The organism is Jannaschia donghaensis (assembly GCF_001403795.1).
GTDB lineage: Bacteria > Pseudomonadota > Alphaproteobacteria > Rhodobacterales > Rhodobacteraceae > Jannaschia > Jannaschia donghaensis.
Map to the genome: position 1 here is coordinate 811,568 of NZ_CXSU01000012.1, position 56,137 is coordinate 867,704.

Below are 56,137 nucleotides of genomic sequence, written 5' to 3' on the forward strand. Positions count from 1 at the left end.
TTTGACAGACGCGGCGGCGGTTGTGGAATGGAACGCCATGACCACGGCATTCCTGGCCCACGGTGCGGCCACGCCCGTCCATCTGGGACGCCTGTTGGAGCTGGCCCCCGACTTCGCCGCCGCCCATGCAGTTAAAGGCCTGTTCTATGCCTTGCTGGGGCGGCGTGAACTTCTGGCCGAGGCGGGGGCCGCGCTGTCGCAGGCGGACGCGCTGTTGCAGGGGGCAAACCCGCGCGAACGGGGCCTTGTGGACGCGCTGCGACATGTTCTGGCGGGCAACCTGACCCATGCCGTCGGATCGCTGGAAGCCGTGCTGGCCGCCGCGCCATCCGACACCCTGGCCATGAAGCTGAGCCACGCGTTGCGCTTCGTTCTGGGGGACGGAACGGGAATGCGTCATTCGATCGAAGCCGTCCTGCCGCATTACGCCGACGACCATGCGGGACGCGGGTATCTTCTGGGATGTCACGCTTTCGCATTGGAGGAGACGGGCGAATATGCCCGCGCCGCATTGACGGGACGCGCCGCGCTGACGCTGGCCCCCGACGATGCCTGGGGTCTTCATGCGGTCGCGCATGTCCATGATATGACGGCCGATGCCAAAGGCGGCCTCGACTGGCTGGACGGGCGGGAACAGGCATGGGCGCATTGCAACAATTTCCGGTTCCACGTCTGGTGGCACAAGGCGTTGATGATGTTGGACCTGGGCCGGACGGATGCTGCGCTTGACCTGTACGACAGCCAGATTCGGGCCGAAAAGACGGACGATTACCGCGATATTTCCAACGCGACGTCGCTGCTGTGCCGGTTGGAGTTGGACGGCGTCGATGTCGGCGACCGGTGGGAGGAACTGGCCGATCTGTCTGAAACGCGGACCGAGGACGGCTGTCTGATCTTCGCCGATCTGCATTACCTACTGGCCCTTAGCCACGAGAACCGGGACGAGGCCGTCGCCCGGATGATGGCGCGATTGTCTGCCGATGCGGAGCGGTCGACCAACGACGTGGAAATGCGCATGGCTGTCCCCGGTCTGAACGCCGCGAAGGGGCTGGAAGCGTTTGGTGATGGCGATTACCACCTGGCTTTCGCCGCCCTGTCGCGGGCGCGCCCGCACATGCAGCACGCCGGCGGAAGCCACGCCCAACGCGATGTGTTCGAGCGTTTGACTATCGACGCCGGGCTTCGGGCCGGGCAGTTCGCGAATGTTGAGGTCCTGCTGGCCGATCGGACGGCGCGTCGCGGGGGGCACGAAGACGGTTACGCCGCGGCGCGGCGGCAAATGATCGCCCGTGCCGCCGCCAGCGCTTGCAGGCAAGGCGCGACCGCGTAAGGAGCGGTGCAAGCCATCAGAGATCCATCAAGCCCATGAACCGCAGCGCCCCCGTCACACCAGCCACCGCCATCTCCGTCACGACGGCGACGGCGGGCAAGGCGGTCCGCGATCCGCGGCTCGACTTTTTCCGGGGTATGGCGATGTTCGTCATTCTGGTCGCGCACACGCCCGGAAACGCTTGGACGTCTTGGATTTATCCGGCGCGGTGGGCGTTTTCGGATGCGACGGAGATCTTCGTCTTCTGCTCGGGCATGGCGTCGGCCATTGCATTCGGGCGGTCTTTCGACCGGGCGGGGTGGGCCTTCGGGACGGCGCGCGTCGGCTATCGCATCTGGCAGATCTACTGGGCGCATATCGCCATGTTCGTCGCCATCGCCACGATGCTGGCGGCGATCGACGCAAGCGGCTGGCATCCTGACAAGGAATACATCGGCAGCCTGAACCTCTGGAAGGTCTTTGCCGATCCGGCCCCGCAGTTGATCGGCCTGATGACCTTGACCTACGTGCCCAATTACTTCGACATCCTGCCCATGTATATGGTCGTTCTGGCCTTCATGCCGGTCTTCATCTTGGTCGGTCGGCGGTCGGTTCCGGCGCTCGTGGCGCTGTCGGTCGGGATCTGGCTGCTGGCGCAGCGCGTCATCCTGGAGCCGCTGGGCCTTGGCGCTCTGCATCTCAACTTCCCGGCGGAGCCTTGGTCGGACCGCGAATGGTTCTTCAATCCCTTCGGCTGGCAATTGATATTCTTCACCGGTTTCGCCTTGATGCGCGGCTGGATTCCGGCCCCGCCGGTCCGGACCTGGCTGATCGTGCTCTGCGCGGTCTTCGCCGTCGCCTGCATTTTGTTGTCCAACGTCGGGTTCCGGTTGTTCCAGACCGACCTCGTCCGCGATGCCTATGTCGCAGCGACGGGCTGCGTGGAGACGGGGTTCGGGCGCTGCAATCCGGTGTTCGACTTCCGCCAGACCTTTGAGGGTTGGTTCAACAAGTCCGATTTCGGCATTCTGCGCTATCTCAACCATCTGGCGATCGCGTATCTGTTCTGGGTCGCGGCCGGAACGCACGGTCACCGTCTGGTCGCCGCCGGAAAGGGGGCCGCCGCACGCATCTGGGACGAATTCGTCACCGTCGTGATGAAGGTCGGACAGCAGAGCCTTGCCGTCTTCGTCTTCTCGATGGGGCTGGCGCGGGTGAACGGCTATCTTCTCGACGTGATCGGGCGCAATGGGTTCACTTGGGCGCTGATCAATATCACCGGCTTCGGCCTCTGCATTGCTTGCGCCTACTGCGCGGGCTGGTTCAAATCCCAACCCTGGAGGGCGACGCGATGAGACGACGCAGCGTTCTGACAGGCGTGTCAGCACTGGCTTTGATGGGCCCGGTCGCGGCAAGGGCCGCGATGCCGCGCTTCATCGAAACGACGCCTTTCGGCCCGGATACGGTTCGGCAGATGGCAGAGGATCTGTCGAAATCGGATTATGTGCCCCGCGACGAAGTGCCGGCGGAATGGCGCGACCTGACCTACGATGAATACCGGAAAATCTGGTTCGACACCCGCAACGCCGTCTGGTCCGAGGTCGACCTGCCGTTCGAAATGGATCTGTTTCACCCCGGTTTGTATTTCCCGCGCGCGGTCGAGATCGATGTGGTCCGTGCGGGTACGTCGAACCGCCTCGCCTTCGATTTCGATCTGTTCGACAAGACCGACGATGCCCCCGACCTGCCGGTGAACGAGACCATGGGATACTCCGGTCTGCGTCTGCGTCACCAGTTCGAGGGGGACTCGAACCACCGCGAGTTTGCCGTGTTCCAAGGGGCCAGCTACTTCCGCGCGATCGGGGCAGAGCAATCCTATGGCCTGTCCGCGCGCGGCCTAGCCCTGCGCACGGGCGACCCCGACGGAGAGGAGTTTCCCGACTTCATCCAATTCTGGGTGCAGGAACCCGCCCCCGGCGATCCGGACATCGTCGTTCATGCCCTGATGGACAGCCCGTCGTCCACCGGCGCGTTCCGCTTCCGCATCACGCCGGGCACCGCCTGCGAAATGCACGTGGACTGCACGCTGTATCCACGCGTCGATCTGGATCATGCGGGCATCGCGCCCCTGACGTCGATGTTCCTCTACGATCAGACGAACCGGCCCCGTTTCCCGGATTTTCGCCCCGCGATTCACGACAGCGATGGTCTGCTGGTCTGGAACGGTGCCGGAGAGATGCTCTGGCGGCCGCTCGCCAATCCGGTCGCGCTGCAGGTAAGCAGCTTCGTGGACGAAAACCCGCGCGGCTTCGGCCTGATGCAGCGCGCGCGCAAGTTGTCCGATTTCGCCGATCTGGAGGCGCATTACCATGAGCGCCCCAGCCTGTGGATCGAGCCGGAGGGCGACTGGGGGCAGGGCGTCGTCCGCCTGGTCGAGATTCCGTCGGATCAAGAGATATATGACAACATCGTCGCCTATTGGCGCCCGAAGGATCCGCTGGCTGCGGGTCAGGAACATCGTTTTGCCTACCGGATGTTATGGTCCGACGAACGCACGCGCGTCGCACCGCCGCGCCGCACGAATGTCGCAAGGGTCCTGAACACGCATATGGGCCTCAGCTTCAATCGTGATGCCTGGTTGGTGGCGATCGACTTCGACGCGCATCCTGTGCTCGACGCCCTGACTGAATTGTACGGTGCCATCAACGGGGCGACGGTGTTCATAGGGGCGCGGGTGGATACGACACCGGGCGTCCTGCAGCGCAATCCGGAAACCGGCGGCACGCGTCTCGCGTTTCAATTCGATCCCGGCGATCAGGATGCGGTCGAGCTGCGTGCGCAGATCTTCGTCGATGGGGCCGCTGTGACGGAGGTCTGGCTGTATCGGTGGACGCGGTCATGACGCAGGACGTGCCGCATATGACGATGCCACCGGTGGCCCCGATGGCCCACCCGCGGCAGGACCTGTCGCGGCGGTTCCACGACCAGGCGGCCCCGGCGCTGACCCCCGATACCGATGCGATCATCTGGCGTCTGGGCACGTTCCTGCCCGCGGCGATCGGCACGGCGGCGTTGCTTTGGGCGTTTCTGTCGTGGTTCGCGAACGACGGGACCAGTTGGGCCGAAGGTCTGCTGGCCGTTCTGATCGGAGCGGGGTTCTTCTGGATCGCGCTGACGTTCGTGACGGTCCTGGCCGGGTCGGGGGCGCTGTTGCGTCGCACGGGGACCGAGACGGGGGCAATCACGCCCCTGGACGTGGCCCTTCTGGTACCGGTCCACGAGGAGGCACCTTGGGACGTCTTCGGCAACGCGGCCGCCATGATGGAACGGTTGCAGGCCGATCCGGGCGTGCACCGCTGGTCGCTTTACATCCTGTCGGACACCCGCAACCCGGACCGCGCCGCGCAGGAGGAGATAGCCTATGCCACGCTCAGCGCGCGGATGCCGGGGGTGTCGCTGTGGTACCGTAGGCGCGCGGACAACGTGGACAAGAAGGTCGGCAACCTGGCGCAATGGGTGGAGCAATGGGGCGGGGCCCATGATGCGATGCTGGTGATGGACGCGGACAGCCTGATGTCGGCGCAGGCCATCCACGCACTGGCCGATACGATGGGGCGCGACGCCTCGGCCGGTCTGATCCAGTCGTTCCCAATGCTGATAGGGGCGCGCAGCCTGTTCGCACGCAGTCAGCAATTCGCCAACGCCGTCTATGGCGTCGCCCTGGCGGAAGGCTTGGCGCGCTGGACCGGGCGGGAGGGCAATTACTGGGGCCACAACGCCATCATCCGGCTGAAGGCTTTTGCGGCCAGCGCCGGGCTGCCCCATGTTCGCGGTCTGCGTGGGTCCGACAATCTGATCCTGAGCCACGATTTCGTGGAGGCGGGCCTGCTGCGTCGCGCCGGCTGGTCGGTGCGGTTTCTGCCCCGACTGCGCGGCAGCTATGAGGAGACGCCGCCGACCCTCATCGACCACGTCATCCGCGACCGTCGCTGGTGTCGCGGGAACTTGCAGCATCTGGGATTGCTGGGCACGCGGGGCCTGCATTCGCTGTCGCGGTTTCATATGTTCCACGGCGCGATGGGATATCTGCTGTCCCCGCTCTGGTTCCTGCTGCTGACGCTTTGGGCGGTGATCGGCGTGTCCGAGGAACGGTCGATCATCAACTATTTCTCGCCCGAGAATCCCACGATCCCGAACTGGCCCGAAATGTCGCCCGTCAATCACGTCTGGCTGATGGTCACGATGTACGCCCTGCTGCTGGCCCCCAAGCTGGTCGGGGCATCGGCGCTGATCGCGTCGGGCACACCGGTGTCGCGCATGGGCGGGCCGCTTCGGTTTTTGGGGTCCCTGACGCTCGAAATCCTTGTGTCGATTGCCTATGCGCCGATCCTGATGGTGCAGCAGACGTTGGCCGTTTTTTCCGCGCTGACGGGACGCAAACTGGACTGGTCGGCGCAATCGCGCGACGGCCCGGCCCAGTCCTGGGGCACCGTGCTGCGCTTCCACGCGTTCGAGACGTTTCTGGGCGCGCTCCTGCTGGCCGGCATGGCGACGGGTTACGTCTCCTATTGGCTGATCCCGATCATGGGCAGTCTGGTCCTGGCCGCTCCGCTGTCGCGGCTGTCTGGCGTGAACGTTCCAGGATCGATGGCAACCCCGCAGGAGACTCGCGCGCCGCTGGTGGCGAAACGTGCGGGTCGTTGGCGGGCCGAATTGCGCGCGACGCTAGGCGTCACTCCGGCCGAGTAGGGTCGCGCATCAACTTTCGGGAAGGCCCTCGAACCAGTCGAGCATCATGTCCGCCCATCCCGCCGGTACGCCATGCCCGCCCGGAAACAACGCAAACTCCAATGCCGTGCCATCGTCGCAGGTCCAATAACGGCGCAGGAAATCGCCCGTGGTCCGCTTGCCGCTCGCATCGGGGCGTGCACATCCGTTCGCATCGCGGAACAGCGACAGACCTTCCAGGATATCGCCCTGAAGATAGCGGCCGTTGCCAAGGGGCCGACCCTCCAGCGGAACGGTTCCGTCCGTCCAGCCATGCGTCTGGAACAGCCGGACCGGTCCGTCGCAACTGTCGGGATGCGGACGCCAGAACCCACCCGAAACCGGCGCGTAGGCCGCAAAGCTTTCGGGCGCGTCGCAGGCAAGGGAGGTGACCATGAACGCCCCGGCCGAAAATCCGGCCAGGATGACGTTATCCGGGTCGACGTCGTGCCGCTGCGCCGCATCGGCGACCACCTCGTCGAAGAAGGCAGCTTCGTCGCGCGGCGTCTCGCGGACGACATCCATCCGAAACGACCATATGCCGCCGCTGCGATCGCTGCGCCAAGGCAGTCCATCGGGCGCGATGACAGCGTATCCCCGATCGGTGATGGCCTTGACCGTTCCCGTCATGCCCAGCGTTCCTCGCCCGGTGCCGCCCGCGCCGTGCAGGAAGATCACCGCCGGTATCGGCCCTTCGACGTCCGGCAGGGCGACGCGGTAGTCCCCCATCGGGACGCCGCACGCCGGTTCATCCCGTGTGCACGCCGCCGCCGGACCCGCCGCCGTCAGCGCCAGCACGATACTTGCCAGCACCTTCATCGCCGGACCACCGGCAGCCCGCGTTCAAGCCATCCCGGCCCTGCGGACGAGCCGAGCATTCCTTCGGGTATATCGATCACATTGGTGAATCCTGCTGCCTGCAGACGCGCGCTGACGCGGTCGGAGCGAACGCCGCGGGCGCAGATCAGGGCGATCGGACGGTCCAGGTCACCGTCTGAATAATCACCCAGCGCCGCTAAGAAGTCGTCACGCCGCATGTCGAGCGGTCGGGCGCCTTCGGCAATGCCGGTCGCCTGCCATTCATCGGGACGGCGGATGTCGATCAGAAGGATATCCCCCGCGCGCGCCGCCGCCAACGCCTCGGGCGGAGTGAATTCGGAGCCTTCGAACCTGTCGCGCCGGGCGACGGCATATCCGGCGGACGTCACAAGCACCGTCGCACCGCCCGCGATCAAGAGAAACCGTCTGCGGGACGGACGTCTGAGGCGCGCGGAGATATGGGTCATGGTGGCTCCTTCCGGATCTGGATAGCCCTGTCGTGGATCGCCGCGAAATCACGATCAGGTGACGTCTTAGCGCAAAATTAGGAAAGAATCCGATACTTCGGCTGAAGCGATCGGGATGAATGGAAGGCCGTCGATGCGGGAAAGTGCAATTCGCCAGATCCGGGACCCGACCGTGTCCGCGGGATCGGGCGCGTCAGCTGATCGATGGCTGGAGGTGGGGCAGGGCGCGTTCGTCGTCAGCCGCGACCCATATCTTGTGCTGACCGCGACCCTGGGATCGTGCGTTGCCGTGATCTTTTACGACGCCGGAGCGCGGATCGGGGGCATGACCCATATTTTCCGCTGCGTCGATCCGGGACCGGCGGGCGGCGGTGCCGTCGTGGCCGAAATCGAGATGCTGGTAAACGCACTGATGCGCGAAGGATCGCCTCGGTCCATCCTGCAGGCGCGGGTGGTGGGCGGTGCGCATATCCTGAATCGTGGTCGAAATGTCGGCGGGGCGATGGCCCATGTCGCGCTGGAATATCTTCAGGCCGAACGGATCGACTTGGTCGATCACGACGTCGGGGGCATCCGCGCGCGGCGTATTGCGTTCAACCCGGTCGCCGGCGGGCTGATGGTGTCCTATCCGGGCAGCATGATCACCGTGGCAGAGCCGTCGGACTTGCCCGCTCGCGACGATTCGACCGAGCTGTTCTGACGGGTCGAGCCATCGACCGACGGCTGGCCTTGCGCGCGCCGGCCCGCTACGCCTGATACATGGGGCGCACGCGGATTGCGCGTCGGGTATCAGGGCGAGGAGACGGCGATGAAGAAACTTGTGCTCACGGGGGCTGCCGGTCGGCTCGGCTCCTATCTGCGGGAGCCGCTGTCCAAGATGTGCGACACGCTCGTCTCCACCGATATCGCCGACGATATCGGCACGCTCTACCCCGGCGAGACCTATGTGAAGGGTGATCTGGCCAGTCTCGATGACATGATGAAGGTCTGCGAAGGCGCGGATATGATCGTGCATTTCGGTGCTTTCGTCGATGAGGGTCCGTTCGAGCAACTGCTCGGTCCGAATTTCATCGGGGCCTACAATGTCTGGGAAGCGGCGCACCGTCACGGCGCGCGGCGTGTCGTCTATGCCAGCTCCATCCATGCGGTCGGCATGTACCCCAAGAACGAGTTCATCGGCACCGACGTGCCGCACCGCCCCGATACGTTCTACGGCCTTGCCAAGTGCTTCGCCGAAGATCTGGGCCGCATGTACTGGGAAAAGCGCGGGTTGGAGAGCGTTCACATGCGCATCCTGTCGTGCGCGCAGGTCAACAACGCCCGCGCCCTTGGGTCGTGGCTGTCCTACGACGATCTGATCCAATTGGTCACGCGCTGCATCGAAACGCCGGTCACGGGCTTTTCCGTCATTTACGGCGTGTCGAATAACGACCGCGCGCCGGTCGACAACGCAAGTGCCAGCTTTCTTGGATATCGCCCGCAGGACAACGCGGAGGATTTCGCGGCCGAGGTGCTGGCGCAGACCGATCCGCTCGATCCGCAGGATTCGGGGCATATGTGCCACGGCGGACCCTTCGCAGCCGTCGATCTGGGGCAGTCGGGGCTTGCGAACATGACGATCGTCGACGACCGCAAGACCACCTGACCGTGCCGAATTTCCAAGGCTCTCGGATCGAAATCAGGGAAGCTCGATCTGGTGTGGCGTCTGGCGACGACCGGGGGATTTACATTTGAAGTGCGGGGTCGGCGGTGACAGGGTCGCGGCACGGGACGAACGGCGAAGGGGCCGGGAATGACATCTGCATCAGTGCGCCTTGGCGTCGATATCGGCGGCACCTTCACGGATGTCGTTCTGGAGGCCGACGGCACGCAGGTTTCGACCAAGGTCCTGACGACCCACGCGGCACCTGAACAGGCGATTATCGCGGGGATGCACGAAGTCTGCGACCGTGCGGGCATTGCGCCTGGCGATATCGGGCAGATCATCCACGGCACGACGCTGGCCACGAATGCCCTGATCGAGCGGCGCGGCGCGAAGACGGCGTTGATCACGACCCAAGGGTTTCGCGACGTGATCGAGATGCGAACCGAAAGCCGGTTCGAGCAATACGATCTGAACCTGACGCTGCCCGAGCCGCTGCTGCCGCGCCAGATGCGGTTCACCGTGCCCGAACGCGTTAACGCAAAAGGCGAGGTGATGATCCCGCTGAACATGGACGCGGTCGAAGACGTGATCGATCGCATCGCCGAGGCCGGGTTCGAAAGTGTCGCCATCGGTCTGATCCATTCCTATCTGAATCCCCGTCACGAACGCGACATACGCGCCGCGCTTGCCGCGCGCCTGCCGGATGTGGCTGTGTCCATCTCCTCCGAAGTGTCGCCGCAGATGCGCGAATACGAGCGGTTCAATACCGTGGTTGCCAACGCCTATATTAAGCCGCTGATGTCGTCCTATCTGGGTCGGTTGGAGGATCGGCTGGCGGGCGAGGGGGTGGGGTGCCGCATCTTTCTGATGCATTCTGGCGGGGGCATCATCTCGATCCGCAATGCCGCTGATTTTCCGGTGAGATTGGTCGAGTCCGGGCCTGCGGGCGGCGCGGTCTTCGCCGCACATATCGCCGCGCGCCATGGTCTGAACAACGTGGTCAGCTTCGACATGGGCGGCACAACCGCAAAGATCTGCCTGATCAAGTCGCAGACGCCGCGCACGTCGCGCGTGTTCGAGGTGGCGCGGACCTACCGCTTCAAGAAGGGATCGGGGATGCCGATCTCCATCCCCGTGATCGACATGGTGGAAATCGGGGCAGGGGGCGGATCGCTGGCCCGTCTGGACACCATGAACCAGATCCGTGTCGGTCCCGAAAGCGCCGGATCGGAGCCGGGCCCCGCCTGTTACGGGCGCGGGGGCGCAGGCCCGGCGGTTACGGATGCAGATCTGATCCTGGGGCGGCTGGACCCGGCCGCCTTTGCCGGCGGGACCATTCCGCTGGACCCGGAGGCGGCGCGCGGGGCGCTGCGCCTGCATCTTGGCGACGCGCTGGACATGGATGCGACGCAGGCGGCCTTCGGTCTGTCCGAAGTCGTCGACGAAAACATGGCCAACGCCGCACGGATGCATTCTGTCGAAAACGGAGAGGACCTTTCGGAATTCACCATGATCGCCTTTGGCGGTGCCGCCCCCCTGCATGCGGGGCGTCTGTGCGAAAAGCTGGGCATCGACCGTCTGCTGGTGCCGCCCGGTGCCGGTGTGGGATCGGCCATCGGGTTCCTGCGCGCGCCCTTCAGTTTTGAAGCAAACAGATCGGTCTTCATGAAACTGTCCGAGTTCGACGAAGGGACCGTTCGCAAGCTCCTGGCCGAATTGCGTGCCGAAGCGACGGCTTTCGTGCGGACCTGCGATGCGGACGCCGAGATCCTTGCCGAGTACAAGGTCTACATGCGCTACGCCGGACAGGGCTGGGAAATTCCGGTCGTATTGGACGAAGCGCAGGCGATGGCGGCCGATGCCGCAACTTTCAAGGCCCGGTTCACCGAAGATTACGTGCGCCTGTTCGGTCGCGAAGTGGCCGGAATGGAGATCGAGATCACCGTCTGGGCCGTCAACGCGACCACCCCGCGCGCGTCCGTCGCGGCCCTCGCCCCCTTGACCCAAAGGTCGTTCGCGACCGGCGATGCGACCTGCGCGTTCTTCGACCCCGCCGTCGGTGCGCAGGTCACTGGCCCGCGTCACACCCGCGCCGCGCTGTCCCCCGGCGACACGATCGATGGGCCCGCGATCATCACCGAAGACGAGACGACGATCATCTTGCCCGACAGTCGCGTGGCGGTCTGTCTGGCCGACGGGTGCATCGAAATCACCACGAAGGAAGGGGCGCGCGCATGAAGGCTTCCGCCAAGGGCGTCGCCAATCAGGTCATGTGGAACCGCCTGATCTCGATCGTCGAGGAACAGGCGCAGGCCTTGGTCCGCACCGCCTTTTCCACCAGCGTGCGGGAGGCGGGCGACCTGTCGGCCGGGGTGTACGACACGCAAGGCAGGATGCTGGCGCAGGCCGTCACGGGAACGCCCGGCCATGTGAACGCTATGGCCGATGCGGTCGCCCACTTCATCCGGCGGATCGGGCGCGAAAACATCCGTGATGGCGACGTGTATATCACCAACGACCCGTGGGAAGGCACGGGCCATCTGCACGATATCACCATGGTCACACCCGCGTTCCACGACGGGGCTCTGGTCGGCTTCTTCGCCTGCACGGCCCATGTCGTCGATATCGGCGGGCGCGGTTTCGGTGCGGATGCGGCCAGCGTCTATGAGGAGGGGATCCACATCCCCATCATGAAATTCGCCGACCGGGGCATGGTCGATGACACTCTTGTCCGCCTGTTGCGCAGCAATGTGCGCGAACCCGATCAGCTGATCGGGGACATCTATGCGCTTGCCGCTTGCAACGACATCGGTCACCGGCGCCTGACCGGGATGCTGCAGGAGTTCGGTCTGGCCGACCTGAACGGGATCGCGGAGTTCATCTTCGACAATTCCCGTCGCGCCACACTCGACCGTATCGCCGCGCTGCCACGGACCACCGCCACCGGAGAAATGACGGTCGACGGGTTCGACACACCCATCACGCTGCGGGCGACCGTGACCGTGCACGCGGACCGTATCGTCACCGATTTCACCGGCACATCGGGCGTCGACGCCAAGGGGATCAATTGCCCTCTGGTCTATGCCAAAGCCTATGCCTGCTATGCGCTCAAGGTCGCGATCGCGCCGGAGATTCCCAATAACCACGCCTCGCTCGCCCCGTTCGAGGTGACGGCACCCGAAGGAACCATCGTGAATGCGCTGCATCCCGCGCCCGTGGCGTTGCGCCATATCGTGGGTCACTTCGTGCCGGACGTCGTGTTCGACGCCTTCGACCGCATCGTGCCCGGCGTCGTCCCGGCCGAAGGGGCGGGATGTCTGTGCAATTTTCAGATGTCGCTGCGGCCGCGAACGGATGCCCCGCTGCCCATCGCCGCCCGCCGGTCCGAAGTGCTGACGTTCAATTCGGGCGGATCGGGGGCGCGCCCCGATCTGGACGGATTGAATGCGACGGCCTTTCCATCGGGCGTGATGACCATGCCGGTGGAGGCGACCGAGCACGCCGGCCCCGTCATCATTTGGCGCAAGGAATTGCGACCGGACTCGGGTGGGGCGGGGCGGACACGGGGCGGTCTGGGCCAATTCATGGAGGTCGGCGCGATGGAGGGATACGAATTCGATCTTTCGGCGATGCTGGACCGCGGCGATCATCCGGCACGGGGCAGGCGCGGCGGGGGGGCGGGCGGGGCCACGACCATCGCGCAGGATGACGGCACGCCGATGACGGTGAAGGGCCGGCAATTCGTGCCGCACGGACGACGGGTGATGATGGCTTTCCCGGGCGGTGGCGGATACGGCGACCCGAATGCACGCGACCCGGCCCTGGTGCGTCGCGATCTGGCGCGCGGCTATATCACCGCCGACACAGCGATGCGCGACTATGGTTTGAGCGCGGAGGATGTGGCGCGTGTGGAAGCTGCGGTGCGCGCCGGCGACGATATCTGACGGCCCGGCACGTCGCGTCGTCGTTGACAGCGGGCCGGAATTTCGCCACTCCGCAGCCCCCGACGCCCGGAGACAGGATGCGATGACCCTCGATGAACACGCCCGCCTTTCCGTCGCCCCGATGATGGACTGGACCGACCGGCATTGCCGGGCGTTCCACCGCGTGCTGTCGCGCAATGTGCTTCTTTATACCGAAATGGTGACGGCGGCCGCGCTGGTGCGGGGCGGGGCGATGCATCTTTTGCGCTTCGATATGGCGGAACATCCCGTGGCCCTGCAATTGGGCGGAAGCGACCCCGCCGAACTGGCGGAGGCGTGTCGGATGGCCGTCGCCCACGGTTACGCGGAGGTTAATCTGAATGTCGGTTGCCCGTCGGACCGGGTTCAGTCGGGGTCGTTCGGCGCGATCCTGATGGAAACGCCCGAATTGGTCGCGGATTGCCTGCGCGCGATGTCGGACGCCGCAGGCGACGTGCCCGTGACGATGAAATGTCGCATCGGTGTCGACGATCAGAAGGCGGGGGACGTGCTGCCGGACCTTCTGGCGCGTATGTCGGATGCCGGCGTGTCCCGTGTGACCGTCCACGCGCGCATGGCCTGGCTGAAGGGTCTGTCCCCCAAGGAAAACCGCGAGGTTCCGCCGCTCGACTACGATTTGGTTCATGCGATGAAGACCCGCTTTCCGGACCTGCATCTGTCGATCAACGGCGGGATCGCGACGATGGATGACGCGGTGACACAGCTGCAAATCATGGACGGCGTGATGATCGGGCGCGCGGCCTATCACGATCCGGGCACCGTTTTGATGAATGCCGACAGCCGCATCTTTGGTGCGGCCGATCCCCAACCCGACCGCGTATCAGCTGCCCTGGCGATGGTTCCGCATATCGAAGCGCATCTGGCCGACGGCGGCAAGCTGGGTCAGGTCACGCGGCATATGCTGGGGCTGTTCGCCGGCCTGCCGGGGGCGCGGAGCTGGCGTCGCACCCTGTCCGAAGGGGCGGCAAGGCCCGGGGCCGGGGTCGAAGTGTTGCGCACGGCCCTGGATCACGTGATCGACGCCGCCGCCTGACCGGGCATCGCGCGCGACAGCACCACGGTCATCACCGCGCACAGCGCGATCACCCCGACTTTCGGCGTGACCGAGCTGTCGAAGAACGGACCCGCGACAGCCACCATCAGCCCGTCCGTCACCATCCGGAGCGTCCCGTCGAGCGAGGAGGCGTGGCCCGCGATGTCCCCTGATCGACCAGCGCGATACCCAGCCGGAGACCGGCCGCGGCGGCCAGTTGACTGCCACCAAGGATCTCTGGGCAGTCACGACAAAAGCCAGCCAGAACTGCGTCGGGGTAAGGCCGAAGGTCCGGGTCTGGACGAACGCGGCCGAGGCGATGAAGAAGCTTGCCATGCCGAAGGGGCTTACGAAGGTCAGGGTCATGACTCCGCGCTGCCGGACGAGCGTTGCCACATGGGCCAGAAGACGGTGTATAACGACCGGCCGACGCCACGTCGGTTGCAGCGTCTGGGGCGGGGCAAAGACGGTGGTGGCCATGCTGGCCAGAACGGCGACGGCCATGACGCCGAAGATCGCGCGCCAGTCATCCAGCAGGATCACGAACGATCCGGCCAGAGAGGCCAGCATGGGCGAGACCGAGATCATCAGCATGACGATCGCCATCAGCTTCGTCGACTCCGTCCCCGTGGACCAGTCGCGGGTGATCGCGCGGCGGCCCAAACGGAGGTCAGAACACAAACACTCAGCCCGAAATAGAGAGGCAGATTGCGCCCGGCGGCAGCGGATCATGAACCATGGAAAAGCTGCGCCAACCCGAGGCTAAGAAAGAAGGCCGTCAGAGTCAGCCGCATGCCGTCGATGTTGGTGCGCAGGTCCACCGTGATGGCCGACATTGCGGGCAGATACATGTCGATGGCGAAAGGCCCGACGGCCGAGAGAAGACCCAGGATCACCGCAATTCTAAACAATTCGGACGTGGAACATTCCGGCACGGGAACGCGCCTTCGGTACGCCTTGGGGCGGGACGGGGCGAGGGGCGGATCGGCTCTGGTCCCAGGCGGGGCGGGCTTGTATGGCCGTCGGACATCGCCACCGGAGGTTTCCATGCCCGACATCGCCACGCTGCTGCCCCTGATCGCATTCCTTTTGGCGGTCGGGGCGTTTGCCGGCGTCCTGGCCGGGTTGCTGGGTGTGGGCGGCGGCATCGTTTTGGTACCGGCGTTTTACTACGTGTTTCAGGTGCTGGGCTATGACAGCGGCAGCATCATGCAGGTCTGCGTGGCGACATCGCTTGCGACGATCGTCGTGACCAGTTGGCGGTCGGTCCGGGCCCATCACGCGAAGGGGGCGGTCGATGTCTCGATCCTGAAGGGGTGGGGGCCGGGCATCGTCATCGGCGCGCTCGTCGGATCGCTCGTGGCGACGCAGCTGCGGTCCGAGACGCTGACGGCCATCTTTGCGGTGCTGGCGTTGATCGTGGCGTTCTACATGACCTTCTCCAAGCCCAATTGGCGGATCGCCGACGAGATGCCGAAGGGTGCAAAGCGCTATGTCTATTCGCCGGGCGTCGGCTTCGCCTCCGTCCTGATGGGTATTGGCGGGGGCAGCTTTGGTGTGCCGCTGATGACGTTGCACGGCGTGCCGATCCACCGCGCCGTCGCCACCGCAGCGGGCTTCGGGATGCTGATCGCAGTACCGGCTGTGATCCTGTTCGCGGTCCTGCCGACCGATGGTGCGTTGCCGCCCCTGACAGTTGGGTTGATCAATGTGCCGGCCTTTCTGGTCATCATCGCCATGACGGTTCTGACGGCACCGATCGGCGCGAAACTTGCCCATTCGATGGACCCGGCCCCGTTGAAGCGGGCCTTCGCAGTGTTCCTGTTCCTAGTCGCGCTCAACATGCTGCGCAAGGTGCTGCTCTAGGGTCTGAACCCGCTACGGTTCGCGCTTGATGCGACCGGCGCGCCCTCCGCGACGAACGGCGGATTCGGCCGCGCGGGCGGGCAGCTGATCCATGACGCTGCGACGATCCTCGGGGGACAGGCGCGACCAGACGGCGATCTCGTCGATGGTGCGGTGGCACCCGGCGCAGCGCCGGGTCTGCGGATGGACGACGCAGAGTTTCACGCAAGGCGACTCGATCTCGGCGCGGGTCCAGATGCGATCCGATGTGGGGTCATTCGTCATGTCGTCGCTCCAAGATGGCGCAGGCGGTCCAGCGCCCCCTGAAGAATGTAGCCGGCAGCGACGTGATCGATGACCTGCGCGCGACGTTTGCGGGACGTATCCGCCTCCAACAGGGCGCGTCCGGCGGCCACGGTGGACAGACGTTCGTCCCAGTAGGTGATCGGCGTATCGATGCGCCGGGCCATGTTGCGGGCGAAGGCGCGGGTCGCCTGCGCGCGCGGTCCTTCGGATCCGTCCATGTTGAACGGCAGGCCCAGCACGATGCCGGTGATCGCGCGATGCGCCAAAATCTTTTCCAGCGCGACAGCATCGGCGGTGAATTTCGTGCGCCGGATCGTCTCCAACGGGGTCGATACGCTGCGAAAGGTATCGCTGGCCGCAACGCCGATGGTCTTGGTGCCAAGGTCCAGTCCGACGACGGCCCCGATGGGGGGGATCACGGCGGCGAAATCTTCGACCGTTTCACAGATCACGGGGTCAGACCGGCAAGGTCGGCGGCCCGGGCCAGCGTGTCGAGCGCGTCGGGATCGGCTGCGAAAACGGTCTTGGCCTCCTGATATACGGCGTCCGCATCGGCGGTCCGGCCCAGCACCCCGTACGATGTGATCAGGCGCGCCCAGTCCGGGGCCGCCCCGCCTTCGGTGGCCAAACGTTCGGACAGGCCCTGCACCATGTTGCCGATCATCTCGATCCGGTCTTCGGGCGTCAGATCCTCCGACGCGGCGACATCGTCTGCTGTCGGCCCGCGCGGTTGCGGCAACTGGTCGACGGGCGTGGGGTCACCGGCCAGAACGGACACGCGTTCGATCTGGCCATAGATCGGGTCGAGCCAGGGCGCATCGGGCGTGCTGTCGGCGATCAGCGCGCGCCAGATCGCAAAGGCGCGGTCGGGTCGTCCGCCTTGGGCGTACATGACCCCGGCATAGTATCGCGCGGTGCCGTTGCGCGGGTCGCGGCGGACCGCTTCGGCAAGCGCGGTCTCGGCCTGCGGAGAGACGTAGCCATCGGCGGCCAGGATCATGATCTCGGCCAGCAGGGCAAAATCCTCGGCCGTGGCGTCGTCGCCGCGCAGGGCCAGCACGCGGTTCTGCGACCGCCAGGCGGCTTCCAGATCGTTCATGCCGGTCTGCGTCTGAACCGCCAGTTGCCACCCCCGCAGGTCGTCGGGCCGGTCGACCAGAACGCGCTTCAGCTCTGCCGCCATTTGGGTGATGTCCGCCCGACTGGTATCGATCCGGTCGGGGATGGCCGCTTCGGCGGTGGCTTGGTCGGGGCGGTCCGCGCGCCCCGCCTCGATCTGCGCGATCCGCGATTGCAGGGGCAGGTCGGGATAACCGGGCGCGCCGATTGCCAGATACGTCCAGATCGACAGGCCGATCACCGGCACCGCGATAAGCGCGAGACCCAGCGGCAGGTTCCCCGGACCTCGCATCGTCTTGCCCCCGGCCTTGTCGGCGGCCAGCAGGCGACGGGCGACTTCGGTCCGGGCAGCCTCCGACTCTTCGGATGACAGGGTGCCACGATCCCGGTCGCGGTCCAGTTCCTTCAACTGGTCGCGGTACACTGCGACATCGGGCCGCGCATCGTCGGAACGGGCGCGCAGCGCGGTGGCGACAAAGGTCACGCACAGGGCCAGGATCAGGCCTGCGACGATCCAGAACAGCATGTGAGTCCCCCGATGAACATGGCCTTCATGTAGCTTGCCGACCTGCCGGTATGAACCCCCGCTGGCGCGGAATTGAGCATGTGCCCGGCCCCGTGCGGCAGGGCGATGTCGCAAGTGTTCAAGAAGGCGCCGCAGTCCCGCCATTGACGGCGGCACGGACAATGCACACCAAGGAGACAGAACGACCGGGGAGTCCGAGCCAGATGCGACGCTTTTCCGCCTTCGCCATCGCGCGCGAGGCCCTGAGGAACCACGAAGGCTGGGGTCGCACCTGGGCCAAGCGTCCGCCCAAGGCGCGTTACGACGTGATCATCGTCGGGGCCGGCGGGCACGGGCTGGCCACGGCGTATTATCTGGGCAAGAATTTCGGGATTACGAATGTCGCCATCCTGGAAAAAGGATGGCTGGGCGGTGGGAACACCGGGCGCAACACGACGATCATCCGATCGAACTATCTGCAGGATCCGTCCGCCGCGATCTATGAAAAGGCACGGTCGCTCTATGAGGGGTTGAGCCAGGATCTGAACTATAACGTCATGTTCAGTCCCCGCGGCGTCATCATGCTGGCGCAGACGCACCACGAGGTGCGGGGCTATAAACGGACGGCCCATGCCAACTCGCTCCAAGGCGTCACGACCGAGTGGATCGAGCCGAAGCGGGTCAAGGAACTTTGCCCGATCATGAACATCGACGGGCCGCGGTATCCGGTCCTCGGCGGGCTCTGGCAGGCGCGGGGCGGCACGGCGCGGCACGACGCGGTCGCCTGGGGCTACGCGCGGGCCTGCACCGACATGGGGATGGACATTCTTCAGAAATGTGAAGTGACCGGGATTGCGCGCGACGGCGGCAAGGTGACGGGCGTTCAAACGACACAAGGCGACATCGCCTGTGATAAGCTGGGCGTTGTCGTGGCCGGTCATTCGGGCGTCTTGGCGCAGATGGCAGGGTTCCGGCTGCCGCTGGAATCGGTTGCGCTGCAGGCGTTGGTGTCAGAGCCGGTCAAACCCTGCATGGACGTGGTGGTCATGGCGAATACCGTTCACGGCTACATGAGCCAGTCCGATAAGGGCGAAATGGTGATCGGCGGGGGCACGGACGGATACAACAACTACACGCAGCGGGGCAGCTTCCATCACATCGAGGAGACGCTGCGTGCCTTGGTCGAGACGTTCCCGATGATTTCGCGCCTGAAGATGCTGCGCCAGTGGGGCGGCATCGTGGATGTGACCGGCGACCGATCCCCGATCCTGTCCAAAACGCCGGTCGACGGCATGTACGTGAACTGTGGCTGGGGCACCGGGGGCTTCAAGGCGATCCCCGGGTCGGGCTGGGGCATGGCGGAACTGATCGCCAAAGGTCATTCGCCCCTGACCGAAGCCTTCGGGATGGAACGGTTTCGCGAAGGTCGCTTTATCGACGAAAGCGTGGCAGCGGGGGTGGCGCACTGATGGGTCGCCAATCGGATCCGCACGGTCGATTTTCGGCAGGTATGGATTTCCGCACTAGGCGGAACCCAGCCGAAGGCGTAAGTGTTAACGTGTCCAAGGGTGATATCGGAGGCCAACTGCCATGGCTGACAACCAATCCCGCCGTCTGCCACGCGGCATCAATTTTCTTCTGGGCGGCACCGTGGTCGCTATCGGGTTCATGCTTTTCGCCGTTCTGGGCGGATCGTTCGACTTGTCGATCGGCGGCGCGCCAAGCGTTCGCATCGACGATGCGATGGCTGCCGCCACCAAATAGCACGACCGCGCAGATCCCCGCATCGTTCGGGGGCGCGTCATGCTGATCCTGACCTGTCCGAATTGCGGCCTTGCGGTCGAGGAAACCGAGCTTTCGCCCGGCGGCGAAGCGCATCTTGAACGCTTCGGCCCGACGTCGTCGGATGATGCATTCGAGGAATATCTGTTTCTGCGCGACAACGTAAAGGGCGTCCACTTCGAGCGGTGGCGTCATGCTTACGGCTGCGGGAAGTGGTTTCTTGCCGCGCGCGATACCGCGACTTTGCAGGTTTTCGGGACGTATTCGGCGCAGACCAAGGCACCGCCGCCCGACATTCTGGCGGCGATCAAAAAGGGCAAAAACACATGAGCCGTCGATTGAAGACCGGCGGGCGCCTCATCGACCGCAGCAAGCCGGTGGAGTTCACCTTCGATGGCAAGACGATGCGCGGCTATGAGGGGGATACGCTCGCCTCGGCCCTGTTGGCGAACGGTCAGTTGGTCATGGGGCGGAGCTTTAAATACCACCGGCCCAGATCGGTCGTTGGGTCCGGCCCGGAAGAACCGAACGCCCTGATGCAGATCGGCGCAGGCGGGCGGTTCGAGCCGAACCAGCGCGCGACGGTGCAGAGCCTTTGGAATGGTCTGGTCGCGCGGTCGCAGAATGCCTGGCCGTCGCTTGGCTTCGATATCGGGCGCGTCAACGACCTGGGCGCGCGGTTTCTGCCCGCCGGATTCTACTACAAAACATTCATGGCGCCGCAGCCGTTTTGGAAACACGTATTCGAGCCGGTGATCCGCAAGGCCGCCGGTCTGGGCGCCGCCACGACCGAGCCGGATGCCGACCGATACGAGTTTGAGTACGGCTTCTACGATACGCTGGTCGTTGGCGGTGGCATCGCGGGCCTGACGGCCGCCTTGGGCGCAATGCGCGCGGGCGAGCGGGTCATCTTGGTCGAAAGCCGGGCAGAGTTCGGGGGGCGCGCCTTGGTCGACGGCGCGACGATCGACGGTAATGACGTCGTCGACTGGGTCAAGGACGCCGTGCAAACGCTTGAAGACGCAGAAAACGTTCGTCTGATTTCGCGGTGCGAAGGGTCGGGCGTCTACGACCATGGCTATGTGCTGTGCACGCAGGACCTAACTGGGTTCAAGGCTGACAAGTCTGGCCCGCGGGAACGGATCCTGAGGCTTCGTGTGGGCCGCGTCATCACGGCCACCGGCGCGATCGAGCGGCCGCTTTCGTTTGCCGGCAACGACGTGCCCGGTGTCGTTCTGGCCTCGGCCATGCGTGATTTCGTGGCAAACCACGGCGTCGGCATCGGTGACCGGACGGTGATCGTGACGAACAACGACGATGCGTACCGCACGGCAAAGGTTCTGTTGGATGCCGGCCTGCGCGTTGCCGCGATCGTCGATGCACGACCCGATGCTGACAGTGCCATCGTGAACGAAATCAGAGCATTAGGCGTCAACGTTCATCTTGGCCGCGCCATCGCGAAGGTGCATGGCAACGACCGGGTGACAGGCGTTTCCATCTGTCTGCAATCGGGCGACGGGGCGGTCATGCAGGAGATCCGTTGCGACGCGGTGGCAATGTCGGGCGGCTGGTCGCCGGTCGTTCATCTGTGGTCGCACTGCGGCGGAAAGCTTTGGTGGGATACCGACCGCGCGATGTTCCGGCCAGACCCCGATCACCCGCCGCGCGGGACCGACGGCAATGGGTTCGTCGTGACGGCGGGCATGGCGTCGGGGGCCCTGACCCCGGCGGAGGTTCTGTCGGACGCGGCGAAGGCCGTCGGGTCCGACGTACCGCATTGTGATACGGTCGAGGAAGGGGGGATCCTTCCGGTCTGGATCATGCCAGACGGGGCCGGTCCCGATTTGCGGGCGAAGATGTGGCTCGACTATCAGAACGATGTGAAGGTGTCTGACGTGCGCTTGGCCGCACAGGAAGGGTTCGAAAGCGTTGAGCATGCCAAACGCTATACCACGCTGGGCATGGCGACCGACCAGGGAAAGCTGAGCAACATCAACGGGCTGGCTGTTCTGGCCGACCGGCTGGACACGACGATACCGCAGGTCGGCACGACCACTTTCCGCCCGCCCTATACACCCATAACGATTGGCGCATTGGCCGGCGAGGCGCGGGGGTCCGTATTTCAGCCGCTGCGCAAGACGCCGATCCACGATTGGTCCGAGGAGAACGGTGCCTATTGGGAACCTGTCGGCCACTGGCGGCGGGCGTACTGCTACCCCAAGTCGGGCGAAAGCCATGAGGCGGCCGTCGCGCGCGAAGTCAAGAACACCCGAGAAGCCCTTGGAATGCTTGATGCATCCACGTTGGGCAAACTGTTGGTGCGGGGACCCGACGCCGGTAAGTTTCTCGACATGATGTACACCAACATGATGTCGACGCTGAAGCCGGGTCGGTGCCGTTATGGGCTGATGTGCGACGAAAACGGTTTTCTGATCGACGACGGTGTCGTGGCGCGGATCGACGAGGATAGCTGGCTTTGCCATACGACCACCGGCGGTGCCGACCGCATCCACGCGTGGATGGAGGATTGGCTGCAATGTGAATGGTGGGACTGGCAGGTGCATGTCGTGAACCTGACCGAGCAGTTCGCGCAAATTGCCGTGGTCGGGCCCAAGGCGCGTGCTGTTCTGGAAAAGCTGGGCGGGATGGATGTGTCCGCAGAAACGCTTCCGTTCATGGCTTGGGCTGACGGACGGTTGGGCGCGTTCGATGTGCGCGTCTTCCGCATCAGTTTTTCGGGCGAGCTGTCCTATGAAATCGCGATTCCTGCGACAAAGGGTGCCGCGCTTTGGCAGGCGCTGATCGATGCGGGGGCGGAATTCGGGGTCATGCCCTATGGGACCGAGGCGCTGCACATCATGCGGGCCGAAAAGGGCTTCATCATGATCGGGGACGAAACCGACGGCACCGTCATTCCGCAGGATCTGGGTCTGACCTGGGCGATCTCCAAAAAGAAGGACGATTATCTGGGCAAGCGCGGACAAATGCGTTCGGAGTTTCAGAAGGCTGACAGGTGGAAGCTGGTCGGATTGGAGACGACCGACGGATCTGCACTGGAGGATGGCGCCTACGCCATCGCCGACGGCACCAATGCAAACGGGCAGCGCAATGTGCAGGGACGGGTGACGTCGACATATCTTTCGCCGACGCTGAACCGCGGAATCGCGATGGGGCTGGTGGAACGCGGGCCCGATCGGATTGGTGAAGTCATCCGTTTTACCCGGATCGGCAAGAACCCGGTCGAAGCCAAGATCGTGGATCCGGTGTTCTTCGATCCGGCGGGGGAGAAGGCCAATGTCTGATCTGTCCATTCATGCCCTTCCTCCGGTCGGGATGATCACGTTGCGCGGGGCGATGCCCGTTTTGACCAAAGCCGTGACGGCGGTGACCGGCTGCGACGCGCCGGCGATGCGCATGTCGACTCGGGCCGGTGACGTAACCGCGATGTGGATGGAGCCCGACGAAATGATGGTGGTCTGCACCTATGACGGCGCGAACGAAATGGCCGGCCGGCTGCGGGTCGAAATGGCCGACGATTTCGCCACCGTTGCCGTCGTCAGCGACGCGCGGCAGATTTTCGAAATCAACGGCACCGGCGGTGAGACGCTGCTGGCCAAGCTCATGCCGGTCGATTTCGCCAAGCTGGGCGCGACCGAAGTGCGACGGACGCGCATGGCGCAGATCCCGGCGGCAGTCTGGCGAAATTCGGACGGGTTCCAGGTGATGTGCTTCCGCTCGGTCGCCGACTACGCGACGGATTTGCTGCACACGGTGGCGCCCGTCGGGGGTTGACCCGGCCCCGATTGGCCCGACATGTCCGTGCAGGACGCAATCAACAGGAGATACCCCATGGCTTTCGACCTTCCCGATCTGCCCTATGCCCATGACGCACTTGCCGACAAAGGCATGTCCAAGGAGACGTTGGAGTATCACCACGACCTGCATCACAAGGCCTATGTCGACAACGGCAACAAGCTGATTTCCGGAACGGAATGGGCCGACAAGACCTTGGAAGAGATCATCGTCGGGACGTATGATGCCACCAGCGTCGCGCAGTCTGGCATTTTCAACAACATCAGCCAGCTTTGGAACCACAACCAGTTCTGGGAAATGATGGGTCCCGGCGACAACAAAATGCCCAGTGAGGTGGAGAACGCGCTGAACGAGACGTTCGGATCGGTCGAAAACTTCCACTCCGAATTCGCGGCCGCCGGTGCCGGACAATTCGGGTCGGGCTGGGCCTGGCTGGTCAAGGATGCGGATGGCGCGCTCAAGGTCACAAAGACCGAAAACGGCGTTAACCCGGTCTGCTTCGGTCAGACCGCGCTGCTGGGGTGCGACGTATGGGAGCATTCCTACTACATCGACTATCGCAACAAGCGGCCCGCATATCTGGACAACTTCCTCAAAAACCTCGTCAATTGGGAGAATGTCGCGTCGCGCATGTGACGTCGATATCGATCCGCGATGGGAGAGGGGGCCGCATGGCCCCTTTTTCTTTGGTCGGAACCGCCCGGCCATGCAGGCGTTTGTCAGCATACCATAATCACGGAGAACACCATGGCCGAGCGGAAACGTTCCAACGACGGAACCAGAGAGACGGACCAGTTCATCGAAGACATGCCCGAGACGCCTGATCAGCAGGGTCGGTCCGGCGGTCAGATCGCCCGCGATGTCGGCACCGCCGACAGCCTGGCCCGCGCCACCGAGCAGGGCGTGAAGGGTGTCACCCGCGTCACCAAATCCAAGCAGCGCGAAGACAACGTGTCCGACAGTGTCACGAAAGGAAGAGATGCATGACCAAGTTGCGCAACGGAACGATGGTCGTGATCGCGGACAGCGAAAAGGCCCTATTCGCTGTCAATCTGACGGATGGCGAAAACCCGAACTTGGATATCGTGCGCGTGGACGAAGAGGATAATCCCCCCGACCGCGAGCAGAAGGCAAATCGCGCGGGCCAGACCCACGAAAGTTCGGGTCCCGGACAGCGAAGCTACGACGACACCGATTTCCACGAACTGCAGAAAGAGCGGTTCGCAGCGGATCTGGCAGACAAGCTGTACAAGATGGCGCACAAGGGCAAGTTCGAGACGCTGGTGATCGTGGCATCGCCGCAGGTCCTGGGTGTGCTGCGCGACGAGATGCATCAGGAAGTTTCCAGCAAGGTCATTGCGGAAATCCCGAAGACGCTGACGAACCATCCGCTTCACGAGATCGAGCAACTGGTGAAGAAGGAATTGGCCGAGATGGTCTGACGGTCAGTCCAAGACGCTCAGGGCGGTCCCCGCATCGGGGGCCGTCTGCACGAAAGACAGCACCGATGCGTCGGCAAAGCCACGATCCACCACCTGATCCATCAGAGTCAGAAGCGGGTCCCAGTATCCGGCGATGTTCAGCAGAACGATAGGCTTGTCGTGTAGGCCCAACTGCCGCCAGGTAAGAACTTCGAAGAATTCGTCCAACGTGCCCGCGCCCCCCGGAAGGACGACGACGGCGTCGGCATTCATGAACATGACTTTCTTTCGTTCGTGCATCGTTTCCGTCACGACGAAGGACGTCAGATCGCGCTTTCCCACCTCCATCGACATCAGATGGGTCGGGATGACGCCGAACGTCTCGCCCCCGGCGCTCTGCACACTGCGCGCCACGCGACCCATAAGACCGACATCACCCGCCCCATAGACCAGCCGCCAGCCCCGCGCGGCGATACCTTGGCCCAGGGCCTGCGCGGCGTCGGCGAATGTCGGGTTGTCGCCATCGCGACTGCCGCAATAGACACAGATGGATTTCGTCATTGCGCAGCCATTCCCTTGATTTTGACCGCACCCTAAGGCGTTGCTAGGCTCGCAGGAACCCCGGGCAGGGGCGTGTGGGGGAATCGATATGGGAAATGACAGAGGAGTGGGGCGCGCGATCGGTGTGGCGGGTGCGATCGTCGTCATCGGCCTGACCGGATATTATCTGCTGCTTCCGATCCCCATCAAGGATCGCGGCGTCACCGACCAGGCCGTTGCGCCGGCTTCCGTGACGGCGGGCCACGAAGATCCGTCGCCGTCGTCCGACATGGACCCGGCCTTGTCTCCCACAGTTACCGACGCCGCAGATCCGACCGATCCCGCACCAAGCGAAAACATCGACACCGTCGCCTCAGCGAATGCATCGCTCCCCGCACCTATGCTCGACGCGCCCCGAACGGATGCGTCGAGCGCCCCCCGCCTCGACGTCGTGCGGATCGATCAGGAGGGATCGGCGGTCATCGCGGGCAGCGCGCCGTCGGGGGCGGACATCATCCTGCGGCTGGACGGTCAGGAAATTGGAACGGCAACGACCGACGCCAGCGGTAACTTCGTTTCCCTTTTGGAAGTCGGGGCCGCAAACGCGCCGCGGATTCTGTCGGTGGAAACCCGCGATGCCGGGGGCGTCATCAGAAAGTCCCGCGAAACGATCATCGTCGCGCCCACGTTTCCCGAAGCACCGGACGTGGCCGTCTTGCCCGATGTCGATGGCCCCGCGGTCGTCTCCGAACCAGCGGATGCAAACGGCGGCGAAACCGCTGTCGCCTCCGTTTCGCAGGACGCGATCACGCCGGGGTTGCCCGCTGCAAATGCCCCCGATGTGGCGCTGCCGTCAGTCCCGTCGCGTCCCTCGGGCAGCGCAGATATGCCCGCGTCCGGCGATGGCACCCTCGGGGCAGCCCGCGCGCCCCGCCTGTTCCGCGCCGGGCCCGACGGCGTAACGGTCATGACCGGATCTACGTCTGAACCGGGCGTGACCGAAACCCTTGGGATCGATGCAATCAGTTATGACGCCGCCGGGACCGTGTCGTTGGCGGGGACTGGTCGGCGCAACAGCGAATTGCGCATCTATCTGAACGACGAACCGATTCAGCTGGCTCGCGTGGGGCAGGGCGGAACATGGTCTTCGCCCCTGCCGAACGTGGACAGCGGCGTCTATAGGCTTCGGGTGGACAGTCTCGACGCCGATGGATCGGTGGAGGCACGGGTCGAAACGCCATTTCAACGGACCGCGCCCGAAGTGGCGGCCGCATCGCGCCGCGATGGTGTCAGTGCGATCACAGTGCAGCCCGGATTCACCCTTTGGGCAATTTCGGAAGGATACTTCGGCGACGGAGTCCAATACGTCCAGATCTTCGAGAAGAACCGAGATCAGATCCGCGATCCGGATTTGATTTTCCCCGGTCAGGTTTTCGATCTGCCGAGCGCGCGTTAGGCCCGGTTTCCATTCCAAGACGCGCGCCATAGAGTTTGCCGGACCCTGAACGGAACACCTATGCGCCGCACCACCCTGACCACGACCGAAGCCCCCGCCGGCGCTTTGGGCATCATCAAGCGTGTCATTCCCTACCTTTGGCCCGAAAACGACCGCCCCGTTCGGATCCGCGTCGTCGCCGCGCTGGTCATGTTGGTGGTGGCCAAGCTGATCGCGGTTACGACGCCCTTTTTCTACAAAGGTGCGGTCGACGCCCTGGCCCCCGAGGTCATCACGCCGGCCTGGGCGCTCGGCCTTGGTGCGATGGGGCTGACGGTCGTCTATGGCGGTGCCCGCGCGCTCAACATCGGGTTCCAGCAGCTGCGCGACGTCATTTTCGCCAGCGTTGGGCAACGTGCCCTGCGTCGCCTGGCCGCCGAGACCTTCACCCATATGCACCGTCTTTCGATGCGCTATCACATCACACGCAAGACCGGCGGCCTGTCCCGGATCATCGAGAGGGGGGTGAAAGGCGTCGACTTCCTGCTTCGTTTCCTCTTGTTTTCGATCGGGCCGCTCGTGCTGGAGCTGCTGCTGATCTCCGCCATCCTCTTCTTCGTTTTCGATGTCTGGTATCTCGTGATCGTCATGGTCACCATCGCGGCCTACGTCGCCTTCACCTTCAAGGTCACGGAATGGCGCGTGCGCATTCGCAAGGTGATGAACGACGAAGATACTGACGCGAACCAGAAGGCGATCGACAGCCTGTTGAATTTCGAAACGGTCAAGTATTTCGGGGCCGAAGCACGAGAAGCGGACCGCTACGACGGTGCGATGAAAAACTACGAGGCCGCTGCGCTCAAGACGGCCTATTCGCTCGCCTTCCTGAACTTCGGTCAGGCGCTTCTGATTACCGCCGGATTGGTCGGCGTCATGGTTCTCGCCGCGCTTGGCGTCCAACGCGGCGATCTGACCGTCGGCGACTTCGTGATGGTGAACGCCTATATGGTGCAGATCACGATGCCGCTAAATTTCCTCGGGACCGTTTATCGGGAGATCCGCCAGGCGCTGGTCGATATGGGCGAAATGTTCGGCCTTCTGGAGCAGCCGACCGAGGTGAAGGACGCGGTCGACGCCAAGGATCTTATGGTGCCCCGGGGTCAGGTGGCCTTTCGCGATGTTCATTTTGGATACGACGATGCGCGCCCGATCCTGCAAGGCGTGACTTTTACAGTGGAGCCCGGACAAACGGTCGCGGTGGTCGGCCCCTCCGGGGCGGGAAAATCGACGATCGGACGATTGCTTTTCCGCTTTTATGACGTCGGGTCCGGCGCGATCGAGATCGACGGCCAGGATCTTCGCGCCGTCACCCAGGACTCGCTGCACGCGCGCATCGGGGTCGTGCCGCAGGACACCGTTCTGTTCAATGACACGATCCGCTACAACATCGCTTACGGTCGGCCCAATGCGACATTCTCCGAAATTCAGGCCGCCGCGCGGGCGGCGCGGATCGAGACATTCATCGATGCCCTGCCCGACGGATACGAGACGACCGTGGGGGAGCGGGGCCTGAAGCTGTCGGGCGGTGAAAAGCAGCGGGTCGGCATCGCGCGGACCCTGCTCAAGGATCCGCCCATCCTCCTTCTGGACGAGGCGACATCGGCGCTGGACACGGAAACCGAGCGCTCAATTCAAGCGGAATTGCGTGCGATGTCTGCGGGCCGATCCGTCATCACGATCGCCCATCGCCTGTCGACTGTGGTAGATGCGGATCAGATCCTCGTTCTGGAAAACGGCGAAATTACCGAACATGGGACGCATGAGACGCTTTTGGCGGAGCAGGGTAGATATGCCGCCATGTGGAGCAGGCAATTGTCCGAGGATGAAGCCGCCGCCTGATCGTCGAAGCATATCAGGAAATCTACCGTCTCAGAAAAGTTCCACCGACGGATCGGACGTGGTTCGGCCCCGCCCGCTCAACCGGTCACGCAGCGAAGTCTGTTGAATGCTCTCCAGAAGATCGTCGGAGATGAGGGGCTGGTCGGCGCTGGTCCGGATCGCCATCGACCCGAAAAGGGAGGCCAGATCCGCGAGTGTCTGTTGAACGGTGTCCAAAGCCTGCATGTCCTGGGCGAGCGCCACTTGGTCGGCCATCTCGATCCGGTGGCCCAATCGATCCTGCAGATCGGTCAGGGCATCGGACGCCATGCGGCATTCGTGCGCGATCCGCGTTGCAAATACTTCGGAAGACGTTCCCTTCATAAGCGCCCGACCACCGCTTCGATGGAATCCTTGAGTTGTGGGAGTGCGAAAGGCTTGTTCAGGAAGTTATTCATTCCCAAAGACTTTCCGGTTTTGATGATCGTATCGTCGCTGCGTCCAGTAATGAGAATGAAACCGATCTTCTGCGTTTTTTCGTCTGCGCGTAGCTGTTGAAGCAGTTCAAGACCATTCATTTCAGGCATGTAAAGATCCGACAGAACTAGATGCGGACGCGTCTGACGCGCTTGCAACATGCCCGTCTTTCCGTTCTCGGCGTAGGCGACACTCGTGATGCCAAGCGCATCTAGTCCTTGCAGCAAGATCCCCCGGCTCGTCGACATGTCGTCGACCACCAGCACTCGAAGCATGTCTCTCAAGGCCATGACGGAGCAGCCCCCGTCTTGCCACGAGGACATGTTGCATCATCGGTCCGAACAAAAGCGGTCCGCCCGGCAGGACTCATCGGCGGTAGCGCCCCCAATAGTCTTTCGGAATGCCCGACCGCCAACAGGCCACCGGGGACGAGCCTGGCACGAAGCATCGCGTGAACCGCCTCCTGTGCCGGACGGCTGAAATAGATGGTCACGTTGCGACAGAAGATTGCATCGAAGTTATCGTATCCAATCAGGGGATCGAGAAGATTGTGTTGGCGGTACTCGATCCCGATATGAAGCTCCGCAAACAGTTTCTCGGCTGTACCAGCGCGCCGGCGACCCGTAGTGGGAATACCGTCCGGCAGATCCGATAAGGCTTCGCCGAGCACCGCGACATCGATTGGAGTGCGTGCGCGTGCGATGACCGTTTCATCGACATCCGTCGCGAGGATTTTGACTTTTCGATGCCAGTCCGATCCCAGGACGGCACGGCAGGTCGCGGCGATCGAGAGAGGTTCTTCCCCGGTGGCGCATCCTGCCGACCAAATACGGTATTTCGAATTGGAGGCATCCGTTTCGTGCGCGCCGAGGTGTGCCGCAAGAATGGCAAAGTGATGCGGTTCGCGAAACACACTGGTGACGTTCGTCGTGAGGGCTGCGATGAATTGTAAACGTTCGGCGCGACCTTCCGGGGTCTGCTCGCGGACAAGGTGGAGGTATAGACCGAAATCCTGCAAGCCGGTCATGCGTAACCGCCGTTGTAAGCGCGATGCAACGAACGCCTGTTTGGCGGCGGGCATGTATAGCCCGGCTTCGGCCTCGGCGATCTGAGCAAATGCGCTGTAATGTCGAACATCCATCGGAATCACGCGATATGATCCTCGATGCGCGTGTCGACACGCGGCAGGATCTGGGCCGTGGCAAGGACCTGTATCATCGTATCATCGACGACGAACAGGCGTTCGGCCATGGCCTGCCCGTCGTCATTCGCCACGTGCGGCACGTCCTGTAGTTGATCGAGACGGGGATGAACGATGTCGGAGACGGCATCGACGAGCAGGCCGTGAACCCGGGTGCCGTCCTGTACGACCACGATGACGTTGCGAGGATGATCTTCGGTCCTCGACTGACCCATCCGCTGTGCAAGATCCATGACCGGCAGAACGGATCCCCTCAGATTGACCATGCCGCGCATATAGGGAGGGGCGTGGGGCAACGGGGTCGGCTCGCTCCAGCCGCGAATTTCGCGAACGCACATGATGTCGACGGCATAGGCCTGGCCACCGCACCGGAACGTCAGCAACTCCGTCGAGGGGGCTGGGGCCTCGTTTTCAGGAGGTGGAACGGAGTCGATCTGCTGGGCGTGAAGTTCGTTCATATCACTCTGGCCTCCGGTTGGACGGTCGGACGACATTCGTGGAACCCCGAGGAGGCCGCGATCCCGATCGGGTCGACGATGAGTGCGATCTGCCCATCACCAAGGATCGTGGCGGCCGATACACACGGGACGTTCCCGAAATTCTCACCAAGGCCCTTGATCACGACCTGCCGCTGCGCCTCGATCGCGTCGACGCGGATCGCGAAGGGACCGCCTTCATCGGGCTCTACGAAGAGGAGGGCGGCGTCTTCTCCGGCCGTAAGGTTCTCGAGAGTTGGAAATCCCATACCGACACTCAGATCGATCATGGGAACGTAGCGATCGTGGAGTCGTGCGACCGGATGCCGTCCAGCGATATGTTCCGTACGGGCCGTGCTGAGCGTCTGGGTTTCCACAATGACGGACAGCGGAATGACCATCCGCTGATCGTTACTTCGCACGATCATCCCGTCGAGAATGGCGAGCGTCAGCGGAAGACTGATCGAGATCTTGCATCCCTGTCCTTCGCTCGAAGCGATCGAGATTGTGCCGTTGAGGTCACGGATCGCGCGCTGCACCACATCCATGCCGACCCCCCGGCCAGACAGTGCAGACACTTCGGTCGATGTCGAAAATCCGGGCATGAACAGAAGCCTGTCGATTTCTGCAGCCTCCAATGTCTTGCCCTCGGGTATCAGGCCGCATTCCAAGGCGCGTTTGAGCACTCGGGTTCGATCGATCCCACGCCCATCGTCCGAGATCTCGATCACCACCCGGTCCGACTGTTGGCGCGCGCTCAGCCGGAGGATGCCAGCCGGTGCTTTTCCCGCGTCCATTCTTTCCTTTGGAGTCTCAAGGCCATGATCGATGGCATTGCGGATCATGTGCGTCAACGGATCTGCCAATCGTTCGACGACCGTCTTGTCGATCTCCGTCGCTTCCCCTTCCGTCTCGAGCGTCACCTGTTTTTCCGTAGCCTGCGCCGTTTCCCGAACGATCCGAGTCATCCGCTGGAACAAGGATTTCACCGGCTGCGCCCGGATCGCCATTACGCTGTCCTGCATGTCGCGGGTCAGTTGCTGCAAATCATCGAGGTTGGAAACGGCTTCGGAATGCTGATCCAGACCCGCGCGGGTCATGCCTTGTGCGAGCATGGACTGGCTTATGACCAACTCTCCGACGAGGTTCACGAGACGATCGACACGTGCAAGATCGACCCGGATTGTTGTCGAGAATTGTCGAGGGGCCGTGGAGGGGAGGCGACCCGATGGTGCCGACGGTTCATTTCCGAGCTGAGCCACCCGGGGCGTGTCGTCGGGCAAAGGCGCTGGAAGCGACGATCCTGCGACAGGGTCCGCCGGATCGGTGATGGCGGAGACGTCACCGCTTGGCGCGCTTTCTTCGACGCAGACGATATCGAGCACACACAAATTGACGGCGAACTCAAAGACGCTTTCGATTTCGGTTTCGGTCAAGTCCGGCGCGGAGGGTGCGATGACGATCTTCCATCGCAGTCGTGGCTCCTTCGGATCCATCTCCGAAAGGGGGGGCAAGTCGGCGTCGAAAGCCTCGACTTTGAGTGGTCCCATGACTTCGAGCGCCCGGAACAGGAACAGCGGTTCGTTCCCGCTTATCAAAAGGTCCGGGAGCGGCTCGAACTGCAGGATCCATTTGCGGCAGCAATCACATGATTCTGTCGCATAACGAGGGGTTTCCGACGCTGCGGCAGTTTCCGATCGCAAGTCGTCTGACTGATCCGACGCGGGGAACTCCAAGTCCAGCGCTAAGGGCGCGAAGGATATCTCTTCATCCACCGTCCCAGATCCATCTGCCAGATCTGACACGAGCGCCCTGAGATCCGAAGTGTCCGGCAGCACCGACTCCTCGGCGGAACGCGAAGCGGAAACGAGGTCGCCCAGCTGGTCGCTGGCGCGCAGTAGCACGGCGATGACCGCCGGGTCCGGCATCAGACGACCTGACCGCAGCGCATCAAGCGATGTCTCGAACTCATGGGCAAATGCCACCAGAACGGCGAGGTCGAAGGCACCGGCCCCCCCCTTGATCGAATGGACGGCGCGGAAGACGGCATCGATGGTATCGACGTCCTGGTCGCCGGACTGCAGGGCAAGGAGGCCCGACTCCAGGCTCTCCATCAGGTCTCCGCATTCCTCGAAGAACGTCGCCATGATCGCGTCGAACGGATTCATCAGGTTAGACCTGTCACCGTGCGCAGGGCACCGACAAGGCGAGCGGGGTCGAAAGGTTTGACGATCCAGCCGGTCGCTCCGGCCGCCCGCGCCTTCAGTTTCAGTTCACGCGCGCCTTCAGTCGTGAGCACGAGGATTGGAATGCCGGCAAATTTGTCCTGTTTGCGGACACGGTCGATAAAGCCGAACCCGTCGAGGCGCGGCATATTCACATCCGTCAGAATGGCGTCCGGATAAGGTTCCAGACCCTCCAGCACCTCCAGGCCATGAATACCGTCTTCGGCCAGGGTCGTCTCGATCCCCTCCCGCTCCAGCGTGAGGCGGACCATGTCACGGATGGTACGGCTGTCGTCGATCGCAAGCACCCTCACGATGTCTTCTCTGCCGTGTGGAGACGCTCGAAGGGCACGCCCAGTGTTTTCAAGGAGGCCATGAAACCACGTGAGGCATTCGCGATGGCGAGCGTTTTGTCGTTGGACCGCTGATGGTCGCACGCCGCCATCAGAACCTGCAACGCGGATGTCATGACGACATTGACGCCGCTTGCATCCAAAATCAGGTCGCGGGTCTTTGACAGAACCATGTCGCGCAGGGCCACGGCCACGCCGATGTCCATCCGCTCCGGCAAGACAATCGTACCATCGGTTTCCGACAGATCGGTCATTTATCACACCGCAGCATCGCGCACCGCCTCTCTCGATTTCAGTGAGGCAGGCCTAGGCTACAGGTCGCTAAGAAAGGGTTACCCTGTTGCCGCTCCGGACGAATAATTTCCACCCCGCGCCACGATTTCCGCAAGATGTGCGGCCCCCCCGGCAAGGGCGGCGAAGTCGTCATCCACAAGATACACGGGGAAATTTCCCATGAAGCCGGCGAACCGCCCCTTGTCCCGGAAGGCCCCTTGAAAATCCATGGCCTGAAGGTGCGGTCCCATCGCGCGGGCGACGCCTCCGACCAGATAGACGCCGCCGAGTGGCAGGTGGATCAGCGCAAGATTGCCCGCGACCGTTCCAAGGATCCGAATGAATTGCTGCACGGCGGCCTGCGCGCGCGGGTTCGATGCGATCTGACCCATGATTTCAGCCGCGCGCAGGTCTGCGGGGTCGCCCGCCTCGCTGCTGAGCCACCTGTAGACCTGTTCAAGACCCCGACCGGACAGGACATCCTCGACCGCCGGGAAGCCGTGGGCGGTCGACACGAAATTGCACAGGCTCAGCTCGGCCTCCGTCCGGATCGGCAGGTTCGCATGGCCGGATTCCGACGGCGGGACATAGCGTCCATTCGGTGTCTGATGGACCGGGGCCGCATTGAAGCCGGTGCCCACCCCGATCACCAGACGCGCGGCATCGGCGTGCTGGGGCGCATCCACGACGGTCTGGCATTTGTCGTCGGCGATATGACCCAAAGCATGTCCTTGCGCCTGCAGGTCATTGAGGATCGCCGTATGACGTGCGCCCGTCGCCTGGATCAGCCGGCTTGCGTCGATCGACCAATCGAGGTTCGTCAATTCCGCCCGCCCGTCCGACACCGGGCCGGCGACCGCGACACAGGCCCCAAGCGGGTCGGGACCGGGTTCATCCAGGCGGTACTGCCGCAAGACGGGGGCGAGGTTGGCAAAATCCTTGTTCGCATAGCGACGGATCGTATCCGTTCGAACGGCCCCGCCATCGGCCATCGCGACGCGGGTATTGGTGCCACCGACATCGGCCACGAGGAAAAGCTGTTCGGTCATGAAGCGTCCGTATCAATGGCCCAACGCACGGGCAAGCGCGCGATAGCTGGCCTTGGGCGTTCGGGCCTGGGTTTCGAAATCGACATGGACCAGACCGAACCGCTTGCCATAGCCAAGAGCCCATTCGTAATTGTCCAGCAGCGACCAGACCGTATAGCCCCGCAGCGGAATACCGTCGGAAACCAGATCCCTTGCGACGGACAGATGTGCATCAAGATAGGCGATACGCGCGTCATCGGGCTGATCGGGGCGTCCCGCATGAGCGATGCCGTTTTCCGTCACGAACAGGGGCGTGTCGCCGGTATATTCGGCGACCGTGCGGCGCAGAAGCCAGTCGAAGCCTTCGGGACAAATTTCCCATCCCATATCGGTCTTGGGCGGCGGGCCGGATACCATCCCGATCGCAGGCCATTCGTTCCCATGCCTGCGCAGGCGCTGACAGGTGTAGTAGTTAATACCAAACCAATCAATTGGTTGCGAGATGACCTTCATGTCATTTTGCCAGTTGTCGGGCATAAGCTCCGACAGACCGTCCAGCACGTCTTCGGGGTATTCGCCGTGCGTGAAGGCGCCGGCGAACCAGCGGTTGTAGATCCCGTCATACAGCGTCGCTGCGGCCTCGTCCTCGGCCCGGTCGCTGGCCGGAATGGCGTATTCCATGTTGCAGACCGCGCCCAGGTTGGTGGCCGATGTCGCGCGCAGCGCCTCGATCGCCATTCCATGGGCCAGGGCGACGTGGTGCATGGCCTTGGCCGCGGCCCCCAGATCCGTCAGGCCGGGCGCGTGGTGGCCCATGTAATGGCTGAGCCAGGCCACGCACCACGGTTCGTTCACGGGCGCGGTGGAAAACAAGCGGTCGCCCAGACGGTTGCCGATCAGATGGGCGAAATCCGCGAACCGCTCGGGAATCTCGCGGACGGTCCAGCCGCCGCGTGCGGCCAGCGTCTCGGGCAGTTCCCAGTGGTAAAGCGTCGCCATGGGTTTCAGCCCGCGCTCCAACATGCCGTCGACAAGGCGGTCATAGAAATCAATGCCTTCGCGATTGACCTTCACACCATCGGGCATCACCCGCGCCCAGGACGTAGAGAAGCGATAGGCGTCAAAGCCCGCATCGCGCAAAAGGTCGAGATCTTCGGGCCAGCGATGATAATGATCGCAGGCGATGCGTCCGTCTTCGCCGTTGACCACCTTGCCCGGCGTCCGGGCGAAGATGTCCCAATGCGTCGGGCCTGCACCGCCGAAACCGTGCCCCTCTATCTGATAGGCCGACGTGGCGGCCGCGAATAGGAAGTCGTCGGGGAAGTCGCTGCGACGGATCGAGAATTCGGTCATGATCGTCTTTCCGAAAGAGGGGCGGGGCCGGTAGAGCCGCCGAGCACCAGATCGCATTCCCAGACGTCTTGCACGGGCGGGGCCCGTTCTGCGCCGATCTGGGCCAGCAGAACCTCGGCGCAGCGGCGGCCGGCGGCGCGCACGGACGACCGTGTGCCCGTGAAGATCGGGACGTCTTCGCCGTTCATCAGGTAGCTGAGCATATCGTCGTGAATCACGACGGACACGTCGCGCCCCATGCGCAGACCCCGATCCTCGATCGCGCGCCGCACACCGATCGCCATGATCAGGGACGAGACGAGGAAGGCGGTCGGCGCGTCGGCGCGCGCAAGCATCCGTGCGGCGTTGGCGTGACCCTGATGCTCGGTCATCTCGGTGGAAGACATCAGGTCGGGCAGGGGGACAAGGGACCGACCGGTCAACGCCCTCTCGAACCCGGTGCGGCGGCGACGGGCGAAATCCATCCCTTCGAGGCCATTGAGAAACGCGATCCTTCGATGCCCCAGATCGAGCAGCAGGTCAGTCGCCCGCTGAAACGCGCGGGCGTTGTCGATGTCGATGAAACTATAGTCCGTTTGCTCGACGGCGGCGCGGCCGTGGACGACGAAGGGCAGGCCCGTTTCGCGCAACAGGGCGATCCGGGGGTCGTCGTCGCGGGGTCCATGCACGATCAGGCCGTCGACGGACCCCGCATCGGCCATCTGGCGATAGGCGCGTTCCTCGTCGCCATCCGGGACGACGGATAGCAGCATGTCGTATCCGGCGCGGGCATAGACTTCTCCGGCACCCGCGATGAAATCGGCGAAGATCGGGTTCACCATTTCATGATTCAGGGCGGTGGGAATCACGTGACCGATCGCCATCGCGCGGCCCGTGGCCAGCGACGCGGCCCGCCGATTGGGGCTGTATCCGTGCTGACGCGCGGCATCGCGCACCCGCCGTCGGGTCTCTTCCTTAACCTCCGGATAGCCGCCGAGCGCACGGCTGACCGTGGTCGGGGACAGTCCCAGCAGTTTTGAAAACTGTTTCAGGTTCAAGGCAAAGCCCTATTCAAACCGATTTCGATTGAAGTCGCATATTTTTTGACACCCGTCAATCCGCAGCCCAATCTGCCCAAGATGCGGTCTTCGGGGGATATGCGAAACAGGGGTTTGGCGACGATTTCGTTGACACTGCCTGAAAACTGAACGACGGTGAAATGATCAAAGCGGTTTGGAAAAATGCCGCGATGCAGCAAGATATGCGGGTATCCGCATCGGGAGGAAATATGAAGAATTTGTTGAACGGCACGGCGATTGTCCTGCTGACGGCGGGCGTCGCCTCGGCCGACGCGCATGCCCCCTTCGCCGTGGGCGAGGGCGACTTCACCTGGGATAGCCTGACTGCCTACGGCGAGGCGAACGACCTGTCGGGGCAGACGATCACGATGTTCGGTCCTTGGCGTGGCGATGACCAAGCCCTCGTCGAGAGCGTGCTGGGCTATTTCGAGGAAGCGACCGGCGCGACCGTCGATTACTCTTCCTCCGAAAACTACGAACAGCAAATCGTGATCGACGCCGAAGCCGGCTCCCCGCCCGATGTCGCTGTCCTGCCGCAGCCCGGCCTGATCGCGAATCTGGCCAGCCGCGGCTTCATTCAGCCCCTGGGCGACGAGACCGAAAGCTGGCTGCAGGAGAATTACGCCGCGGGCGACAGCTGGGTGTCCCTGGGCACCTATGCCGGCCCCGACGGCGAGGATCGCCTCTATGCGTTCCCTTATAAGATCGACGTAAAATCGCTGGTCTGGTACTCGCCTGAAAACTTCGAGGATGCGGGCTACGAAATCCCCGAATCCATGGAAGAGCTCAAGGCCCTGACCGAAGAAATGGCCGCCAACGGCGAGACGCCGTGGTGCATCGGTCTGGGGTCCGGCGGTGCGACCGGTTGGCCCGCGACCGACTGGGTCGAAGACATGATGCTGCGTACGCAGCCCCCCGAAACCTACGACGCCTGGGTCAACCACGAGATCCCGTTCGACGATCCGGCCGTCATCGAGGCGATCGAGGAATTCGGCTTCTTTGCGCGCACGGACGCTCATGTGGCCGGTGGTGCCGGTGCCGTCGCCTCGACCGACTTCCGCGACAGCCCCAAGGGCCTCTTCGCCTCGCCGCCGCAATGCTACATGCATCACCAGGCATCGTTCATCCCGACCTTCTTCCCCGAAGGCATCGAGTTGGGTGTCGACGCGGATTTCTTTTACATGCCGTCCTACGACAGCAAGGATCTGGGCAACCCGGTCCTGGGCGCGGGCACGCTTACCTTCGTCATGACGGAAAATCCGGCCGCCGCGGCCTTTGTGGAGTTCCTCAAGACCCCGATCGCGCATGAGCTGTGGATGGCGCAGTCCGGTTTCCTGACCCCGTTCAAGAGCGTGAACACCGACACCTATGCCAACGAGACGCTGAAAAAGCAGGGTGACATCCTTCTGGATGCGACGACCTTCCGCTTCGACGCCTCCGATCTGATGCCGGGTGCCGTCGGTGCGGGCAGTTTCTGGACCGGCATGGTCGACTACGCCGGGGGCAAATCCGCCGAGGAAGTGGCCGCCGAAATCGAAGCCTCCTGGCCCGACGAGTAAGATAACGCGCAAGACAGGGTCGTCCGTTCGCGGGCGACCCGATGCCGGACGACTGGGTCTGAACGATCCCATCCGGCGGTGACCCGACCAGAGGTGACGCGATGAATCCCGCCGTACTCGGACTTATAACGATCATCCTCGGGGTGGGGGGATGCATCGGATATTTCTGGTCCTCGAACTTCGTGCTCGACCGCTTCATTTTTCCCCCAAGGGGGCCGAACGCGGGTCGCAACATCAACCGCGCCAACGCCATCCGGCCCTGGTTGTTTCTGGGCCCCGCGGTCATCGCCCTTGGCCTCTACCTCGCCTATCCTGTGGTCGCGACGTTCTGGTATTCCATCCACGAGCGGGTGCCCGGTGGCCTCGAATTCGTCGGCCTCAAGAACTACAGCGAGATGTTTGCCGAGGCGAAATTCCGCGAGGCGATCCTCAACAACATGCTGTGGCTGATCGTCGTGCCCGGGGCCTCCACTGCCTTCGGGTTGCTGGCCGCGCAGCTGACCGACCGGATCTCCTGGGGCAATTTCGCCAAATCGCTGATCTTCATGCCGATGGCGATTTCTTTCGTCGGTGCCTCGGTGATCTGGAAGTTGATCTATGACGCGCGCCCCGAAGGCACGGGGCAGATCGGCGTTTTGAATGCGGTGGTCACCTGGTTCGGGGGCGAGCCGCAGCAATGGCTGACCATCCAGCCGTGGAACTCCTTCATGTTGATGGCGGTCCTGATCTGGATCCAGACCGGTTTCGCCATGGTCATTCTGGGGGCCGCGCTGCGCGGCATCCCGGAGGAGACGGTCGAGGCGGCCATCCTGGACGGGGCCTCGCCCTGGCAGGTTTTCTTCAAGATCAAGGTGCCGCAGATCATGCCGACGATCGTGGTCGTCTGGACGACGATCACACTGGTCGTGCTGAAGGTCTTCGACATCGTGCTGGCCATGACGAACGGCCAATGGGAAACGCAGGTTCTGGCCAATTACATGTACGACAAGCTCTTCCGGTCGTTCGACTGGGGCGTGGGGTCGGCTGCGGCGATGATCATCATGTTGCTGGTCAGCCCGATCCTGGTCTGGAACGTGTATTCGGCCCGCAAGGAGATGCGCTGACATGGACAACATCGCGGGCACCAAATCCTCCCTGACATGGGCGGTCCATATCTCGGTCGTGATCCTGGTTGCGCTCTGGCTTTTCCCGACGGTCGGCCTTTTCGTGTCGTCGTTCCGCACGGGCGACCAGATCTCAAGCTCCGGCTGGTGGCAGGCGCTGTCCACGCAACAGGCGCAGCTGCCGGCGATCCGGGTCGAAGGCGACGAAACCCCGACCGGCGGGGCATTCGTCATCGAAGGCGAGTTGATCGCCGGCGACAATACCGTCAGCGCCTGGGGCACATCCTCGCGCGCTCCGCAGGCCTATGAACCTGGCGACACCGCCGATCTGGGCGACGGCCAAACCCTTCTGATCAACGAAGATGCGACCTTCGTGCTGACGTCGTCGGAAACGACGGAAGGCACGCGATTGCCACGGGTCTTCCTGACCGCATCCAGCCCACCCGAATTTACCCTCGACAACTACCGGGAGGTGCTGACCTCCTCGACGGCGGGCGCGGGCATCCTGCAATCGTTCATCAACACGCTGACGGTCAGCATCCCCGCGACGGTCATCCCGATCCTGATTGCGGCCTTCGCGGCCTATGCGCTGGCGTGGATGGAGTTTCCGGGGCGCGCCCTGCTGATCGCGGCCGTCGTCGGCCTGCTGGTGGTGCCGCTGCAACTCGCGCTCATCCCGCTTTTGCAGTTCCACAACACGATCGGGATCGGAAAGGGGTATCTGGGCGTCTGGATGGCGCATACCGGCTTCGGTCTGCCCCTCGCGATTTACCTTTTGCGAAACTACATGGTCGGCCTGCCGCGCGACATCATCGAGAACGCCAAGGTCGACGGGGCCAGCGATTTTCAGATCTTCGTGAAAATCATCCTGCCGCTGTCTTTTCCGGCACTCGCCAGTTTTGCGATCTTCCAGTTCCTGTGGACGTGGAACGATCTGCTGGTGGCCCTTGTGTTTCTGGGCGCGGATGACGAAAGCCTCGTTTTGACCGGACGGCTCGTGAACCTTCTCGGCTCCCGCGGGGGGGAGTGGGAAATCCTCGCCACCTCGGCCTTCATCTCGATCGCGGTGCCCCTCGTGGTGTTCTTCGCGATGCAACGCTATCTGGTGCGCGGTCTGCTGGCCGGCTCCGTGAAATAGGAAAAGCCATGACCGCGACCAACGCCGCCCATGCGGCCCAACCCGCGACCGAAATCGATTGGTGGCGGGGCGGTGTCATCTACCAGATCTATCCGCGTTCGTTCCAGGACAGCACCGGGGACGGCATCGGCGATCTGGCCGGCATCACCGCGCGCCTGCCGCATGTCGCATCCCTTGGCGTCGATGCCATCTGGATCAGCCCGTTCTTCACCTCGCCGATGAAGGACTTCGGCTATGACGTCAGCGATTACCGCGACGTGGACGAGATGTTCGGCACGCTGGAGGATTTCGACCGTCTGGTGACCGAGGCCCATCGCCTGGGCCTGCGGGTGATGATCGACCTGGTCCTGTCGCATTCCAGCGACGAACATCCGTGGTTCAAACAAAGCCGGATCAGCCGCGACAACGCGCGCGCCGATTGGTACGTCTGGGCCGACCCGAAACCCGACGGCACGCCGCCCAACAACTGGCTGTCGATCTTCGGCGGATCGGCGTGGAGTTGGAACGGCAAGCGGCACCAGTATTACCTGCACAACTTCCTGTCGTCGCAGCCCGATCTGAACCTGCACACGCCGGCGGTGCAGGACGAACTGCTCGACGTCACCCGCTTCTGGTTGGAGCGGGGGGTCGACGGTTTTCGCCTCGACACGATCAACTTCTATTTCGCCGACAAGGAGTTGCGCGACAATCCCGCGCTGCCGCCCGAACGGCGCAACGCGACCATCGCGCCCAGCGTGAACCCCTATAATCACCAAGAGCACATCTATTCCAAGAACCAGCCCGAGAACCTCGACTTCCTCAAACGCTTCCGCGCGCTTCTGGATGAATTTCCCGGTGCCGCGGCCGTTGGCGAAGTGGGCGACGCGCAATTGGGGATGGAGCTTCTGGGTCAGTACACGCGCGACGGGCAGGGGGTGCAGATGTGCTATGCCTTCGACTTCCTCGCCCCCGAACGCCTGACGGCTGACCGGGTCGTGGACGTCTTCGGGCATCTGGAAACCGCAGCGCCGGATGGATGGGCCTGCTGGGCATTCTCCAACCACGACGTGTCACGCCACGTGACGCGCTGGCACCTGACCGAAGCGGGCAACCGCATGTACGCCACGCTGATCTCGTGTCTGCGCGGGTCGGTCTGTTTCTATCAGGGCGAAGAACTGGGCCTGACCGAAGCCGACGTGGCCTTCGAGGATCTGCAGGATCCCTACGGCATCCAGTTCTGGCCCGAATTCAAGGGCCGCGACGGCTGCCGCACGCCGATGGTCTGGGAAGCGTCCAACAGCAATGCGGGGTTTTCCGACGTCGAACCCTGGCTGCCGGTCGCACCCGAGCACCTGAACCGCGCCGTCGCCGGACAGGAAGACCGCGCGGATTCGATGCTGAACCATTACCGCCGGATCATCGCGCTGCGCACCGACAACACGGTGCTGCGCAAGGGCGATCAAACCGATCTGACCGCAACCGGCGATCTGCTGACGTTCATTCGCACCGACGGCACTGACCGGATTTTCTGCGCGTTCAACATGGGGGAGGAGCCTGTGCAGGTCGCGCTGCCGCTTGGCAACTGGACGGGCGTGGACGGCATCGGCGCGACCGAACCGGGGCAGGCCGGTCTGGATCTCAACGGCTGGGGCTATGCCGTCCTGCGGGCAAGCTGAAACACCGACGAAACTGACGGGGAGGGACGACATGACGGACGTGAAGCTGACCGATGTTGCCAAGGTCTATGGCGGCAAGGTCGAGGTGCTCAAGAACATCGACCTCGACATCAAGACGGGGGAGCTTGTGGTCTTCGTCGGCCCCTCGGGCTGCGGCAAGTCAACGCTCCTGCGAATGATTGCGGGTCTGGAGAAGATTTCCGACGGAACCCTGGAAATCGACGGGCAGGTCGTCAACGACATCCCGCCCAGCCAGCGCGGCATCGCGATGGTGTTCCAATCCTACGCGCTCTACCCGCACATGACGGTGCGCGACAACATGGCTTTCGCACTTCAGATCGCCAAGATGCCCAAGGCGGAGATCGACGCGGCGGTGAACGCGGCGGCCGAGAAGCTGCAGCTGACCGAATACCTCGACCGCCTGCCCAAAGCTTTGTCCGGTGGACAGCGGCAGCGGGTCGCCATCGGTCGGGCCGTCGTGCGCTCCCCCAAGGTGTACCTGTTCGACGAGCCGCTCTCCAACCTCGACGCCGCCCTGCGCGTCGCCACCCGGATCGAGATCGCGCAGCTCAAAGAGCAGATGCCCGACACCACGATGATCTACGTCACCCACGACCAAGTGGAGGCGATGACGCTGGCCACCCGCATCGTCGTGCTGGCCAACAAGGGCATCGCGCAGGTCGGCTCCCCCCTCGACCTCTATGAGCGGCCCAATTCCGAATTCGTGGCGCAGTTCATCGGCAGTCCCGCCATGAACCTCGTCGCGGGTGAAATCGTCGGAACCGGCGCGGTCACGACGCTCAAGGTCCACGACGGCGGTGGCACCATCACCTCCGCCGTTCCGTCCCTGCCCGAAGACATGGGCGCGCAGGTCAACGTCGGCTTTCGCCCCGAAGACGCGATTCAGTCCGATGGCGAGAACTACGCCTACGAAGGCGAGATCGAGATCCAGGAAAGCCTGGGCGAGGTCACGCTGATCTATTTCAAGCGTGCCGCGCCCGAACATGAGCCGGTCATCGCCAAACTGCCCGGCATCCATCCCGAACAGCGCGGCAAATCCATGCGACTGACCGCCGATCCGGAAAAAGTGCACATATTTAGAAACGGAGTGTCTCTGCTTTACCGTTGAGACGCCCGATTTAGGCCAGAAAGTCGGGGCAGGTTAGAGAAGCTTTTCTTCCTTCCGGAGGCCCTGATGGCTGTCCTGCGTTTCGTCTATGCCCTCTATCTCCGCCTTGCGGGGCTTTTCCTGCTGATCCTTGGCGCCGGATATCTGGAGGCGGGCGTTCTGGTCGAACAGGCCGGCATCACCATACAGCAGGTCGAAATCTGGGTGCCGTTCGCGGCCATCGGCCTGGGCATCTTCATGCTGGTCCCCTGGTGGTTGCCAAAAGGTCTGCGTCGTCCGACACGGTCCCGCGATCTGATCTGGCTGGCTCTGCCGGCGCTCGGCGCGCTCCTGGGGCCACTGCTCCGCATCCCGCTCTACGACGTCCTGCCGCAGGTCTCCACTCTGGAGCCCGAGGCGGCGGCGTTCATGCAGCAGCCGGTCAGCCCTGTTGTCTCCGTCGGCCTCCCGTTCGTCCTGATGCTCCTGCTGGTGCTGCCGTCAATGCGCAGCGGCGTTCCCGCCGATCGTCCCGATCCCGTCGGTGCCAAGCCGGTCAAGGAAAAACGGCCCGCCAAGATCCCCGAAAAGAAGCTGCCCGCCCTCGGGGCCGCGATGAAACTCTACATCGTGGCCGACTGGGCCATGCTGCGCGCCATGGGTCTGGGGCTGATGGCGACGGCCTACATGCTTTGGACGCTGATCCAGGACGGCCGGCTGTCTCAGGCCGCCGCGCTGTCGCACGGCAAGGACCCGATGCTTGCGGTCTATATCTATGGTGGCGTCGGCGCGATGCTTGCCATTCCGTTCCTGCTGCCAGGCCGCATCGCGCGACCGCAGCACGTGGTCTTCGGTCTGATCAAAGCCATCCTGCTGGTCGTCGCCGCCTACGTCCTGATCGAGCCGTTGAAGGTTGCGATCGTGACGTTTACGCCCGACATCTATCACGCCACCCTGATCGAGACGGTGCCCCGTCTGTTCAAGGCGATCTGCGGTGTTGCCGTCACCTCGGCCTTGCTGATCTCCTTCTTCCGGCAACTCAACGGCCTGCCGGCGGTGGACTACAAGGGCGACGCCAAGGTGCATTTGTCCCAGGATCAGCTGCACGATCTGCGCAAGGCGCGGATGCCGGGCTAGGGGCCTTCGATGAACCGGACCGTGCCGATATAGGGCAGGTTCCGGTTCCGCTGCGCGTAATCGATGCCGTAGCCCACGACGAAAGCGTCGGGAATCTCGAATCCCGTCCAGGTCGCTTTCACATCCACCTCCCTCCGCGCCGGCTTGTCCAGCAGGGCGATGGTCTCCAACCGCGCGGGTTCCCGCGATTGCAGCAAACGGATGACGTGGTGCAAGGTGTGGCCGGTATCGACGATATCCTCGACCACCAGAACATCGCGCCCGTGAATTTCGCCGCGCAAGTCCTTGAGGATGCGCACTTCGCGGCTCGACTCCATGCTGTTGCCATAGGACGAGGCTTCCAGGAAATCGACCTCCACCGGCAAATCCAGTTCCCGCACCAGATCGGCGATGAACACGAACGATCCGCGCAAAAGCCCGACCACCACCAGCTTGTCCGTGCCCGCGAACCGCGTTTCGATCTCGCGGGCCAATGCTTCGATCCGCGCGGCGATGGCCTTGGCGCTGATCATCTGGTCGATGACATAGGTGTCGGTCATATTGTCCCCCCCGGACCTATCGGCCACAACGGGCGTTAACATAGCCAACACGTTGATACCAAGAGGCCCGATGCCCCGCCATTCCGAGACCCGAAACCTGCCCTACACCCCCGACCAGATGTATGATCTGGTCGCCGATGTCGCGCGCTATCCCGAATTCCTGCCGTGGACGGCCGCCGCGCGCATCCGCTCGCGCGAAGGGACCAACCCCGAAATCATGCTTGCCGACCTCATCATCAGCTTCAAGGTCTTCCGGGAGTCCTTCGGCTCCAAGGTCACGCTCTGGCCCGAAGAGCATCGGATCGAGACGGAATACCTTGATGGGCCGTTCAAGTTCCTGAAATCCGAATGGACGTTCGAGCCGACGCAGCAAGGCTGCACCGTGCATTTCTGGATCGATTACGAATTCCGCAACCCGATCATTGGACGGGTCGTCGGCACGGTCTTCAACACCGCCATGCAGCGCGTCGTCGCCGCCTTCGAGACCCGCGCGCGCAAGCTCTACGGCTGAGCGGCGACGGCCAGCAGGGCCAGCGCCCGGTCCCGCGCGGCCCGGCGCACCCTGTCGCGGCCCAAGGCACCGAATTCGACTGTCTCCGTGGTGATATCCGTCGCGGTCGCCAGTCCGAAACACACGCGCCCCTCGGGCTTGTGATCCGATCCGCCGGGGCCCGCGATCCCGGTGATGGAAACGGCCACGTCCGCACCCGACCGTGCCCGCGCGCCCGCCGCCATTTCGCGCGCGACATCTTCGGACACGGCCCCCTGCGCCACCAGTGTCACCTGCGACACGCCCAACATCGACCGCTTCGCCGCGTTGGAGTAGGTCACCGCACCCCACAGGAAAACGTCCGACGACCCCGCCAGATCGGTCAGCGCGGACGACAGCATCCCGCCGGTGCAGCTTTCGGCCGTGGCAATCGTCAAACCTCTGGCGCGGTAGGTCTCCGATAATTCACGCACATTTCTCGTCGCATCGCTCACATCATCGCCCCATGCGCCAATGCGGCCAGGCCGATCACGCCGATCGCCGCGAAGACCCCCGCCACCGCATCGTCCAGCATGACGCCCGCCGCATCGTGACGACGGTCCATCCAGCCGACGGGCCCGGGCTTCCAGATGTCGAACAGCCGGAACAACAGCAGTGCCGCGATCCATCCGGGCCACAGCGCCTCGACCGGCACACCGGCGCGCGCCGCCCCCCAGGCCAGAGGGAGGAGGGCGATCCATTGGCCCAGCACTTCGTCGATCACGATCTCGCCTGGGTCGTGATCCGCCGCACCCCGTGTCGCCACCATCGTCGCCCACCACCCCAGCGGCAGGATCAGGATGGTCAAGACGGTGAACGCAACCGGCCCCGCCTGCATTGCGGCCCAGGCCAGGGGCAGGGCGGCCACCGACCCCCAGGTGCCGGGGGCCGGGCGCATCAGCCCGACATACCCGACGGTCGCGACGGCCCGCGCGATCACGCCTTCACCAGCGTCACGGTCGCCAGACAGGCGATGCCTTCGCCGCGCCCCGCAAAGCCAAGACGTTCGGTCGTCGTCGCCTTCACGGAAATCCGGTCGATTGCCAGATCCATGATCTCGCCCACGCGGGTCCGCATGGCGGTCGCGTGCGGCCCGATCTTCGGCTCCTCGCAGATCAGCGTCGCATCGACATTGCCAATGGTGAACCCCCGACCCCGGGCCAGCGTGACGGCATGCGCCAGAAATACGGCGCTGTCGGTTCCCTTCCATTGCGGATCGCTGGGCGGGAAATGACGCCCGATATCGCCCTCGGCCAGCGCGCCATAGATCGCGTCGGTAATCGTGTGCAGGCCCACATCGGCGTCCGAATGACCTTGCAATCCACGCCCGTGCGGCACCGTCACGCCGCACAGGACAACGTGATCGCCTGGCCCGAACCGATGGACGTCGAAGCCGTTGCCCAATCGTATATCCATGTCTCGCGTCTCCAGGATGCGGGCGGCCCGGGCGAAATCCTCCGGGCCGGTGATCTTGATGTTGTCCTCGTGCCCCGGCACGATTTCAACGTCCAGCCCCGCGGCCAGCGCCACCTCCACGTCGTCGGCCGCGTCCCCCGCAAACGCGTCGTGGGCTGCGCGCAGGGCGGCCGTGCGAAATCCCTGCGGCGTCTGCGCGCGCCAGAGGCCGGCGCGGTCCTGTACCGACGCGACCCGGTCCGCGCCACGCCACAGCGCATCGGTGACCGGCAGGGCGGGGGCGGCGGCGGGACAGCGGGTCAAGGCGTCCAGCACTGCATCGATAACCGGCCCCTGCACGCAAGGCCGCGCGGCATCGTGGATCAGCACGGTCTCGGTCTCGACATGGGCCAGCCCGGCCCGGACCGATGCGCCCCGTGTGGCCCCGCCGTCGATCAGCGTCGCGCCCGGCGCCATCATGGCCGCCTGCGCCCGGTCGTCGGGATGCACCACGACAATCACCCGCGCAACGCGCCCCGCGAAGGCCCGTACCGCCCGCGCCAAGATGGGCGTCCCATTCAGATCGCGAAACTGCTTGGGCATGCCACCGCCGGCGCGTTGGCCGCGCCCTGCCGCCACGATCAGGACGGTCGCATCTGGTCGATCTGACGGCTCGCGCATGGTATCCTCCAACGGCATGCCCTGTCCTATCCGTCGCCGGGGGCGGGCGGCAAGTTCGTGGCGTATCTCCGTGCAAAGCGATGGAGACCCGCCTGTTTTTTGTGCATTAGGGGGGAGGGCATCGATAGCCTGTCGCCAGCCCCTGCCGTATCCCCTCTGATCGGCATAGCAAACCTGCAACCCGCCCAGAGATTAGTCACGTGCCTGAAAAAACCGCATCCCGCCTCGACCCGCGATTGGCCGCCCTAAGGCTGACCTCGCCCGTGGTGCTGGCCCCGATGGCCGGCATCACCGATCTGCCGACACGGCAGATCGTGCAGGGATTCGGGGCCGGGCTGGTCGTATCCGAAATGGTGGCCAGCCGTGAAATGGTAGAGGCCAAGCCGTCCGTCCGCGACCGCGCAGAGCTGGGCACGCGCGTCGAGGGGACGTCGGTCCAGATCGCCGGGCGCGACGGCCTGTGGATGGGGCAGGCGGCGCGTCTGCTGACCGATCAGGGCGCGCGCATGATCGATATCAACATGGGATGTCCCGCCAAGAAGGTGACGGGCGGCTATTCCGGGTCGGCCCTGTTGCGCGACCACGACCGCGCCTTGCGCCTGATCGAAGCCGTGGTCGCCGCGACCGACGTGCCCGTGACGCTCAAGACCCGACTGGGCTGGGACGACGACAGCCGCGACACTGCCGCACTGGCGCGACGCGCCGCCGATGCCGGTATTCGGATGCTGACGATCCACGGGCGCACCCGCTGCCAGTTCTACAAGGGCGACGCCGATTGGGATGCGATCCGTCCGATCGTCGAGGCTATGGACATCCCGGTCCTTGCGAACGGCGACATCACCGACACCGCGACCGCGCGGCAGGCGCTGGCCCGGTCGGGGGCGGCGGGCGTCATGGTCGGGCGCGGGATGCAGGGCCAGCCCTGGATCCTGGCGCAGATCGCGCGGGACCTTGGCTTTGGCGGGCCGGTGACGGTCCCGAATGCGACCGGCTTCGTCGATCTTGCGCGGACACATCATGCGGCCATCGTCGACTTCTATGGGCCCGCTTTGGGTGGACGCGTCGCGCGCAAGCATCTGGGCTGGTACATGGACCGCGCCGGCACGCCCGCCGATCTGCGGCGCGCGGTGCTGACGGCACCCGTCTCGGCGGTTGACGGGCTGCTTTGCGGTGCGCTGGACGGTCCCGGAAAGCAGGCCGCATGAATTTCGACAATCTCTGGCAGGCGCTGCCCATTCCGGCCCTTGCCCTTGATGCGGGCGACGGGATCGCGGCGCTGAACGGGCCGGCGGAAGGCTTCCTCAACCGCTCCATCAAATCCGTCACCGGCCGGGACCTTTGCACGCTGATCCAGTTGGAGGGGGACCTTGCCGCCGCCACGGGTCGGGTCCGCCGAACGCACGCCCCGCTGACGCTACACGACACCGGCCTGCGCGTCGGCCCGGCACCCGCCTTGCGGTGCGATGTTCATCTGGCACCGTTTGAAAGCGGTGTCCTCGTCCTCATCGCCCCGCAGGATATCGCCTCACGGCTGGACCGGGCCCGCAATTCACGCGCCGCGGCCCGTTCAGCCATCGGGATGGCCGAAATGCTGGCGCATGAGATCAAGAATCCCCTGGCCGGCATCACCGGGGCCGCCCAACTGCTCAGCATGAACCTGTCGGGCGAAGACGTCGAAATGACCGACCTCATCGTCGAGGAAAGCCGCCGGATCGTGAAACTCCTCGAACAGGTGGAGCAATTCGGCAACCTGCGCCCGCCCCAACGCCGCGCCGTCAACCTGCACGATGTGCTGGACCGCGCGCGGCGCTCGGCGCTGGTCGGCTTTGCGTCGCATGTTTCCATCCGTGAAGTCTACGATCCGTCCCTGCCGGCGACGTGGGCCGACCCGGATCAACTTCTCCAGGTGTTTCTGAACCTGCTCAAGAACGCGGCGCAGGTTGCGCAGACCGACGGCACCATCACGATCCGCACCTTTTACGAGCTGTCCCTGCGCGTCCGCCACAGCGACGGCACGGGCGGTTCCGTTCCTCTCCAGATCGAGATCATCGACGACGGCCCGGGCATTCCCGCCGAACTCGCCTCGAACCTGTTCGAGCCCTTCGTTTCGGGCCGCGAAAACGGAACCGGGCTGGGGCTGGCGCTCGTCTCCAAGATCGTGGGCGATCACGACGGCTGGATTTCCGTCGACAGCGCGCCCGGTCGGACCGTGTTCCGCCTGTCGCTGCCGATGGTCCCCAAAGACGCCAAGACAGACACCCAAATGAACGAGGATTAATATGGATGGCACGATACTCGTCGCCGACGACGACCGCACGATCCGCACCGTTCTGACGCAGGCCCTGACCCGCGCGGGGTGCAAGGTTCATGCGACGTCCTCGCTGACCACGCTGCTGCGGTGGGTCGAGGAAGGGAAGGGCGACCTCGTCATCACCGACGTCATCATGCCCGACGGCAACGGTCTGGAAATGCTGCCGAAAATCTCGCAGGAACGGCCAGGCCTGCCAGTGATCGTCATTTCGGCCCAGAACACCATCATGACCGCCATTCAGGCCGCCGAGGCGGAGGCCTATGATTACCTGCCCAAGCCCTTCGATCTGCCCGACCTGATGAAGCGGGCGTCACGCGCACTGGAACAGAAGCGCAGCACGCCCACCGCCGCCCAGGATACCGTCGAGCAGACCGACGACCTGCCGCTGGTCGGTCGCACGCCGCAGATGCAATCGCTGTACCGGCTGGTCGCGCGGGTGATGAACACCGATCTGCCCGTCCTGATTTCGGGTGAATCCGGCACCGGCAAATCCCTGATCGCGCGCGCGATCCACGATTTCAGCGACCGGCGGACCCTGCCGTTCGTGACCGCGACCGGGGCCGATCTGATGTCCTTCGACGGGCCGTCCGACCTGCTGGCCAAAGCGCGGGGTGGCACGATCCTGTTCGACGAAATCGGCGATCTGGACGCCGACACCCAGACCCGCGTCGTGCGAATGCTCGACGGGCTGGGCGGGTCGGGCCCTCGCATCCTTGCCACGGCGCAGCACGATCTGGCCCCTCATCTGGACGAAGGGTTCCGGTCCGATCTCTACTACCGGCTCGCAGGCGCACAGCTGGAGGTGCCGGCCCTGCGTGAACGGGTCGACGACATTCCCCTGCTGGCTGCGCATTTCCTGGCCCGCGCGGAGCGGGAGGGCGGCCCGGTTCGTCGCTTCTCGGATGACGCCATGTCCATGATCCGCGCGCATCCCTGGCCCGGAAATGTCAGACAGTTGGAGAATATCACGCGCAGATTGGTGCTGACGTCGCCGGCGGCCGAAATTTCCAAGCCCGAGGTCGAAGGCGTCCTGGGCACGATCGCGTCGGGCCCGCGCGTGATCGCGACCTCCGAAAAGCTGAGCGAAAGCGTGGAAAAGCACCTCAAACGCTATTTCGACCTGCAAGGCGGGCAGCTTCCGGCCCCCGGTCTGTATCAGCGCATCCTGCGCGAAGTCGAAGCGCCCCTGATCGAGATCGCGCTGGATGCCACCGGCGGAAATCAGGCGAAATGCGCAGACCTGCTGGGCATCAATCGAAATACGCTGCGCAAGAAGATCACCGACCTCGATATCCTCGTGACACGCCGCCGCAAATTGATGTAAACCGGACACAGGCGTTGCAGATTGGGAACAACCCGACGGAACAACGCGCGGTAAGACATTGAGATGAGGCGATCTTGCGGGCTTCTGCCAGTCAACAGGGTGCCCTGAGCCGTCCGTTTTTATGGAGCGGTCGGCGGCAGGTCCAGACAATCCTCACCCTCACCCTCGTGGTGCTGGGTCCCGTTCTCGTCATATTGACCTTCCTGCCCCTCGGTCTGCGGGGACCGCAGGGGGACCTGACGTGGCTGCGCGTCATTCTTCTGGCCGATCTGGTCTATATCCTCGCGGTCGCCGCACTTGTCGTCCGGCGCGTCACCCGGATGATTGCCGCCCGGCGTGCGGGGTCTGCGGGGTCGCAGTTGCACCTGCGGCTGACCGGTGTCTTCACCGGCATCGCGCTGATCCCGACGGTTTTGACGGCCGTTTTCGCCACGGTCACGATCAACATCGGCCTGGAGGGGTGGTTTTCCGACCGCGTGCGCAATGCACTCGGCAATTCGGTCGAGGCGGCGCAGGCCTACACCCAGGAACATCGCGACGGTCTGACCGAAGATGCACGCGCCCTGGCCGGATATCTGAATGTCGCCAAGCGGTCATTGTTCCTGATGTCCGACGGCGACCTGCGTCAGCTTCTGGCCCAAGGGCAGGAGTTGGTGCAGCGCGGGTTGGAGGAAGCCTTCGTGATCGACGGCGGCGGCGAAATCCGGGCGCGGGGCGACAGCTCTTATCTGTTCGACTTCGTGCCGGTCGAGTCGAGCCTCATGCAGCGGGCCGCCGAAGGGTCGGTGATCCTGATAGAAGACGAAGATATCAATGAGTTCCGCGCCCTTCTTAAACTGACTGCCTACAATGATCGCTATCTTTACGTCACGCGCGCGGTCGATGGTGAGATCCTGGAATTGCTGGATCAGACGCAGGAAACCTCTCAACTCTATCGTCAATTGGAGCAGGACCGGGGTCGGCTGCTGTTCGAGTTTGGCCTGCTCTACCTCGGCTTCGCGCTGATCCTGATCTTGGCGGCGACATGGGCTGGTCTGTGGTTCGCCGAACGCCTGTCCCGGCCCGTCGGTCGTCTGGCCGGTGCGGCGCAGCGGGTCGGGCAAGGCGATCTGGACGTGCGCGTGACCGAGGAGGCGGGCACCGACGAAATTGCGATGCTGGGCCGGATGTTCAATCAAATGACCCGCCAACTCAAGGGACAGCGCGATGCCCTGGTCGAGACGAACACCCAGACGGAGCGGCGCCGTCGCCTGTTCGACAGCGTCCTGAGCTCCGTCACCGCCGGGGTCATCGGGTTGGACGCGTTCGGCAAGATCGACTTCATGAACCGGTCGGCGCATCGCCTTCTGGGGATCGAGGGCGAACGTTACGGCGAGGATCTGGACCGCATCGTACCGGAATACGGCGACCTGTTCGCGCGTCTGCGCAGCGCGCCTACCGAAACGGTGCAGGAGGAGATCCGGATCGCCCGGGGCGGGCGGCTCGAAAACCTTCTGGTGCGGATCGCCACGCGACCCGGCAGCGATGGCATGGCCGAAGGCTACGTCGTTGCCTTCGATGACGTGACCGAACTCGTCTCGGCGCAGCGGATGGCGGCTTGGGGCGACGTGGCCCGGCGCATTGCCCATGAAATCAAGAACCCGCTGACGCCGATCCAACTGTCGGCGGAGCGCCTGAAACGCCGCTTCTCCAAAGAATTGAGCGAAGACAGCGCCGCCAAGCTCGGGGAATTGACGGATGTAATCGTACGCCAGACCAATGACTTGCGCCGCATCGTTGATGAATTCAGCAAATTCGCCCGCATGCCCGAACCCGAACGTCGGCGCGGTGACATCGCCGCTTTGCTGCGCGAAACGGTCATCTTGCAGCGCGCCGCGCTGGACCCGGTGCCGATCGAACAAGACATTCCGGCAACCCCGGTCATGGCGGAGTTCGACGCGACGATGATGGGTCAGGCCTTCACCAACCTTGTGAAGAACGCCGGAGAAGCCATTGAAACAAGGGTGGAAAGATCCGGTGACGATTTTCAGAAATCCGTTACCGTTCATTTGGACGATACCGACCCCACTCATCTCGAAATCAGGATTTCGGACACCGGCGTCGGGCTGCCGGAAGACCGCGCGCGGCTGTTCGAACCCTACGTAACGACGCGCGACAAGGGGACGGGGCTGGGCCTGCCCATCGTCAAGAAGATCATCGAAGAACACGGCGGCACGCTCGATCTGGTCGATGCCGTCGCGGATGCAACAGGACACACAGGGGCACAGGCCATCATAAGGCTTCCCCGGATCGAGGAGACGTGAAAATGGGCGATATTCTGATCACCGACGACGAGGATGACATCCGCAGCCTCATCTCGGATATCCTTGAAGACGAAGGATATTCCTGTCGCAAGGCCGGCACGTCGGACGAATGTATGGCCGCCATCGAGGAAGATCCGCCCAGCCTGATGATCCTCGATATCTGGTTGAAAGACAGCGACATGGACGGGATCGATATCCTGAAATCCGTTCGCCGCACGCATCCCGACATTCCGATCATCATCATATCGGGCCACGGCAACATCGAAATCGCCGTCGCGGCGATCAAGCAGGGGGCCTACGACTACATCGAAAAACCGTTCAATATCGATCAGCTGATGGTCGTGGTCGGCCGCGCGATGGAGACGGCGCGGCTGCGGGCGGAGAATTCCGAATTGCGCCGCAAGGATGCATCGTCGGCCGAGATGATCGGTCAGTCGGTGTCCTACAAGACCTTGGTTTCGCAGCTCAAGAAGGTCATGAATTCCAATGGCCGCGTCATGCTGACCGGACCCGCAGGGTCGGGCAAGGAGGTGGCGGCCCGCTATATTCACGCCAAATCGAACCGCGCGTCCGCGCCTTTCATCACCGTCTCGTCGGCGTCGATCGAGCCGGACCGCATGGAGATCGTCCTGTTCGGACGCGAAAGCGCGGACAAGGGGGTGGAGCCGGGGCTGCTGGAACAGGCGCACGAAGGCGTCATCTATTTCGACGAAATCGCCGACATGCCACTGGGCACGCAATCCAAGATCCTGCGTGTTCTTGTCGACCAGGCCTTCCAACGCGTCGGCGGGTCCGACAAGGTTCGCGTCGATCTGCGCGTCATCTCCTCGACCAATCGCGACCTGCAGCAGGAAATCCGCGCCGGTCGGTTCCGGGAGGAGCTGTTTCACCGCTTGAACGTCGTACCGATCCCCGTGCCCAGCCTGGAAGAACGGCGCGACGACATTCCGGTACTGGCCAACTACTTCATCGCATCGCTCAACAAGGCGCAGGGCCTGCCGCTGCGCGAATTGTCGGATGAAACCAAGGCCCTGCTTCAAACGATGCGCTGGCCGGGGAACGTCAGGCAGTTGCGCAACGTGATCGAGCGTGTGCTGATCCTGGGCGATGGCACCGGCCCGATCGATCCGCAGGAACTGCCCAGCCCGACCGACGGCGGCGGCGATTCAGGAGAGATGACCCTGTCGGGCAGCCTGGCCAGCCTGCCGTTGCGCGAGGCGCGCGAACTTTTTGAACGCCAGTACCTGATGACGCAGATCAACCGCTTCGGCGGCAACATCAGCCGCACCGCCAGCTTCGTCGGGATGGAACGCAGCGCCCTGCATCGCAAGCTCAAGTCGCTGGGCGTGGTCACGGCCGCACGCGGCGGCGCGCGGGTCGCGCGGGTCGACGACTAGGGGGCCGCGATACGCCCGTTGGCCACGCACAAGCCGCGGGTGTCGAACGGCTGACTGGCCAAGACGGTCGCGCTGCCGGCGGGGCAGGCGGGCAGGCTGGCCTGTCGATATCCCTTGGCCTGCATGCAGGCATCGACGGCGCGGGTGCGCAGCGGCTCGTTCCGGTCGCTGTCGAACACTTCGGATCCGGTGCCGACCCCGATGCAGGCCCCGCTGCGGCACAGGCCCGTCCCCAACGTGATGCGCGGCGATGTGGTGATGCGGGACCGTTCGGGGAAATCCTGACGGGCCCGGGCGCTGCAGGCCAGGAAATCCTGTTCGGCCTGCAAGGCGGGCGCACCGGGGTTGACCCACACCGGGTCCAGCGTCGGGGCGCAGCCGATCAGGACGAAGGGCAGGGCGATGCAGGTCAAAAATCTGTTCATGCTCTGACGGTAGGTCGACGCGGCGGTCGGGCAACACCCCCACGCGCGCACATCGAACGTCGGTCCTTCGACCGAAACGCCCGACAATCGACCTGCCCCGCGCCCGCCCCGTTGACCCGTGCCCCGCGGCGGGCGTATCCAGCACGCCTGCAAGGGGCGCGAAGGATTACTCGATGAAGGTCATCATCTGCGGCGCCGGACAGGTCGGTTGGCAGATCGCGCGCCATTTGGCGGGCGAGCGTAACGACGTCACGGTCGTCGACAACAACCCCGATCTGGTGAACCGCGCGACCGACACGCTCGACGTGCAGGGCATCACCGGCTTTGCCAGCTATCCGGACGTTCTGGAACGGGCGGGCGCGGAAGATGCGGATATGATCATCGCCGCCACCCACTCGGACGAGGTGAACATGGTCACCTGC

56 protein-coding genes and 1 pseudogene (1 of these 57 only partly in view) are annotated in these 56,137 nt (G+C 63.9%); 33 read left to right on the forward strand and 24 right to left on the reverse strand.

Annotated features, from left to right (window positions below; all coding sequences use genetic code 11):
- The first annotated feature begins 1 nt into the window (after position 1).
- The 4 genes from JDO7802_RS13195 to mdoH are packed head-to-tail and all read left to right on the forward strand — an operon-like array spanning position 2 to position 6,058.
- Complete coding sequence (locus JDO7802_RS13195) at positions 2–1,330, forward strand: tetratricopeptide repeat protein (RefSeq protein WP_245624189.1); 1,329 nt, start codon at positions 2–4, stop codon at positions 1,328–1,330.
- A gap of 35 nt (positions 1,331–1,365) precedes the next feature.
- Positions 1,366–2,664, forward strand: coding sequence for an OpgC family protein (locus JDO7802_RS13200; protein WP_055086298.1), 1,299 nt, complete (start codon positions 1,366–1,368; stop codon positions 2,662–2,664).
- Positions 2,661–4,211, forward strand: coding sequence for an OpgD/OpgG family glucan biosynthesis protein (locus tag JDO7802_RS13205; protein WP_055086300.1), 1,551 nt, complete (start codon positions 2,661–2,663; stop codon positions 4,209–4,211). Before JDO7802_RS13200 ends, JDO7802_RS13205 begins: the two co-directional genes overlap by 4 nt.
- Entirely contained in the window at positions 4,208–6,058 is a 1,851-nt protein-coding gene (gene mdoH, locus JDO7802_RS13210; RefSeq protein WP_055087248.1) for a glucans biosynthesis glucosyltransferase MdoH, read from the forward strand. Before JDO7802_RS13205 ends, mdoH begins: the two co-directional genes overlap by 4 nt.
- 9 nt (positions 6,059–6,067) lie before the next feature.
- Here the strand turns inward: mdoH and JDO7802_RS13215 are convergent, their stop codons facing one another.
- Positions 6,068–6,895, reverse strand: a complete 828-nt coding sequence (locus JDO7802_RS13215; RefSeq protein ID WP_055086302.1) for a CE1 family esterase — start codon at positions 6,893–6,895, stop codon at positions 6,068–6,070.
- The gene (locus JDO7802_RS13220; RefSeq protein WP_055086305.1) at positions 6,892–7,362 is read right to left on the reverse strand and encodes a rhodanese-like domain-containing protein; all 471 of its coding nucleotides are present in this window, start codon (positions 7,360–7,362) and stop codon (positions 6,892–6,894) included. Before JDO7802_RS13220 ends, JDO7802_RS13215 begins: the two co-directional genes overlap by 4 nt.
- A 133-nt stretch (positions 7,363–7,495) precedes the next feature.
- Here JDO7802_RS13220 and JDO7802_RS13225 point away from each other — a divergent pair, with 133 nt between their 5' ends.
- From JDO7802_RS13225 to dusA, 5 genes are all read left to right on the forward strand, one after another.
- Complete coding sequence (locus JDO7802_RS13225) at positions 7,496–8,062, forward strand: chemotaxis protein CheD (RefSeq protein ID WP_055086307.1); 567 nt, start codon at positions 7,496–7,498, stop codon at positions 8,060–8,062.
- Positions 8,063–8,170: 108 nt separating this feature from the next.
- Positions 8,171–9,007 carry an NAD-dependent epimerase/dehydratase family protein gene (locus JDO7802_RS13230; protein ID WP_055086308.1) on the forward strand — a complete coding sequence of 279 codons (837 nt, stop codon included), beginning with the start codon at positions 8,171–8,173 and terminating at the stop codon, positions 9,005–9,007.
- 147 nt (positions 9,008–9,154) lie between these two features.
- Positions 9,155–11,245: a hydantoinase/oxoprolinase family protein gene (locus JDO7802_RS13235; RefSeq protein ID WP_055086310.1), complete on the forward strand. Its 2,091-nt coding sequence runs from the start codon at positions 9,155–9,157 to the stop codon at positions 11,243–11,245.
- On the forward strand, positions 11,242–12,951 hold the full coding sequence (locus tag JDO7802_RS13240; RefSeq protein ID WP_055086312.1) for a hydantoinase B/oxoprolinase family protein: 1,710 nt from the start codon (positions 11,242–11,244) through the stop codon (positions 12,949–12,951). Before JDO7802_RS13235 ends, JDO7802_RS13240 begins: the two co-directional genes overlap by 4 nt.
- An 82-nt stretch (positions 12,952–13,033) precedes the next feature.
- Positions 13,034–14,023, forward strand: coding sequence for a tRNA dihydrouridine(20/20a) synthase DusA (dusA, locus tag JDO7802_RS13245; RefSeq protein ID WP_055086314.1), 990 nt, complete (start codon positions 13,034–13,036; stop codon positions 14,021–14,023).
- On the opposite strand, the gene JDO7802_RS18550 is transcribed toward dusA, so the two are convergent.
- The 3 genes and pseudogenes from JDO7802_RS18550 to JDO7802_RS18560 form a co-directional block, all read right to left on the reverse strand.
- Complete coding sequence (locus JDO7802_RS18550; RefSeq protein WP_245624244.1) at positions 13,999–14,148, reverse strand: hypothetical protein; 150 nt, start codon at positions 14,146–14,148, stop codon at positions 13,999–14,001. The two genes, dusA and JDO7802_RS18550, sit on opposite strands and share 25 nt — an antisense overlap.
- A 103-nt stretch (positions 14,149–14,251) precedes the next feature.
- Positions 14,252–14,755, reverse strand: a pseudogene (locus JDO7802_RS18555) (MFS transporter); the annotation flags it as partial.
- A complete protein-coding gene (locus tag JDO7802_RS18560) occupies positions 14,752–14,958 on the reverse strand; it encodes a hypothetical protein (protein WP_245624190.1) in 207 nt (68 codons plus the stop codon). The pseudogene JDO7802_RS18555 and the gene JDO7802_RS18560, both read right to left, overlap by 4 nt.
- Positions 14,959–15,070: 112 nt before the next feature.
- Here JDO7802_RS18560 and JDO7802_RS13250 point away from each other — a divergent pair, with 112 nt between their 5' ends.
- On the forward strand, positions 15,071–15,889 hold the full coding sequence (locus JDO7802_RS13250; RefSeq protein ID WP_055086316.1) for a sulfite exporter TauE/SafE family protein: 819 nt from the start codon (positions 15,071–15,073) through the stop codon (positions 15,887–15,889).
- 12 nt (positions 15,890–15,901) lie between these two features.
- Here JDO7802_RS13250 and JDO7802_RS13255 read toward each other — a convergent pair whose 3' ends face one another.
- The 3 genes from JDO7802_RS13255 to ccmI are packed head-to-tail and all read right to left on the reverse strand — an operon-like array spanning position 15,902 to position 17,819.
- Positions 15,902–16,153 (reverse strand): DUF1289 domain-containing protein, encoded by a 252-nt coding sequence (locus tag JDO7802_RS13255; RefSeq protein ID WP_055086318.1) that lies wholly within the window; start codon positions 16,151–16,153, stop codon positions 15,902–15,904.
- Positions 16,150–16,626, reverse strand: a complete 477-nt coding sequence (gene ruvX / locus JDO7802_RS13260) for a Holliday junction resolvase RuvX (protein ID WP_055086320.1) — start codon at positions 16,624–16,626, stop codon at positions 16,150–16,152. Before ruvX ends, JDO7802_RS13255 begins: the two co-directional genes overlap by 4 nt.
- Positions 16,623–17,819 (reverse strand): c-type cytochrome biogenesis protein CcmI, encoded by a 1,197-nt coding sequence (gene ccmI / locus JDO7802_RS13265; protein ID WP_055086322.1) that lies wholly within the window; start codon positions 17,817–17,819, stop codon positions 16,623–16,625. The genes ruvX and ccmI overlap by 4 nt, the downstream gene beginning before the upstream one ends.
- Positions 17,820–18,022: 203 nt before the next feature.
- Between ccmI and JDO7802_RS13270 the strand changes: the two genes are divergently transcribed.
- The 8 genes from JDO7802_RS13270 (at position 18,023) to JDO7802_RS13300 (ending at position 24,835) form a co-directional block, all read left to right on the forward strand.
- Positions 18,023–19,267 (forward strand): sarcosine oxidase subunit beta family protein, encoded by a 1,245-nt coding sequence (locus tag JDO7802_RS13270; RefSeq protein ID WP_055086324.1) that lies wholly within the window; start codon positions 18,023–18,025, stop codon positions 19,265–19,267.
- Between the two features lie 121 nt (positions 19,268–19,388).
- A complete protein-coding gene (locus tag JDO7802_RS18295) occupies positions 19,389–19,562 on the forward strand; it encodes a hypothetical protein (protein WP_187298143.1) in 174 nt (57 codons plus the stop codon).
- 39 nt (positions 19,563–19,601) lie between these two features.
- Positions 19,602–19,910, forward strand: a complete 309-nt coding sequence (locus tag JDO7802_RS13275) for a sarcosine oxidase subunit delta (RefSeq protein WP_055086326.1) — start codon at positions 19,602–19,604, stop codon at positions 19,908–19,910.
- Positions 19,907–22,882: a sarcosine oxidase subunit alpha family protein gene (locus JDO7802_RS13280; protein WP_055086328.1), complete on the forward strand. Its 2,976-nt coding sequence runs from the start codon at positions 19,907–19,909 to the stop codon at positions 22,880–22,882. Before JDO7802_RS13275 ends, JDO7802_RS13280 begins: the two co-directional genes overlap by 4 nt.
- Complete coding sequence (locus JDO7802_RS13285; protein WP_055086330.1) at positions 22,875–23,372, forward strand: sarcosine oxidase subunit gamma; 498 nt, start codon at positions 22,875–22,877, stop codon at positions 23,370–23,372. The genes JDO7802_RS13280 and JDO7802_RS13285 overlap by 8 nt, the downstream gene beginning before the upstream one ends.
- 57 nt (positions 23,373–23,429) lie before the next feature.
- Positions 23,430–24,029 (forward strand): superoxide dismutase, encoded by a 600-nt coding sequence (locus JDO7802_RS13290; protein ID WP_055086332.1) that lies wholly within the window; start codon positions 23,430–23,432, stop codon positions 24,027–24,029.
- Positions 24,030–24,140: 111 nt separating this feature from the next.
- Positions 24,141–24,380, forward strand: coding sequence for a hypothetical protein (locus tag JDO7802_RS13295; protein WP_055086334.1), 240 nt, complete (start codon positions 24,141–24,143; stop codon positions 24,378–24,380).
- A complete protein-coding gene (locus JDO7802_RS13300; protein WP_055086336.1) occupies positions 24,377–24,835 on the forward strand; it encodes a host attachment family protein in 459 nt (152 codons plus the stop codon). The genes JDO7802_RS13295 and JDO7802_RS13300 overlap by 4 nt, the downstream gene beginning before the upstream one ends.
- 3 nt (positions 24,836–24,838) lie before the next feature.
- Here JDO7802_RS13300 and JDO7802_RS13305 read toward each other — a convergent pair whose 3' ends face one another.
- On the reverse strand, positions 24,839–25,375 hold the full coding sequence (locus JDO7802_RS13305) for an LOG family protein (RefSeq protein WP_055086338.1): 537 nt from the start codon (positions 25,373–25,375) through the stop codon (positions 24,839–24,841).
- Positions 25,376–25,463: 88 nt separating this feature from the next.
- Here JDO7802_RS13305 and JDO7802_RS13310 point away from each other — a divergent pair, with 88 nt between their 5' ends.
- Both JDO7802_RS13310 and JDO7802_RS13315 read left to right on the forward strand, forming a co-directional pair.
- Positions 25,464–26,810, forward strand: a complete 1,347-nt coding sequence (locus JDO7802_RS13310) for a LysM peptidoglycan-binding domain-containing protein (protein ID WP_144430614.1) — start codon at positions 25,464–25,466, stop codon at positions 26,808–26,810.
- Between the two features lie 60 nt (positions 26,811–26,870).
- The gene (locus JDO7802_RS13315; RefSeq protein ID WP_055086342.1) at positions 26,871–28,688 is read left to right on the forward strand and encodes an ABCB family ABC transporter ATP-binding protein/permease; all 1,818 of its coding nucleotides are present in this window, start codon (positions 26,871–26,873) and stop codon (positions 28,686–28,688) included.
- Between the two features lie 30 nt (positions 28,689–28,718).
- Here JDO7802_RS13315 and JDO7802_RS13320 read toward each other — a convergent pair whose 3' ends face one another.
- The 10 genes from JDO7802_RS13320 to JDO7802_RS13365 form a co-directional block, all read right to left on the reverse strand.
- The gene (locus JDO7802_RS13320; protein WP_144430615.1) at positions 28,719–28,997 is read right to left on the reverse strand and encodes a hypothetical protein; all 279 of its coding nucleotides are present in this window, start codon (positions 28,995–28,997) and stop codon (positions 28,719–28,721) included.
- Positions 28,998–29,047: 50 nt separating this feature from the next.
- Positions 29,048–29,434 carry a response regulator gene (locus JDO7802_RS13325; protein ID WP_055086345.1) on the reverse strand — a complete coding sequence of 129 codons (387 nt, stop codon included), beginning with the start codon at positions 29,432–29,434 and terminating at the stop codon, positions 29,048–29,050.
- Positions 29,425–30,285, reverse strand: a complete 861-nt coding sequence (locus JDO7802_RS13330; protein ID WP_245624236.1) for a CheR family methyltransferase — start codon at positions 30,283–30,285, stop codon at positions 29,425–29,427. The genes JDO7802_RS13325 and JDO7802_RS13330 overlap by 10 nt, the downstream gene beginning before the upstream one ends.
- 5 nt (positions 30,286–30,290) lie before the next feature.
- Complete coding sequence (locus JDO7802_RS13335; protein WP_083481166.1) at positions 30,291–30,803, reverse strand: chemotaxis protein CheW; 513 nt, start codon at positions 30,801–30,803, stop codon at positions 30,291–30,293.
- Positions 30,800–32,989 carry a chemotaxis protein CheA gene (locus tag JDO7802_RS13340; protein ID WP_055086349.1) on the reverse strand — a complete coding sequence of 730 codons (2,190 nt, stop codon included), beginning with the start codon at positions 32,987–32,989 and terminating at the stop codon, positions 30,800–30,802. The genes JDO7802_RS13335 and JDO7802_RS13340 overlap by 4 nt, the downstream gene beginning before the upstream one ends.
- On the reverse strand, positions 32,989–33,360 hold the full coding sequence (locus tag JDO7802_RS13345; protein WP_275934859.1) for a response regulator: 372 nt from the start codon (positions 33,358–33,360) through the stop codon (positions 32,989–32,991). Before JDO7802_RS13345 ends, JDO7802_RS13340 begins: the two co-directional genes overlap by 1 nt.
- Complete coding sequence (locus tag JDO7802_RS13350) at positions 33,357–33,653, reverse strand: STAS domain-containing protein (RefSeq protein ID WP_055086350.1); 297 nt, start codon at positions 33,651–33,653, stop codon at positions 33,357–33,359. The genes JDO7802_RS13345 and JDO7802_RS13350 overlap by 4 nt, the downstream gene beginning before the upstream one ends.
- Positions 33,654–33,731: 78 nt before the next feature.
- Positions 33,732–34,721 (reverse strand): glucokinase, encoded by a 990-nt coding sequence (locus JDO7802_RS13355; RefSeq protein WP_055086352.1) that lies wholly within the window; start codon positions 34,719–34,721, stop codon positions 33,732–33,734.
- A 12-nt stretch (positions 34,722–34,733) separates the two neighbouring features.
- The gene (locus tag JDO7802_RS13360; RefSeq protein WP_055086354.1) at positions 34,734–36,053 is read right to left on the reverse strand and encodes a GH1 family beta-glucosidase; all 1,320 of its coding nucleotides are present in this window, start codon (positions 36,051–36,053) and stop codon (positions 34,734–34,736) included.
- Positions 36,050–37,090 carry a LacI family DNA-binding transcriptional regulator gene (locus tag JDO7802_RS13365; RefSeq protein WP_055086356.1) on the reverse strand — a complete coding sequence of 347 codons (1,041 nt, stop codon included), beginning with the start codon at positions 37,088–37,090 and terminating at the stop codon, positions 36,050–36,052. Before JDO7802_RS13365 ends, JDO7802_RS13360 begins: the two co-directional genes overlap by 4 nt.
- Before the next feature lie 230 nt (positions 37,091–37,320).
- Here JDO7802_RS13365 and JDO7802_RS13370 point away from each other — a divergent pair, with 230 nt between their 5' ends.
- From JDO7802_RS13370 to JDO7802_RS13395, 6 genes are all read left to right on the forward strand, one after another.
- The gene (locus JDO7802_RS13370; RefSeq protein ID WP_055087251.1) at positions 37,321–38,670 is read left to right on the forward strand and encodes an ABC transporter substrate-binding protein; all 1,350 of its coding nucleotides are present in this window, start codon (positions 37,321–37,323) and stop codon (positions 38,668–38,670) included.
- A gap of 101 nt (positions 38,671–38,771) precedes the next feature.
- Positions 38,772–39,773, forward strand: coding sequence for a carbohydrate ABC transporter permease (locus JDO7802_RS13375; RefSeq protein WP_055086358.1), 1,002 nt, complete (start codon positions 38,772–38,774; stop codon positions 39,771–39,773).
- Position 39,774: 1 nt separating this feature from the next.
- Positions 39,775–40,911 carry a carbohydrate ABC transporter permease gene (locus JDO7802_RS13380; RefSeq protein WP_055086360.1) on the forward strand — a complete coding sequence of 379 codons (1,137 nt, stop codon included), beginning with the start codon at positions 39,775–39,777 and terminating at the stop codon, positions 40,909–40,911.
- Positions 40,912–40,919: 8 nt separating this feature from the next.
- On the forward strand, positions 40,920–42,566 hold the full coding sequence (locus JDO7802_RS13385; protein WP_055086362.1) for an alpha-glucosidase: 1,647 nt from the start codon (positions 40,920–40,922) through the stop codon (positions 42,564–42,566).
- 31 nt (positions 42,567–42,597) lie between these two features.
- A complete protein-coding gene (locus JDO7802_RS13390; RefSeq protein WP_055086364.1) occupies positions 42,598–43,695 on the forward strand; it encodes an ABC transporter ATP-binding protein in 1,098 nt (365 codons plus the stop codon).
- A 66-nt stretch (positions 43,696–43,761) separates the two neighbouring features.
- Positions 43,762–44,811, forward strand: a complete 1,050-nt coding sequence (locus JDO7802_RS13395) for a hypothetical protein (RefSeq protein WP_055086366.1) — start codon at positions 43,762–43,764, stop codon at positions 44,809–44,811.
- Here JDO7802_RS13395 and hpt read toward each other — a convergent pair.
- Positions 44,808–45,350 (reverse strand): hypoxanthine phosphoribosyltransferase, encoded by a 543-nt coding sequence (hpt, locus tag JDO7802_RS13400; RefSeq protein ID WP_055086368.1) that lies wholly within the window; start codon positions 45,348–45,350, stop codon positions 44,808–44,810. The genes JDO7802_RS13395 and hpt overlap by 4 nt on opposite strands.
- A 70-nt stretch (positions 45,351–45,420) precedes the next feature.
- Here hpt and JDO7802_RS13405 point away from each other — a divergent pair, with 70 nt between their 5' ends.
- Positions 45,421–45,861: a type II toxin-antitoxin system RatA family toxin gene (locus JDO7802_RS13405; RefSeq protein WP_055086370.1), complete on the forward strand. Its 441-nt coding sequence runs from the start codon at positions 45,421–45,423 to the stop codon at positions 45,859–45,861.
- Here the strand turns inward: JDO7802_RS13405 and JDO7802_RS13410 are convergent.
- The 3 genes from JDO7802_RS13410 to JDO7802_RS13420 are packed head-to-tail and all read right to left on the reverse strand — an operon-like array spanning position 45,852 to position 47,973.
- Positions 45,852–46,313 carry a CinA family protein gene (locus JDO7802_RS13410; protein WP_055086371.1) on the reverse strand — a complete coding sequence of 154 codons (462 nt, stop codon included), beginning with the start codon at positions 46,311–46,313 and terminating at the stop codon, positions 45,852–45,854. The genes JDO7802_RS13405 and JDO7802_RS13410 overlap by 10 nt on opposite strands.
- A gap of 17 nt (positions 46,314–46,330) precedes the next feature.
- A complete protein-coding gene (locus JDO7802_RS13415) occupies positions 46,331–46,816 on the reverse strand; it encodes a phosphatidylglycerophosphatase A family protein (RefSeq protein ID WP_055087252.1) in 486 nt (161 codons plus the stop codon).
- Complete coding sequence (locus JDO7802_RS13420; protein ID WP_245624192.1) at positions 46,816–47,973, reverse strand: bifunctional 2-C-methyl-D-erythritol 4-phosphate cytidylyltransferase/2-C-methyl-D-erythritol 2,4-cyclodiphosphate synthase; 1,158 nt, start codon at positions 47,971–47,973, stop codon at positions 46,816–46,818. The genes JDO7802_RS13415 and JDO7802_RS13420 overlap by 1 nt, the downstream gene beginning before the upstream one ends.
- 260 nt (positions 47,974–48,233) lie before the next feature.
- On the opposite strand from JDO7802_RS13420, the gene dusB reads away from it, so the two are divergent.
- From dusB to ntrX, 5 genes are all read left to right on the forward strand, one after another.
- A complete protein-coding gene (gene dusB / locus JDO7802_RS13425) occupies positions 48,234–49,160 on the forward strand; it encodes a tRNA dihydrouridine synthase DusB (protein WP_055087254.1) in 927 nt (308 codons plus the stop codon).
- The gene (locus JDO7802_RS13430) at positions 49,157–50,233 is read left to right on the forward strand and encodes a two-component system sensor histidine kinase NtrB (RefSeq protein WP_055086372.1); all 1,077 of its coding nucleotides are present in this window, start codon (positions 49,157–49,159) and stop codon (positions 50,231–50,233) included. Before dusB ends, JDO7802_RS13430 begins: the two co-directional genes overlap by 4 nt.
- 1 nt (position 50,234) lies before the next feature.
- Positions 50,235–51,590 carry a response regulator gene (locus JDO7802_RS13435; RefSeq protein ID WP_055086374.1) on the forward strand — a complete coding sequence of 452 codons (1,356 nt, stop codon included), beginning with the start codon at positions 50,235–50,237 and terminating at the stop codon, positions 51,588–51,590.
- 74 nt (positions 51,591–51,664) lie between these two features.
- Complete coding sequence (locus JDO7802_RS13440; RefSeq protein ID WP_245624193.1) at positions 51,665–53,893, forward strand: sensor histidine kinase NtrY-like; 2,229 nt, start codon at positions 51,665–51,667, stop codon at positions 53,891–53,893.
- A 2-nt stretch (positions 53,894–53,895) separates the two neighbouring features.
- The gene (ntrX, locus tag JDO7802_RS13445; protein WP_055086376.1) at positions 53,896–55,290 is read left to right on the forward strand and encodes a nitrogen assimilation response regulator NtrX; all 1,395 of its coding nucleotides are present in this window, start codon (positions 53,896–53,898) and stop codon (positions 55,288–55,290) included.
- Here the strand turns inward: ntrX and JDO7802_RS13450 are convergent.
- Complete coding sequence (locus JDO7802_RS13450) at positions 55,287–55,715, reverse strand: hypothetical protein (RefSeq protein WP_144430616.1); 429 nt, start codon at positions 55,713–55,715, stop codon at positions 55,287–55,289. The genes ntrX and JDO7802_RS13450 overlap by 4 nt on opposite strands.
- 173 nt (positions 55,716–55,888) lie before the next feature.
- Between JDO7802_RS13450 and trkA the strand changes: the two genes are divergently transcribed.
- Positions 55,889–56,137 carry the 5' portion of a Trk system potassium transporter TrkA gene (gene trkA, locus JDO7802_RS13455; RefSeq protein WP_055086380.1) on the forward strand. 1,134 nt of this gene lie beyond the right edge of the window, so 249 of the gene's 1,383 nt are visible here — the first part of the coding sequence; the start codon lies at positions 55,889–55,891; the stop codon falls past the right edge of the window.

Bases quoted from the DNA above. Each gene is read 5' to 3' on its own strand.
- JDO7802_RS13215 (WP_055086302.1), bottom strand. From the start codon at position 6,895: ATGAAGGTGCTGGCAAGTATCGTGCTGGCGCTGACGGCGGCGGGTCCG.
- JDO7802_RS13430 (WP_055086372.1), top strand. From the start codon at position 49,157: ATGAATTTCGACAATCTCTGGCAGGCGCTGCCCATTCCGGCCCTTGCC.
- JDO7802_RS13405 (WP_055086370.1), top strand. From the start codon at position 45,421: ATGCCCCGCCATTCCGAGACCCGAAACCTGCCCTACACCCCCGACCAG.
- JDO7802_RS13250 (WP_055086316.1), top strand. From the start codon at position 15,071: ATGCCCGACATCGCCACGCTGCTGCCCCTGATCGCATTCCTTTTGGCG.
- JDO7802_RS13220 (WP_055086305.1), bottom strand. From the start codon at position 7,362: ATGACCCATATCTCCGCGCGCCTCAGACGTCCGTCCCGCAGACGGTTT.
- JDO7802_RS13335 (WP_083481166.1), bottom strand. From the start codon at position 30,803: ATGAACGAACTTCACGCCCAGCAGATCGACTCCGTTCCACCTCCTGAA.
- JDO7802_RS13300 (WP_055086336.1), top strand. From the start codon at position 24,377: ATGACCAAGTTGCGCAACGGAACGATGGTCGTGATCGCGGACAGCGAA.
- ntrX (WP_055086376.1), top strand. From the start codon at position 53,896: ATGGGCGATATTCTGATCACCGACGACGAGGATGACATCCGCAGCCTC.
- dusA (WP_055086314.1), top strand. From the start codon at position 13,034: ATGACCCTCGATGAACACGCCCGCCTTTCCGTCGCCCCGATGATGGAC.
- dusB (WP_055087254.1), top strand. From the start codon at position 48,234: ATGGCCGGCATCACCGATCTGCCGACACGGCAGATCGTGCAGGGATTC.
- JDO7802_RS13270 (WP_055086324.1), top strand. From the start codon at position 18,023: ATGCGACGCTTTTCCGCCTTCGCCATCGCGCGCGAGGCCCTGAGGAAC.
- JDO7802_RS13315 (WP_055086342.1), top strand. From the start codon at position 26,871: ATGCGCCGCACCACCCTGACCACGACCGAAGCCCCCGCCGGCGCTTTG.
- mdoH (WP_055087248.1), top strand. From the start codon at position 4,208: ATGACGCAGGACGTGCCGCATATGACGATGCCACCGGTGGCCCCGATG.
- JDO7802_RS13435 (WP_055086374.1), top strand. From the start codon at position 50,235: ATGGATGGCACGATACTCGTCGCCGACGACGACCGCACGATCCGCACC.
- JDO7802_RS13295 (WP_055086334.1), top strand. From the start codon at position 24,141: ATGGCCGAGCGGAAACGTTCCAACGACGGAACCAGAGAGACGGACCAG.
- JDO7802_RS13380 (WP_055086360.1), top strand. From the start codon at position 39,775: ATGGACAACATCGCGGGCACCAAATCCTCCCTGACATGGGCGGTCCAT.
- JDO7802_RS13285 (WP_055086330.1), top strand. From the start codon at position 22,875: ATGTCTGATCTGTCCATTCATGCCCTTCCTCCGGTCGGGATGATCACG.
- JDO7802_RS13205 (WP_055086300.1), top strand. From the start codon at position 2,661: ATGAGACGACGCAGCGTTCTGACAGGCGTGTCAGCACTGGCTTTGATG.
- JDO7802_RS13360 (WP_055086354.1), bottom strand. From the start codon at position 36,053: ATGACCGAATTCTCGATCCGTCGCAGCGACTTCCCCGACGACTTCCTA.
- JDO7802_RS13385 (WP_055086362.1), top strand. From the start codon at position 40,920: ATGACCGCGACCAACGCCGCCCATGCGGCCCAACCCGCGACCGAAATC.
- JDO7802_RS13230 (WP_055086308.1), top strand. From the start codon at position 8,171: ATGAAGAAACTTGTGCTCACGGGGGCTGCCGGTCGGCTCGGCTCCTAT.
- JDO7802_RS13370 (WP_055087251.1), top strand. From the start codon at position 37,321: ATGAAGAATTTGTTGAACGGCACGGCGATTGTCCTGCTGACGGCGGGC.
- JDO7802_RS13235 (WP_055086310.1), top strand. From the start codon at position 9,155: ATGACATCTGCATCAGTGCGCCTTGGCGTCGATATCGGCGGCACCTTC.
- JDO7802_RS13280 (WP_055086328.1), top strand. From the start codon at position 19,907: ATGAGCCGTCGATTGAAGACCGGCGGGCGCCTCATCGACCGCAGCAAG.
- JDO7802_RS13320 (WP_144430615.1), bottom strand. From the start codon at position 28,997: ATGGCGTCCGATGCCCTGACCGATCTGCAGGATCGATTGGGCCACCGG.
- JDO7802_RS13255 (WP_055086318.1), bottom strand. From the start codon at position 16,153: ATGACGAATGACCCCACATCGGATCGCATCTGGACCCGCGCCGAGATC.
- JDO7802_RS13330 (WP_245624236.1), bottom strand. From the start codon at position 30,285: ATGGATGTTCGACATTACAGCGCATTTGCTCAGATCGCCGAGGCCGAA.
- JDO7802_RS13290 (WP_055086332.1), top strand. From the start codon at position 23,430: ATGGCTTTCGACCTTCCCGATCTGCCCTATGCCCATGACGCACTTGCC.
- JDO7802_RS18295 (WP_187298143.1), top strand. From the start codon at position 19,389: ATGGCTGACAACCAATCCCGCCGTCTGCCACGCGGCATCAATTTTCTT.
- hpt (WP_055086368.1), bottom strand. From the start codon at position 45,350: ATGACCGACACCTATGTCATCGACCAGATGATCAGCGCCAAGGCCATC.
- JDO7802_RS13420 (WP_245624192.1), bottom strand. From the start codon at position 47,973: ATGCCGTTGGAGGATACCATGCGCGAGCCGTCAGATCGACCAGATGCG.
- JDO7802_RS13200 (WP_055086298.1), top strand. From the start codon at position 1,366: ATGAACCGCAGCGCCCCCGTCACACCAGCCACCGCCATCTCCGTCACG.
- JDO7802_RS18550 (WP_245624244.1), bottom strand. From the start codon at position 14,148: ATGGTGACGGACGGGCTGATGGTGGCTGTCGCGGGTCCGTTCTTCGAC.
- JDO7802_RS13450 (WP_144430616.1), bottom strand. From the start codon at position 55,715: ATGAACAGATTTTTGACCTGCATCGCCCTGCCCTTCGTCCTGATCGGC.
- JDO7802_RS13275 (WP_055086326.1), top strand. From the start codon at position 19,602: ATGCTGATCCTGACCTGTCCGAATTGCGGCCTTGCGGTCGAGGAAACC.
- JDO7802_RS13305 (WP_055086338.1), bottom strand. From the start codon at position 25,375: ATGACGAAATCCATCTGTGTCTATTGCGGCAGTCGCGATGGCGACAAC.
- ccmI (WP_055086322.1), bottom strand. From the start codon at position 17,819: ATGCTGTTCTGGATCGTCGCAGGCCTGATCCTGGCCCTGTGCGTGACC.
- JDO7802_RS13350 (WP_055086350.1), bottom strand. From the start codon at position 33,653: ATGACCGATCTGTCGGAAACCGATGGTACGATTGTCTTGCCGGAGCGG.
- JDO7802_RS13375 (WP_055086358.1), top strand. From the start codon at position 38,772: ATGAATCCCGCCGTACTCGGACTTATAACGATCATCCTCGGGGTGGGG.
- JDO7802_RS13340 (WP_055086349.1), bottom strand. From the start codon at position 32,989: ATGAATCCGTTCGACGCGATCATGGCGACGTTCTTCGAGGAATGCGGA.
- JDO7802_RS13310 (WP_144430614.1), top strand. From the start codon at position 25,464: ATGGGAAATGACAGAGGAGTGGGGCGCGCGATCGGTGTGGCGGGTGCG.
- JDO7802_RS13325 (WP_055086345.1), bottom strand. From the start codon at position 29,434: ATGGCCTTGAGAGACATGCTTCGAGTGCTGGTGGTCGACGACATGTCG.
- JDO7802_RS13225 (WP_055086307.1), top strand. From the start codon at position 7,496: ATGCGGGAAAGTGCAATTCGCCAGATCCGGGACCCGACCGTGTCCGCG.
- JDO7802_RS13240 (WP_055086312.1), top strand. From the start codon at position 11,242: ATGAAGGCTTCCGCCAAGGGCGTCGCCAATCAGGTCATGTGGAACCGC.
- JDO7802_RS13355 (WP_055086352.1), bottom strand. From the start codon at position 34,721: ATGACCGAACAGCTTTTCCTCGTGGCCGATGTCGGTGGCACCAATACC.
- JDO7802_RS13390 (WP_055086364.1), top strand. From the start codon at position 42,598: ATGACGGACGTGAAGCTGACCGATGTTGCCAAGGTCTATGGCGGCAAG.
- JDO7802_RS13395 (WP_055086366.1), top strand. From the start codon at position 43,762: ATGGCTGTCCTGCGTTTCGTCTATGCCCTCTATCTCCGCCTTGCGGGG.